Annotated in this window: 45 protein-coding genes and 2 riboswitches (2 of these 47 cut by a window edge); of the genes, 25 read left to right on the top strand and 20 right to left on the bottom strand. The window is 33.6% G+C overall.

Annotated features, from left to right (window positions below; all coding sequences use genetic code 11):
- The 4 genes from QMO72_RS12565 to rpsR form a co-directional block, all read left to right on the top strand.
- A protein-coding gene (locus tag QMO72_RS12565; protein ID WP_103266565.1) for a non-ribosomal peptide synthetase crosses the window boundary here: on the top strand, nt 1-14,887 show its 3' portion. It extends 1,910 nt beyond the left edge of the window; only the last 14,887 of its 16,797 coding nucleotides appear in the window; its start codon lies off the left edge, out of view; it ends in the stop codon at nt 14,885-14,887.
- Between the two features lie 75 nt (nt 14,888-14,962).
- Nucleotides 14,963-15,598 carry a 4'-phosphopantetheinyl transferase family protein gene (locus tag QMO72_RS12560; RefSeq protein ID WP_103266563.1) on the top strand — a complete coding sequence of 212 codons (636 nt, stop codon included), beginning with the start codon at nt 14,963-14,965 and terminating at the stop codon, nt 15,596-15,598.
- Nucleotides 15,599-15,609: 11 nt separating this feature from the next.
- On the top strand, nt 15,610-16,329 hold the full coding sequence (locus QMO72_RS12555) for a thioesterase II family protein (RefSeq protein WP_069824674.1): 720 nt from the start codon (nt 15,610-15,612) through the stop codon (nt 16,327-16,329).
- Between the two features lie 238 nt (nt 16,330-16,567).
- Complete coding sequence (rpsR, locus tag QMO72_RS12550) at nt 16,568-16,810, top strand: 30S ribosomal protein S18 (RefSeq protein ID WP_002484306.1); 243 nt, start codon at nt 16,568-16,570, stop codon at nt 16,808-16,810.
- A gap of 86 nt (nt 16,811-16,896) precedes the next feature.
- On the opposite strand, the gene QMO72_RS12545 is transcribed toward rpsR, so the two are convergent.
- Both QMO72_RS12545 and QMO72_RS12535 read right to left on the bottom strand, forming a co-directional pair.
- Complete coding sequence (locus tag QMO72_RS12545; RefSeq protein WP_103266562.1) at nt 16,897-17,466, bottom strand: ATP-dependent Clp protease proteolytic subunit; 570 nt, start codon at nt 17,464-17,466, stop codon at nt 16,897-16,899.
- Nucleotides 17,467-17,995: 529 nt separating this feature from the next.
- Nucleotides 17,996-18,742, bottom strand: coding sequence for a poly-gamma-glutamate hydrolase family protein (locus QMO72_RS12535; RefSeq protein ID WP_103266560.1), 747 nt, complete (start codon nt 18,740-18,742; stop codon nt 17,996-17,998).
- Nucleotides 18,743-19,180: 438 nt separating this feature from the next.
- Between QMO72_RS12535 and QMO72_RS12530 the strand changes: the two genes are divergently transcribed.
- Nucleotides 19,181-19,585: an SRPBCC domain-containing protein gene (locus QMO72_RS12530; protein ID WP_103266559.1), complete on the top strand. Its 405-nt coding sequence runs from the start codon at nt 19,181-19,183 to the stop codon at nt 19,583-19,585.
- A 205-nt stretch (nt 19,586-19,790) separates the two neighbouring features.
- Nucleotides 19,791-21,113: a hypothiocyanous acid reductase MerA gene (gene merA / locus QMO72_RS12525; protein ID WP_103266558.1), complete on the top strand. Its 1,323-nt coding sequence runs from the start codon at nt 19,791-19,793 to the stop codon at nt 21,111-21,113.
- A 103-nt stretch (nt 21,114-21,216) separates the two neighbouring features.
- Here the strand turns inward: merA and QMO72_RS12520 are convergent, their stop codons facing one another.
- On the bottom strand, nt 21,217-21,393 hold the full coding sequence (locus QMO72_RS12520; protein WP_176721605.1) for a hypothetical protein: 177 nt from the start codon (nt 21,391-21,393) through the stop codon (nt 21,217-21,219).
- 290 nt (nt 21,394-21,683) lie between these two features.
- Here QMO72_RS12520 and QMO72_RS12515 point away from each other — a divergent pair, with 290 nt between their 5' ends.
- Entirely contained in the window at nt 21,684-22,103 is a 420-nt protein-coding gene (locus tag QMO72_RS12515; RefSeq protein WP_103266556.1) for a GNAT family N-acetyltransferase, read from the top strand.
- A 35-nt stretch (nt 22,104-22,138) separates the two neighbouring features.
- Here the strand turns inward: QMO72_RS12515 and QMO72_RS12510 are convergent, their stop codons facing one another.
- Complete coding sequence (locus tag QMO72_RS12510; protein WP_046836910.1) at nt 22,139-22,369, bottom strand: hypothetical protein; 231 nt, start codon at nt 22,367-22,369, stop codon at nt 22,139-22,141.
- 269 nt (nt 22,370-22,638) lie between these two features.
- Nucleotides 22,639-22,736: riboswitch (guanidine-I (ykkC/yxkD leader) on the top strand.
- Nucleotides 22,737-22,786: 50 nt separating this feature from the next.
- Between QMO72_RS12510 and QMO72_RS12505 the strand changes: the two genes are divergently transcribed.
- From QMO72_RS12505 to QMO72_RS12490, 4 genes are all read left to right on the top strand, one after another.
- Nucleotides 22,787-23,113 (top strand): DMT family transporter, encoded by a 327-nt coding sequence (locus QMO72_RS12505; protein ID WP_103266554.1) that lies wholly within the window; start codon nt 22,787-22,789, stop codon nt 23,111-23,113.
- Nucleotides 23,113-23,427 carry a DMT family transporter gene (locus QMO72_RS12500; RefSeq protein ID WP_103266552.1) on the top strand — a complete coding sequence of 105 codons (315 nt, stop codon included), beginning with the start codon at nt 23,113-23,115 and terminating at the stop codon, nt 23,425-23,427. The genes QMO72_RS12505 and QMO72_RS12500 overlap by 1 nt, the downstream gene beginning before the upstream one ends.
- Before the next feature lie 246 nt (nt 23,428-23,673).
- Nucleotides 23,674-24,300 (top strand): LysE family translocator, encoded by a 627-nt coding sequence (locus tag QMO72_RS12495; protein ID WP_103266550.1) that lies wholly within the window; start codon nt 23,674-23,676, stop codon nt 24,298-24,300.
- Between the two features lie 242 nt (nt 24,301-24,542).
- A complete protein-coding gene (locus QMO72_RS12490; protein WP_103267464.1) occupies nt 24,543-25,883 on the top strand; it encodes a PepSY-associated TM helix domain-containing protein in 1,341 nt (446 codons plus the stop codon).
- A 112-nt stretch (nt 25,884-25,995) separates the two neighbouring features.
- Here the strand turns inward: QMO72_RS12490 and QMO72_RS12485 are convergent, their stop codons facing one another.
- A complete protein-coding gene (locus tag QMO72_RS12485; protein ID WP_103267465.1) occupies nt 25,996-26,325 on the bottom strand; it encodes a DUF4889 domain-containing protein in 330 nt (109 codons plus the stop codon).
- Nucleotides 26,326-26,566: 241 nt separating this feature from the next.
- Complete coding sequence (locus QMO72_RS12480) at nt 26,567-26,932, bottom strand: magnetosome magnetite crystal formation protein family (RefSeq protein WP_103267466.1); 366 nt, start codon at nt 26,930-26,932, stop codon at nt 26,567-26,569.
- Nucleotides 26,933-27,088: 156 nt separating this feature from the next.
- On the opposite strand from QMO72_RS12480, the gene QMO72_RS12475 reads away from it, so the two are divergent.
- Nucleotides 27,089-27,667: a histidine phosphatase family protein gene (locus tag QMO72_RS12475; protein ID WP_103267467.1), complete on the top strand. Its 579-nt coding sequence runs from the start codon at nt 27,089-27,091 to the stop codon at nt 27,665-27,667.
- Nucleotides 27,668-27,730: 63 nt separating this feature from the next.
- Here QMO72_RS12475 and QMO72_RS12470 read toward each other — a convergent pair whose 3' ends face one another.
- From QMO72_RS12470 to QMO72_RS12450, 5 genes are all read right to left on the bottom strand, one after another.
- Nucleotides 27,731-27,946, bottom strand: coding sequence for a hypothetical protein (locus QMO72_RS12470; RefSeq protein WP_046836902.1), 216 nt, complete (start codon nt 27,944-27,946; stop codon nt 27,731-27,733).
- 272 nt (nt 27,947-28,218) lie between these two features.
- Nucleotides 28,219-28,842: an NDxxF motif lipoprotein gene (locus QMO72_RS12465; protein ID WP_069824686.1), complete on the bottom strand. Its 624-nt coding sequence runs from the start codon at nt 28,840-28,842 to the stop codon at nt 28,219-28,221.
- Nucleotides 28,843-29,174: 332 nt separating this feature from the next.
- A complete protein-coding gene (ahpF, locus tag QMO72_RS12460; RefSeq protein ID WP_103267468.1) occupies nt 29,175-30,698 on the bottom strand; it encodes an alkyl hydroperoxide reductase subunit F in 1,524 nt (507 codons plus the stop codon).
- Nucleotides 30,699-30,714: 16 nt separating this feature from the next.
- A complete protein-coding gene (ahpC, locus tag QMO72_RS12455) occupies nt 30,715-31,284 on the bottom strand; it encodes an alkyl hydroperoxide reductase subunit C (RefSeq protein ID WP_046836899.1) in 570 nt (189 codons plus the stop codon).
- A gap of 408 nt (nt 31,285-31,692) precedes the next feature.
- A complete protein-coding gene (locus QMO72_RS12450) occupies nt 31,693-33,690 on the bottom strand; it encodes a catalase (protein WP_103267469.1) in 1,998 nt (665 codons plus the stop codon).
- A gap of 329 nt (nt 33,691-34,019) precedes the next feature.
- On the opposite strand from QMO72_RS12450, the gene nfsA reads away from it, so the two are divergent.
- A complete protein-coding gene (nfsA, locus tag QMO72_RS12445; protein ID WP_103267470.1) occupies nt 34,020-34,775 on the top strand; it encodes an oxygen-insensitive NADPH nitroreductase in 756 nt (251 codons plus the stop codon).
- Nucleotides 34,776-34,865: 90 nt separating this feature from the next.
- Entirely contained in the window at nt 34,866-35,438 is a 573-nt protein-coding gene (locus QMO72_RS12440; protein ID WP_103267484.1) for a hypothetical protein, read from the top strand.
- A 346-nt stretch (nt 35,439-35,784) separates the two neighbouring features.
- Here QMO72_RS12440 and QMO72_RS12435 read toward each other — a convergent pair whose 3' ends face one another.
- The 4 genes from QMO72_RS12435 to QMO72_RS12420 all read right to left on the bottom strand — a co-directional run bounded on the left by QMO72_RS12435 (nt 35,785) and on the right by QMO72_RS12420 (nt 39,796).
- Nucleotides 35,785-37,170, bottom strand: coding sequence for an L-cystine transporter (locus QMO72_RS12435; protein WP_103267471.1), 1,386 nt, complete (start codon nt 37,168-37,170; stop codon nt 35,785-35,787).
- A gap of 276 nt (nt 37,171-37,446) precedes the next feature.
- Nucleotides 37,447-38,454 carry a hypothetical protein gene (locus QMO72_RS12430; RefSeq protein ID WP_103267472.1) on the bottom strand — a complete coding sequence of 336 codons (1,008 nt, stop codon included), beginning with the start codon at nt 38,452-38,454 and terminating at the stop codon, nt 37,447-37,449.
- 117 nt (nt 38,455-38,571) lie between these two features.
- Nucleotides 38,572-39,240 (bottom strand): hypothetical protein, encoded by a 669-nt coding sequence (locus QMO72_RS12425; protein WP_103267473.1) that lies wholly within the window; start codon nt 39,238-39,240, stop codon nt 38,572-38,574.
- 142 nt (nt 39,241-39,382) lie between these two features.
- Complete coding sequence (locus tag QMO72_RS12420; protein WP_069824694.1) at nt 39,383-39,796, bottom strand: general stress protein; 414 nt, start codon at nt 39,794-39,796, stop codon at nt 39,383-39,385.
- A gap of 225 nt (nt 39,797-40,021) precedes the next feature.
- Nucleotides 40,022-40,124: riboswitch (purine riboswitch) on the top strand.
- A 252-nt stretch (nt 40,125-40,376) separates the two neighbouring features.
- Between QMO72_RS12420 and xpt the strand changes: the two genes are divergently transcribed.
- The 4 genes from xpt to guaA are packed head-to-tail and all read left to right on the top strand — an operon-like array spanning nt 40,377 to nt 45,289.
- Nucleotides 40,377-40,958 carry a xanthine phosphoribosyltransferase gene (gene xpt, locus QMO72_RS12415; protein WP_103267474.1) on the top strand — a complete coding sequence of 194 codons (582 nt, stop codon included), beginning with the start codon at nt 40,377-40,379 and terminating at the stop codon, nt 40,956-40,958.
- Complete coding sequence (pbuX, locus tag QMO72_RS12410) at nt 40,955-42,223, top strand: xanthine permease PbuX (protein WP_103267475.1); 1,269 nt, start codon at nt 40,955-40,957, stop codon at nt 42,221-42,223. The genes xpt and pbuX overlap by 4 nt, the downstream gene beginning before the upstream one ends.
- A 37-nt stretch (nt 42,224-42,260) precedes the next feature.
- Nucleotides 42,261-43,727: an IMP dehydrogenase gene (gene guaB / locus QMO72_RS12405; protein ID WP_069824697.1), complete on the top strand. Its 1,467-nt coding sequence runs from the start codon at nt 42,261-42,263 to the stop codon at nt 43,725-43,727.
- Nucleotides 43,728-43,747: 20 nt separating this feature from the next.
- On the top strand, nt 43,748-45,289 hold the full coding sequence (gene guaA, locus QMO72_RS12400; protein WP_103267476.1) for a glutamine-hydrolyzing GMP synthase: 1,542 nt from the start codon (nt 43,748-43,750) through the stop codon (nt 45,287-45,289).
- 133 nt (nt 45,290-45,422) lie between these two features.
- Here guaA and QMO72_RS12395 read toward each other — a convergent pair whose 3' ends face one another.
- Nucleotides 45,423-45,611: a hypothetical protein gene (locus QMO72_RS12395; protein ID WP_103267477.1), complete on the bottom strand. Its 189-nt coding sequence runs from the start codon at nt 45,609-45,611 to the stop codon at nt 45,423-45,425.
- Nucleotides 45,612-45,877: 266 nt separating this feature from the next.
- On the opposite strand from QMO72_RS12395, the gene QMO72_RS12390 reads away from it, so the two are divergent.
- The 3 genes from QMO72_RS12390 (at nt 45,878) to cspD (ending at nt 47,691) form a co-directional block, all read left to right on the top strand.
- The gene (locus tag QMO72_RS12390; protein WP_103267478.1) at nt 45,878-46,483 is read left to right on the top strand and encodes a cyclic nucleotide-binding domain-containing protein; all 606 of its coding nucleotides are present in this window, start codon (nt 45,878-45,880) and stop codon (nt 46,481-46,483) included.
- A gap of 61 nt (nt 46,484-46,544) precedes the next feature.
- Nucleotides 46,545-47,171, top strand: a complete 627-nt coding sequence (locus tag QMO72_RS12385) for a DUF6198 family protein (RefSeq protein ID WP_103267479.1) — start codon at nt 46,545-46,547, stop codon at nt 47,169-47,171.
- 319 nt (nt 47,172-47,490) lie between these two features.
- On the top strand, nt 47,491-47,691 hold the full coding sequence (gene cspD / locus QMO72_RS12380; protein ID WP_046836888.1) for a cold-shock protein CspD: 201 nt from the start codon (nt 47,491-47,493) through the stop codon (nt 47,689-47,691).
- A gap of 99 nt (nt 47,692-47,790) precedes the next feature.
- Here cspD and QMO72_RS12375 read toward each other — a convergent pair whose 3' ends face one another.
- On the bottom strand, nt 47,791-48,948 hold the full coding sequence (locus tag QMO72_RS12375) for an MFS transporter (RefSeq protein WP_103267480.1): 1,158 nt from the start codon (nt 48,946-48,948) through the stop codon (nt 47,791-47,793).
- Between the two features lie 128 nt (nt 48,949-49,076).
- On the opposite strand from QMO72_RS12375, the gene QMO72_RS12370 reads away from it, so the two are divergent.
- Entirely contained in the window at nt 49,077-49,967 is an 891-nt protein-coding gene (locus QMO72_RS12370) for a LysR family transcriptional regulator (protein ID WP_103267481.1), read from the top strand.
- Between the two features lie 98 nt (nt 49,968-50,065).
- On the opposite strand, the gene QMO72_RS12365 is transcribed toward QMO72_RS12370, so the two are convergent.
- On the bottom strand, nt 50,066-51,490 hold the full coding sequence (locus QMO72_RS12365) for an MDR family MFS transporter (RefSeq protein WP_103267482.1): 1,425 nt from the start codon (nt 51,488-51,490) through the stop codon (nt 50,066-50,068).
- 255 nt (nt 51,491-51,745) lie between these two features.
- Here QMO72_RS12365 and QMO72_RS12360 point away from each other — a divergent pair, with 255 nt between their 5' ends.
- A complete protein-coding gene (locus tag QMO72_RS12360) occupies nt 51,746-52,261 on the top strand; it encodes a GrpB family protein (protein WP_103267485.1) in 516 nt (171 codons plus the stop codon).
- Nucleotides 52,262-52,354: 93 nt separating this feature from the next.
- Here the strand turns inward: QMO72_RS12360 and QMO72_RS12355 are convergent, their stop codons facing one another.
- On the bottom strand, nt 52,355-53,977 hold the full coding sequence (locus QMO72_RS12355; RefSeq protein WP_103267483.1) for a PucR family transcriptional regulator: 1,623 nt from the start codon (nt 53,975-53,977) through the stop codon (nt 52,355-52,357).
- Between the two features lie 304 nt (nt 53,978-54,281).
- On the opposite strand from QMO72_RS12355, the gene allW reads away from it, so the two are divergent.
- Together allW and allB are read left to right on the top strand one after the other, a co-directional pair.
- Nucleotides 54,282-55,772 carry an allantoin permease gene (allW, locus tag QMO72_RS12350; protein WP_103266425.1) on the top strand — a complete coding sequence of 497 codons (1,491 nt, stop codon included), beginning with the start codon at nt 54,282-54,284 and terminating at the stop codon, nt 55,770-55,772.
- The gene (gene allB / locus QMO72_RS12345) at nt 55,762-57,123 is read left to right on the top strand and encodes an allantoinase AllB (RefSeq protein WP_103266424.1); all 1,362 of its coding nucleotides are present in this window, start codon (nt 55,762-55,764) and stop codon (nt 57,121-57,123) included. Before allW ends, allB begins: the two co-directional genes overlap by 11 nt.
- 163 nt (nt 57,124-57,286) lie before the next feature.
- Here allB and QMO72_RS12340 read toward each other — a convergent pair whose 3' ends face one another.
- Nucleotides 57,287-57,671: the 3' portion of a histidine phosphatase family protein gene (locus tag QMO72_RS12340; protein WP_103266423.1), read on the bottom strand. The gene runs 206 nt beyond the window's last position; only the last 385 of its 591 coding nucleotides appear in the window; its start codon lies off the right edge, out of view; the stop codon is at nt 57,287-57,289.

The following is a 57,671-nucleotide window of genomic DNA, read 5'->3' as shown; positions in this document are numbered from 1 at the left end:
GTTTGATGTATCTGTATGGGAAGTATTTGGTTTCGGAATGATTGGTGCCCAAGCGGTGTTATTACCATCAGGTGAAGAAGGAAATCCAGAAAAAATTACTTCAGTCATACAAAACTATGCGCCAACGATGGTTCATTTTGTACCTTCTATGTTCAATGTGTTTATCAATTTCATTAAATCCACAAATCAAACACAGATGATTTCAAGTCTAAGATATGTCTTAGCAAGTGGCGAGGCATTAAAACCAACTATCGTAAACCAATTTAATGAGCTTATCGGTAGTAAAAATGATACACAATTAATTAATTTATATGGTCCAACAGAAGCGACAATCGATGTGACGAGCTTTGATTTCGATAGCAATGTTAAATATGATGTTGTGCCAATCGGAAAGCCGATTGCAAATACGCAAGCCTATATCTTGAACGAAGATAATAATTTAATGGGAATCGGTGTCCCGGGCGAATTGTGTATCGGTGGTATCAATGTCACAAGAGGTTATCTCAATCGTCCAGAGCTAACACAAGAAAAATTCGTTGATAATCCATTTGGTGAAGGCAAAATATACCGCACAGGTGATTTGGCTCAATGGAATGAAGACGGGAATATCTCTTATTTAGGACGTATAGATGAGCAAGTGAAAATACGTGGTTACCGTATCGAATTAGGCGAAATCGAGAGCGTGCTCCGTAAAAATGATGCTATTTTAAACGTAGCAGTTGTTGCGAAACCTATTATCGATGACGAGTTATCTATTTGTACTTACATTGTTTCAAATCAAGACATAGATTTTGAATCATTAAAAGCTGATTTGAGTCAACAATTGCCAGAATATATGGTCCCAAGTTATATGATGCAAGTAGATGAATTACCTGTATCTTCAAGTGGTAAATTGAATAAAAAGGCCTTACCAGAAATCAAAGTAGGTAACTTAGAATATGTTGCACCTAGAAACGATATGGAAACAATGATTGTTGAAATATTTAGTACTGTATTGAATATAGAGCGTGTGAGTATTTTTGATAATTTCTTTGAAATTGGTGGTCATTCACTGAAAGCTATTAGTGTGATAAATGAAATTGAAAGTAAGACTTCAAAACGTTTACCGCTTAAGAAGATTTTTGATAATCCAACAGCAGCACTACTTACAAAAGTAATCGATAATGAAGTGAGCGATGCTATCGAACGTCGCATTCCTTTAGCAGAAAAGAAACCATATTATTTAACGTCTTCACCTCAAAAACGTTTGTATGTTTTAAATGAAATGGTGGAGGGTCAAACGGCTTATAACATGGCGAGCATGTTAGAAATTCGCGGTGATGTAGACGTAGACCGTGTTAGAAGTACTTTCCAAGCATTAGTGAACCGTCATGAAGCATTGAGAACACACTTTGATACTGTAGATGGAGAACCAGTTCAAATTATTGATGAAGAAGGTAGCATTCATATCGACTATGAAGAAGTCCAAACAGATGATTATGATTCACTATTAAGTGATTTTGTTGAACCATTTGATTTAGCACATGCGCCTTTATTAAGAGTCAAAGTAGTGAAGTGTGCTGAAAAACAATATATCTTATTATTTGATATGCATCATATTATCTCTGATGGTTTTTCTATCAATCTAATTATTAAAGAATTTACAGCATTGTATAAAGGTCGTGCATTAGAGGAATTAAAAGTACAATATAAAGATTATAGTGAGTGGATGCGTTCTCGTGATTTAAATGAACAACGCGAATTCTGGGTATCTCAATTTGAAGAAGAAGCACCAGTATTAGACTTACCTTATGATTATGCTAGACCAAACCAACAAAGCTTTACAGGTAGAACAGTTAGCATGGAAATGCCCGAAAAAACAAGAAATGCAATTAACCAATTATCACAAGCGACAGGTAGTACAGATTACATGATATTACTATCTTCATTTATGGTATTATTGCACAAATATAGTCGACAAGAAGATATTGTGGTAGGTAGCCCGATTTCTGGAAGAACACATAAAGATACTGAAAATATGTTGGGTATGTTTGTAAATACACTAGCAATGCGTTCTAATCCAGAGCGTAACAAATCGTTTAACCAATTGCTTGCGGAAGTTAAAGATACATCTTTGAAAGCATTTGATAATCAAGAATACCCATTAGAGGCACTTGTGGATGAAATCGTAGAGAAACGTGACTTAACACGTAACCCATTATTTGATGTGTTATTCACATTACAAAATAATGAAAATGAAAGTTTCCAAATTGATGATTGGTCAACAGAACAAAAAGAAGCATCATTTACAAATGCTAAATTTGATTTAAGTATGACGATTCACGATAACGATGGATACAAAATTGCTTTAGAGTATGCGCAAGAACTATTTGATCAAGATACAATCGAGCGTATGCTAACGCACTTTATGGAACTTCTTTCAAATATAGCAGAACAACCAGAGTTGAAAATTAGTGATATTGAAATGGTGACGCAAGATGAAAAAGATGTCATATTTAACGACTTTAATAATACGACAGTGCCATTTAATAACACACAAACATTTGTAGAACGTTTTGAAAATCAAGTAGCTAAAACACCAGATAAAACAGCAATCACATATGAAGGTGAAAGTCTAAGTTATCAAGCATTAAACGATCGTGCGAACCAATTAGCACATCAATTACGCAATGAAGGTGTGAAAGCAGATTCCCTTGTTGCATTGATGACAAATCGCCGTTTAGAAATGATGATTGGGATATACGGTATTCTTAAAGCCGGCGGGGCGTATGTTCCAGTGGATCCAAATTATCCAAAAGATCGTATCAACTATATCTTAGAAGATAGCCAAGCAACGGTATTACTCACTGATAGAACACCAGATAGTGATATCGCTTATGATAATACAGTGATTGATTTAACTAAGAACCCAACGTTGAAAACATTACCAACAAATAATTTAGAACACATTACAGATGTCTCTAACTTAATGTATGTCATCTATACATCTGGTACAACAGGACGACCTAAGGGAGTGCTTGTTGCTGGTGAAAGTGTAATGAATAGATTGAACTGGGTGTACGATAAATATAATATCGGCAGCGATGATATTATTTGTTTCAAAACCCCATTTACATTTGATGTATCAGTGTGGGAAATTTTCGGATTTGCAATGGTTGGCGCACAAGCTGTGTTATTACCATCAGGTGAAGAAGGTAATCCAGAACAAATCACTTCTCTAATCCAAACATCTGAAGCAACAATGGTTCACTTTGTGCCATCTATGTTTAATGTATTTATCAATTATATTAAGGCAACAAAACAAGCGCACTTAGTTTCTAGCTTAAGATATGTGTTAGCCAGTGGTGAAGCACTAAAACCAGAATTAGTAAATCAATTTAATGAATATATTGGCGGTAAAAATAATACACAACTGATTAATTTATACGGTCCTACAGAAACAACAATTGATGTAACGAGTTTTGAAACGGATAGTGATGTCCACTATAGAGCGATTCCAATTGGTAAACCAATTGCGAATACACAAGCCTATATCTTAGACGAAGATAACCATGTAATGGGTATTGGTGTTTCTGGAGAGCTTGTGATTGGTGGGATAAACGTTTCAAATGGTTACTTAAACCGTCCAGAATTAACACAAGAAAAATTCATCGACAATCCATTTGGTGAAGGTAGGTTGTATCGCACTGGAGATTTAGCTCGATGGAATGCTGACGGTAATATTTCTTATTCTGGTCGTATTGATGAACAAGTTAAAATTCGTGGCTATCGTATCGAATTAGGTGAAATTGAAAGTGTATTACGTCAAAACAATGCCATTTTAGATGTAGCAGTCATTACGAAACCTGTGGTTGATGACGAATTAGCGATTTGCGTTTATATTGTGTCAGATCAAGAGATTGACTTTGAAACAGTGAAAACAGAATTAAATCAAAAATTACCAGACTATATGGTCCCATCTTATATGACTCAAATAGATGAACTGCCTGTGTCTTCTAGTGGTAAGTTAAATAGAAGAGCATTACCAGAAATTAAAGTTGAAAGTAAAGTTTATGTAGCACCTGAAACAGAAACAGAGTCAATGTTGGCTTCTATTTTTGAGTCGGTTTTAAATATCGAACAGGTAAGTACAAATGACAATTTCTTTGAAATTGGTGGTCACTCACTAAAAGCAATTGGTATCATCAATAAAATTGAGAGTGAAGTTGGTAAACGTCTACCATTAAAATTAGTATTTGAAAGTCCTACAGTTGCTCAACTGGCAAAAGTAGTCGACGAATATACTGAAAATGGTGCGGGTCAAAGCATTCCTCAAGCTGAAGTACAGCCATATTATTTAGCTTCATCGCCTCAAAAACGTCTATATGTTTTAAATGAAATGGTAGATGGTCAAACTGCATATAATATGCCAAGTATGTTAGAAATTAAAGGTAATGTTGATGTAGCCCGTGTGCAAAGTGCATTCCAAAAACTAGTGGATCGTCACGAAGCGTTAAGAACACACTTTGAAACAATCAAAGGTGAACCAGTTCAAGTTATTAATGAAACTGCAAATATCATTGTAGATTATCAAGAAAATGAGACAGAAGATGAAGCAACGTTACTAAATGAATTTGTGCAGCCATTTGATTTAAGTAAAGCACCATTATTAAAAGTTAAAATAGTTAAGATAGCTGAACAACGCTATGTATTGCTATACGATATGCATCATATAATTTCAGATGGATTCTCGATTAATTTAATCACAAAAGAATTCTCTGCTCTATATCATGAACAAGCTTTAGAACCTATAAAAGTACAATATAAAGATTACAGTGAGTGGATGCGTTCTCGTGATTTAAATGATCAACGTGAGTTTTGGTTATCTCAATTTGAAAATGAGGCACCAGTATTAGACTTGCCGTATGATTACGCCAGAACAAATCAACAAAGCTTTACTGGTAAAACAGTAAGTATAGAGATGCCTGAAGACGTTCAAAGTGCAATTCACCAATTGTCACAAACAACAGGTAGCACAGACTATATGATTTTATTATCATCATTTATGGTCTTATTGCATAAATATAGTAGACAAGAAGATGTCGTTGTGGGTAGTCCAATTTCAGGACGTACACATAAAGATACTGAGGATATGTTAGGTATGTTTGTAAATACACTAGCAATGCGCGCATATCCAGAAAGAAACAAATCATTTAATCAATTGTTGTCTGAAGTAAAAGATGTAGCATTAAAAGCTTATGACAATCAAGAGTATCCATTAGAAGAGCTATTAGATGAAGTAGTGGAAAAACGTGATTTAACACGTAACCCATTATTTGATGTATTATTCACATTACAAAATAATGAAAAACAAAATCTACAGATTGAAGATTGGTCTATAGAACAAAAAGAAGCCTCAGATACAAATGCAAAATTTGATTTGAGTATGACAGTTCATGAAAATGATGGTTACAAAGCTTCATTAGAATATGCACAAGAATTATTCAGTGAAGATACTGTAGAACGTATGTTAGCCCACTTTGTAGAGATAATTTCTAATGTTGTTCGTCGTCCTGACCAAAATATTAGTGATATTGAAATCATTACTGATACAGAAAGAGAAACAATTCTGACGCAATTTAATAATACTGAATTAGCGCTTAATAATTCAGTGACATTTGTAGAACGCTTTGAAAAACAAGTTGAAAAAACACCGCATCAAATTGCAATATCATATGAAGGTGAGAGTTTAACATATCTAGCGTTGAATGAACGTGCAAATCAGTTAGCTTATCAATTGCGTAATGAAGGTGTTAAACCTAATAGTCTTGTAGGCTTAATGTCACGTCGTCACTTAGATATGATGGTAGCTATATACGGTATTCTCAAAGCTGGCGGCGCATATGTACCACTTGATCCAGAACATCCGAATGAGCGTACAAACTTCATATTAAGTGACAGCCAACCACGCGTACTATTGTCTGATGATAATGTTGATTATGGCATTAAATATGAAGGTGAAATTATTAAAATAACTAATAATTCATTCCTTGATCATTTACCGACTGAAAACTTGCCGCATGTGACGGATGTTTCAAACTTAATGTATGTGATTTATACATCAGGCACAACGGGTAAACCAAAAGGTGTCATGGTCCCTTATAGAAGTGTTATGAACCGTTTGAACTGGATGATTGATGAGTTTAATCTTGGACATCAAGACAAAATCTTATTTAAAACACCGTTCACATTTGATGTGTCTATTTGGGAAGTATTCGGTTGGGCAGTAATGGGTGGTCAAGCAGTCTTACTACCTTCTGGAGAAGAGAGCAATCCTGCGAAGATTACATCATTAATAGAAACAGAAAACATTTCTATGGTTCATTTTGTACCTTCAATGCTAAGTGTATTTATCGACTTTATTAAAACAACAGCTAATGACAAAGCGATTGCATCATTGAATCATGTCATTACAAGTGGTGAAGCATTAAAAGCTGAGCAAGTGAATCAATTCAACCAATTCATTGGTGCTGAAAATAATACATCATTATATAACTTATATGGACCAACAGAAACAACGGTTGAAGTAACATACTATCCATGCTTTGCAAATGAAACATATCATGAAATTCCAATAGGTAAACCTATTGCGAATACGCAAGCATATGTGATGAATGAAGATAATAATTTATTGGGCATCGGTGTGCCAGGAGAACTTTGTATTGGCGGTATAGCTGTAACAAATGGTTACTTAAATCGACCAGAATTAACTGCTGAAAAATTTGTGGATAATCCATTTGGTGAAGGCAAAATGTATCGAACTGGTGATTTAGTTAAATGGAGTAACGATGGCCAAATAGACTATATTGGACGTATTGATGAACAAGTTAAAATCAGAGGTTATCGTATTGAGCTTGGAGAAATTGAAAGTTTAATCGCGCAAATCGATTACATTTCAGAAGTAGCAGTTGTTACGCAATCAGGCGAAACTAATGCGGATTTAATGATTGCTGCATACGTTGTATCAGAAGAATTAGTTGATTTTGACACAATTAAAGCAACACTTGGTAAGAAATTGCCGGAATATATGATTCCAACATTAATGATGCAAATTGAGAGCTTACCAGTAACAGCAAACGGCAAACTAGATAAAAAAGGCTTGCCAGAAATCAAACTGGAAAATAAAACATATGTTGAGCCAAGAGATGAAACAGAAGCAACGATTGCAGAAGTTTATAGCAATGTATTAAATCTTGATCGCGTAAGTGCTTTAGACAATTTCTTTGAAATAGGCGGACATTCATTGAGAGCGATTAGTGTTATCAATGAAATTGAAAGCAAGTTATCAGTGCGTATACCATTGAAGACAATTTTTGAAAACCCAACAGTGTCTCAATTAGCTAAAGCAATTGGTAATCATGCGAATGATGTAAGCAGCCAAGAAATACCATTAGCCGAAACTAAAGATTATTATTTAGCATCATCGCCACAAAAACGCTTATATGTATTAAATGAAATGATGGATGGTCAAACAGCTTATAATATGCCAAGCATGTTAGAGGTTCGTGGAGAAGTAGATGTAGAACGCGTGCAACACGCTTTCCAAAGTTTAGTAGATCGTCATGAATCGCTAAGAACACATTTTGATACGGTGGATAGTGAGCCAGTACAAATCATAGACGCGCATGCAAGGATCACTGTTGATTATGAAGAAGCGTCAACAGATGATTATGAGACACTTTTAAATAACTTTATTAGACCATTTAATTTGGCTCATGCACCTTTATTAAGAGTTAAAGTCGTAAAATGTGCTGAACAGCGTTATGTATTGTTATTCGATATGCATCATATTATATCTGACGGTTTCTCTATCAATCTGATTATTAAAGAATTTACTTCTTTATATCATGGTCAAGCATTAGAAGCATTGCAAGTTCAATATAAAGATTATAGTGAATGGATGCATACGCGTGATTTAGAAGGTCAACGTGCGTTCTGGTTATCTCAATTTGAAGATGAAGCACCAGTGTTAGACTTACCATATGATTATTCACGTTCTGTTCAGCAGAGCTATACAGGTAAGACGGTTAGTGTAGAAGTACCGGAAGCGCTACGTCATGATATTCATAAATTATCTCAAGCAACGGGCAGTACAGATTACATGATTCTACTATCTTCATTTAACGTGTTGTTACACAAATATAGTCGTCAAGAAGATATTGTTGTAGGTAGTCCGATTTCTGGAAGAACACACAAAGATACAGAAAATATGATGGGTATGTTTGTAAACACGTTAGCAATGCGTTCGTATCCTGAAAGAAGTAAAACATTTAGTCAGTTACTTTCTGAAGTGAAAGATACATCGTTGAAAGCATATGATAATCAAGAATACCCACTAGAAGCGCTTGTGGATGAAATTGTTGAAACACGTGACTTAACACGTAACCCATTATTCGATGTGTTATTCACATTACAAAATAACGAAAAAGAAAGCTTACAAATTGAAGATTGGTCAGTTGAACAGAAAGAACCTGAAACAACCAATGCCAAATTCGATTTAAGTATGACAATCTTTGATGATGATGGTTATAAAATTTCATTAGAGTTTGCAGAAGAACTGTTTAATCGAGATACAGTGGAGCGCATGTTAGCACATTACATTGAAATTCTAACAAATAGCGTTCAACATCCTGAACAAAAAATCAGTGAACTTGAAATGATTACTAAACAGGAAAAAGAAATAATATTTAATGACTTTAATGACACAACAGTTGCATTTAATAATACAAAAACGTTTGTGGAAATATTTGAAACACAAGTGGCTAAGACACCGAATCAAACTGCTATTACGTATGAAGGTGAAAGCTTAACTTATGAAGCATTGAACGCTAAAGCCAATCAACTTGCGAATTATTTACGTATTGAAGGTGTAAAACCCAATACATTAGTTGGCTTGATGACAAATCGTCGATTAGAAATGATGATTGGCATCTACGGTATTCTTAAAGCGGGTGGCGCTTACGTTCCTATAGATCCAAATTATCCAAGTGATCGTATTAATTACATTTTAGGAGATAGTAAACCGAGCGTGTTATTAACGGATCAAACTTTAGATGCAACGATTGACTTTAATCAAGCAGTGTTGGATTTAACAGATGATTCTATCGTAGCGACACAGTCTACAGATAACTTGTCTCAAGTTACAGATGTTACAGATTTGATGTATGTCATTTATACATCTGGTACGACAGGTAAACCAAAAGGTGTCATGGTTCCGTATAAAGGTGTCATGAACCGTCTACATTGGATGATTGATAAATATTACATCAGTAATGAGGATACGATTCTATTTAAAACACCATTTACGTTTGATGTTTCTGTTTGGGAAATTTTTGGACTATCAATGGTCGGTGGACAAGCAATATTGTTACCTTCTGGTGAAGAAAGTAATCCAGAAAAAATAACATCGCTTATTGAACAGCACAAGATTTCAATGGTTCACTTTGTACCATCTATGTTAGGTGTGTTTATCGACTTTATTAAATCGACAAATAAAGTAAATGATATCGCAACTGTCAACTATGTACTTGCAAGTGGTGAAGCATTAAAAGCAGAACAAGTAAATCAATTTAATGATTTGATTGGTGAACCCAATAATTCACTATTAATTGATTTATATGGACCTACGGAAGCTTCAATTGAGGTTATCTATTATCCATGTACCGCGGACCAAACGTATGACACGATTCCAATTGGGCGTCCAATCGCGAATATTCAAGCTTATATTATGAATGAAGATAATAATCTTATGGGGATCGGTGTTCCTGGAGAATTATGTATCGGAGGCGTAGGTGTCACGAAAGGTTACTTAAATCGACCTGATTTAACGGATGAAAAATTCATTGATAATCCGTTTGGCGAAGGTAAATTGTATCGTACAGGCGATTTAGCGAAATGGAGTACAGAAGGTAACGTGGAATATCTTGGTCGTATCGATGAACAAGTGAAGATACGTGGTTATCGTATTGAGCTTGGTGAAATTGAAAGCTTATTACGTCAAATTGACCACATTTCAGATGTGGCAGTGGTTGCTAAACCAATGGCAGGCGAAGAATTAGCGATATGTGCATACTTGGTATCTGACGAATCAATTGACAACGATGATATTAAATCGACACTAGGTCAAAAACTACCTGATTATATGGTCCCAGCGTATATGACTCAAATTGAGCAATTACCAGTGACTTCAAATGGTAAGCTAGACAAGAAAAAACTGCCTGATATTAAAGTTGAAAGTAAAGCGTATGTTGAACCTTCAAATGAAACGGAAGCGGTACTTGCGTCAATCTATGAAAATGTATTAAATATTGACCAAGTAAGTGTTAATGATAACTTCTTCGAAATTGGTGGACATTCATTAAAAGCAATTGGCGTTATTAATAAAATTGAAGGTGCCATGGGTGTGCGTTTACCATTAAAAGTAATGTTTGAGAGTCCTACAGTGGTACAACTTGCAAAAGTTGTCGACGAGCAGGCGAATGATTTCAGTGGTCAAAATATTCCTAAAGCACAACCGAAGTCTTATTATCTAACATCTTCTCCTCAAAAACGTCTCTATGTATTAAATGAGATGGCTAAAGGTCAAACAGCATATAACATGCCAAGTATGTTAGAAATACAAGGTGAAGTGGATCTTGACCGTGTGCAGAGTGTATTCCAATCATTGATTGCGCGTCACGAAACATTGAGAACACATTTTGAAAACGTGGATGGCGATCCTGTACAAATTGTTAATGAAACAGCGCCTATTACTGTAGCATTTGAAGAAGTTGCAACAGATGATTATGAAGCGTTAATTAATGACTTTGTACAACCATTCGATTTAAGTCAAGCGCCATTGTTAAGAGTTAAGATAGTGAAACTGGCTGAGAAACATTATGCATTACTCTTTGATATGCATCACATTATCTCTGATGGTTTCTCTATTAATCTGATAATTAAAGAATTCACTTCTTTATATCATAATCAAACGCTTGAAACATTGAAAGTTCAATATAAAGACTATAGTGAATGGATGCATTCACGTGATTTAAACGATCAACGTGAGTTCTGGTTATCTCAATTTAAAGAAGAAGCACCTGTGTTAGATTTACCTTATGATTATATAAGACCGAAATCACAAAGTTTTACAGCTAAAACGGTGACTGCTGAAATGTCAGAAGAAACTAGAAATGCATTACATCAATTGACACAAACAACAGGTAGTACAGATTATATGATTCTATTATCTTCATTTATGGTCTTACTGCATAAATATAGTAGACAAGAAGATGTCGTTGTCGGTAGTTCAATTGCAGGTCGTACGCACCAAGATACTGAAAATATCTTAGGTATGTTCGTGAATACATTGCCAATGCGTGCCTATCCTGAAACAAACAAGTCATTTAAACAATTATTAAGTGAAGTCAAAGATGTTTCATTGAAAGCTTATGATCATCAAGAATATCCATTAGAGGAATTAGTGGATGAAATTGTTGAAAAACGTGATTTAACACGTAATCCATTATTTGATGTACTCTTTACATTACAAAATAATGAAAGAGAAAGCATTCAAATTGAAGATTGGACGGTTGAACCTAAAGAAGCGGCAAGTGCTAACGCTAAGTTTGACTTGAACATGATGATTGAAGATGATGGTGCTTATAAAGTAACGTTAGAGTACGGCGCAGAATTATTTGATGATCAAACAATCGAACGTATGTTAACGCACTATATGGAAATATTGAATGATATTGCCCAACAACCTGAAAAAAATATTGGCGATATTGACATTACAACAGCTGATGAAAGAACTCAGGTACTTGAAACGTTTAATGACACATATAAAGATATGAATAATAGACGTACATTTATCGATCATTTTGAAGCGCAAGTCACACGTACACCAAATCGTAAAGCAATAACTTATGATGGTGAAAGTATGACATACGCCGAATTGAATGCTAAAGCCAATCAATTAGGTCATTATTTAAGAGGTAAAGGTGTGAAACCAAATACCTTGGTCGGTATGTTAACAAACCGTACTTTAGATATGATGGTTGGTATTTATGGCATCTTGAAAGCTGGTGGGGCATATGTTCCAGTTGATCCTAATAATCCTACTGACCGCATTAACTTTATGTTAGAGGATAGCCAGCCAAGCCTCTTACTGACAGACAGCCCGCTAGATACGGCCATTCAGTTTGACAATGAAGTGATAGATTTAACAGCTGAATCTATCTTCACTGAGTCCTCAGAAGAGAACTTGGAACAAGTTACAAACGCTGATGATTTGATGTACATCATTTATACATCAGGTACCACTGGTAAACCTAAAGGTGTAATCGTGTCTTACGAAGGTGTCATGAACCGAATTAACTGGATGATTGATGAATTTAATATCAATAGTAAAGATATCGTGTTATTTAAAACGTTATATACTTTTGATGTATCAGTTTGGGAAATTTTTGGTTTTGCAATGGTTGGTGCACAAGCTGTGCTATTACCATCAGGTGAAGAAGGTAATCCAGATGCGATTGCTACACTGATTGAGAAAGAACAAGTTACGATGGTTCACTTTGTACCTTCAATGCTTGGTGTATTCATAGATTACGTTAAATCAGCGGATAGAGTGAATGATATTGCTACAATTAACTATATTCCAGCAAGTGGTGAAGCGTTGAAACCAGAACAAGTCAATCGCTTTAATGATTTAATAGGTGGACCCAATGATACAGTGTTAATCGACTTATATGGACCGACAGAAGCTTCTATTGAGGTTGTGTGTAATCCACTACCTGCAAGTAAAGTTTACGATATCATTCCTATCGGTCGCCCAATTTCAAATGTTCAAATCTATATTTTAAATGAAAAGCATAAGTTACTCGGTATTGGTGTACCAGGAGAATTATGTATTGGCGGTATTGCTGTCACACACGGCTATCTCAATCGCCCAGAATTATCAGAACAACAGTTTATCGACAATCCATTTGGAGAAGGTAAATTATACCGTTCAGGAGATTTAGCGAAATGGAGATCGGACGGTGAGATTGAATATATCGGTCGTATTGATGAACAAGTTAAAATACGTGGTTATCGTATCGAACTTGGTGAAATTGCCAGTCATTTACGTCAGATTGACTATATTTCAGATGTGGGTGTCATTGTTAGACCAATGGTAGGCGACGATTTATCAATATGTGCTTACTTAGTTTCAGACAGTGATATTTCATTTAGTGATGTGAAAGCTGAACTGACTCAAAAAGTTCCAGATTATATGGTTCCAGCGTATATGATGCAAATTGAACAGTTACCACTTACTGCAAACGGAAAACTTAACAAACGTGCATTACCACAAATAGAAATTGAAAGTAAAGCATATGTTGGCCCAAGAAATGCAGTCGAGGCTACAATTATAGAAGCGATTGAAAATGTATTAAATACTGAAAACGTAGGTGTTTATGATAACTTCTTCGAAATTGGTGGCGATTCCATTAAGGCAATTAAGCTGACATCAGAACTTTCAAAAACATATAATATCTCTATTAAAGATATCTTTGAACTCCAAACGATTGAACGCATAAGTGAAGCACTTGATGATAGCGCAGATACCAACCTATTGACTAAGTTGGCGTCACTTAAAGAAATGAATTTAGATCAAACGCATCAATTTAGTAGTGAATTTATGAGAGAAATCAATGATTACAAAGATAATAGTGCACGTGAATATGAAGTGATAGCTTCAGATGCCGAGAAACATGGCAAAAATGTTCTGCTTACGGGTGCTACAGGATTCTTTGGTGTTTACTTACTCAATAATTTATTAGAGGATACAGACTTTAATATTTATGTAATGGTGAGAAGTAACAAAGAGATAACGGGTGAAACTAAGTTGAATAATAATTGGATTTATTACTTTGAATCTCAAATGAGTGATGAATATGCGAATAGAATTCACATCGTCGAAGGTAATATTGAATCTGATCATTTAGGTATAGCTGACGACACGTATCAAGCATTAGCGCACGATATTGATATTATCGTAAATGCTGCCGCTAACGTTAATCACTTTGCCACAAAAGGTGCCTCATACGGTGCTAACGTTGTAGGTATTGAACAGCTATTACAATTTGCTCAAGATGATAATCCAAAAGAAATACACCATATGTCTACAATTTCTATTGCTTCAGGTAAAGTAGAAGACAAAGCGCAACTTACGTTTACAGAGCATGACATTGATATCGGCCAAAAACCTAACAATGTTTATTTAGATAGTAAGATTGCTGCAGAGAAACTATTAATTGCTAGTAGAGACAAAGGTGTAGATACAAATATCTATAGATTAGGTAATTTACAATGTGATTCTCGAACTGGTTTATTCCAGAAAAATGAAGAAAATAACGCCTTTTACAGTGTTATAAAATCATTTAAATCACTACAAAAATTCCCGGATCTTCCACATGATAGTTTAGAATTTACACCAGTTGATCAAGCAGCTGAAGCATGTAGTAAGTTGATTAAAAATAATCAATTGAGTAATGAAATACATCATATATACAATACACATCACTTAACACTTAAACAGTTAATGGGTGTATATAATCAACATGATTATAATATTGAAAAAATACAATGGAATGAATTAATGGACTATTTGATGGAATGTATCGAAAATGGTGTGAAGAGTGATGAAATCAATGATTTCTTATTACACACAGGTATACTAGACAATAATATGTTCAATAAATCTCATTTTGAAGTAATGGATTTCAAAACCAACTTTATTCTTAAAAAATTAGATTTTGAATGGAAAGTAACAGATAATGAATTATTATCTAAAATGATTACTCATCCAAAAAATAATTTCTAGACAACATTGAGGCAGCAAAATAATTATTTGCTGCTTCATTTGTCTTTATTCAATCAATGATGTGGAAGTGTAACTGTGGAAATTACTGTATACTTATTAGATACAAATGCTTCCTTTTATAAAAGCAACCCACGGAATGCTAAATACTCTGAACTGTTTAAGTATTTTTGTATAAACCAGCATACAGGTTGTCATTTTGATGATATACAAATAGGAAAAGGGGAATATGGTAAGCCCATATTACAAAACCCAAGTGATTTATTTTTTAATATTTCCCATACTGAGGGCTATTCTGTGTGTGTAGTCAGCGAAGATAATATTGGCATTGATATAGAAAAAATTGAGATGATTGATTTTGATATCGCTAAAAAGTACTTTGCTTCAGCAGAATATCAGTATATTATGAAGGGAAAGCATAATAACAATCAGTTAAATCGTTTTTTTGAAGTTTGGACTATGAAAGAATGTTATTTAAAATTGCTAGGTACAGGGATATATAAAGAATTAGATTCATTTTCTATTACACCAGAACGAAATCATTATAGTATCGTTGAAAGTACAGCAAAGATGAATCGAAGTTTTTCATGTTTCCATGACATAGTTTTTGGGAAATATGCACTATCGGTCATTATGGAAGCAAGTAATAATGATAATTTAATTGTAAAACTAACAGATATTACTAATACATTTAATACACAATGTATACTTTAAGGGGCGAGTATATGTCAAAAATAACGTTATTTTGTATTCCTTTTGCAGGGGGTAATAAAACATTATATTATCCAATGAAAAGTAAATTACCAAGTTACATCGAATTTAAACCGTTAGAGCTACCGGGGCGTGGTGAAAGGTTGATCGAAACACCTTTAGATAGTGTGGAAGATATGGTTGAGGACTTAACACAACAAATTATTAAAGAAAAACCTGAAAAATTCATTTTACTTGGTTATAGTTTAGGGACGATTTTGGCTTATGAAATTTACTATAAACTTGAAATGATGGGTCACCAATTACCAGAACATTTAATTCTGTGTGCAAATGAGCCTATAGGTGTGTCAGATAAAAATAATGACATTGAAAATATGACGGACGAAGAATTTAAACAGTTTATTAAAAATAAAGGTGGTACATCAGAAGAAGTGCTCAACCATAAAGAATTATGGGACCTTGTTAAGCCATCTTTAAAAAATGACTTTTTAGCTGTAGATCGCTATGAAAATGAGCCGAAAGCGCACGAGGTTGGCGTGGATTTATCTGTATTTGTGGGTAAACAAGACGTGATTTGCGATGAGAATATATATAAATGGTCTGATTTAACAAAAGGTAATGTAGATTATCAGTTTTTTGAAGGTGGTCATTTCTTTATTAGTAATCACTATGAAGGCTTTAGTAAGGCCGTTAATGTCGTTTTAAATCAAAATAATGGTAAAGCAAAAATATAGATTATTTTAAAGTAAATGTGTTTTGTATGTCGGAACATATTGACAAATGCTGAATAATTTTATACTATTAATGGTGCACATATACACACACACAAGATTTAATACAATATTTCACACATATTATAAATCTTTTAAAAATAGAAATGTATAAATGATTAATCATGTCCAAAATGATTAATGAAAATTCTCAAATGATCGTATTATGAAAAAATAATAACTTAAAGGGAGGCAGTTAACCATGGCAGGTGGACCTAGAAGAGGCGGACGTCGTCGTAAAAAAGTTTGTTATTTCACAGCAAACGGTATTACACATATCGACTATAAAGACACAGAATTATTAAAACGTTTTATCTCAGAACGCGGTAAAATTTTACCACGTCGTGTAACAGGTACTTCAGCTAAATACCAACGTATGTTGACTTTAGCTATTAAACGTTCTCGTCATATGGCATTATTACCATATGTTAAAGAAGAACAATAATATATATTGTATCTGAATCATCCCGTAAGCTTATGCTTACGGGATTTTTTTGTAATTAAAAAGTTCACAGAATGTAAAGATGTTAACTATTTAATTTCATTTCTGTGTGTGATGATTTGATTTACTATACCATAATCAAGTGCTTCTTGCGTATTAAGCCAGTAGTCTCTAGCAGTATCTTCTGCAACCTTTTCTAATGGTTGACCAGTTTCATCTGAAATGAGTTTATTTAGTTTTTCGCGTGTTCTAATGATTTCTTTAGCTGTAATTTCCATCTCAGTAGACTGGCCTTGTACACCACCACTTGGTTGATGAATCATAAAACGTGTATTTGGTAGACTGTATCTATTTTCCTTTTGACCTGATAGATAAATCAATACGCCAGCGCTAACTACCCAACCAGAACCAATAATATTAACTTTAGGCTTTATAAAGTTAATCATATCATGTATGTAATAACCAGAATCTACATGACCTCCTTGACTTGATATAAACAAATTAATAGGTTCATTACTCATGGATTCTAGTAATAGTAATTTATTACAAACATCTTTAGCTACTTCATCATTGATTTCCCCTGAAATAATTACTGTTCTTGTCTTCAACATTTTTTCGGTTAATTCGGTATGGTTTTCATTTTTAATATCTTCTGTCATATTATTTCCCCCTTTTGGTTTATAATAATAAGAATAAATTAAATGTCAAAGATAGTCAAAACATAGTGTGTAGAAATACTATAGAAGAAATTAGTCATGCAAAAATCATCTCTTTGTCCCAATTTATTCATCATCTCTTTAGTCATTTAATTCGTAACCAAGATGTATATCTCTAGGACGGTTTTGTAGTCACTATGACCGACTCGACTCTATATTGTTTAGCCTTTAAGTTAATTCCTAATTGAGCAATTACAGGTGCGTGTGTATGACATCATGTGCGTGACATGCTAGTTAATTAAATGAATGTTAGTTACTTCAATTATATTGCTTGTATTATTTAAGGCGATAGGGCTATTAGCAGTATTAGTAAATAGATAACCCTATCTATAAATTTATTATTCCATTGATTTTCGTACTTTTTTCTAATATTAGTGTTTTAATTAAATGATTTATTTCTGCATGACTGCTAGAAATATTAGAGAAATAAAAAAAGCGGTATTATTCGCTTTTTAAATACATAAAGGTGCTTTTATTTTTTTATGGTCTGTGCTTTAATACCTTTAGTTACTGCTTCAGCAAAGCTATAGATGGAATGATTATAATGATGTGTTTGTTCTCTTGATGAACGATCGAGTCGGCCATCTTCGAAAAATTGTTTTCGATATTTAGTAGAAATTTCGATTTGCACACCAGAACCTGTATCATTCTGGTTAATGATATTTTGTGTTGAGTCACCATCTATATGGTGTGGGCTCTTTTCGACATTGAAACCAGATTTTTCAAGTGCTTTACGAATAGATTTAGCCATAGCTTTATCTTTACCACCAATATAAACAACTTTTTCTTGTTCTTGAACACCATGTATAGATATAGATTCTTCTGACTTATTGTTCATTTCTTTTAACTTAGGATCGTCAAAATGTGTAGAAGTAATGTGTAATTTAGAATTATTTGATTTTAGTAGGCCTTCGAAACTATATAGATTATAGTCACCTTTTTTAGAGATGATTTTAGCTAATTCGGAAGTGCCTGGCTCAATACCACCACCGTGAATCGCAGTAATAAGTATATCTTTATTGCTAGTTGTCTTTGTGTTAATTTGCCAGTCACGATGTTCTTGAGTATCTGATTTAAGGGCTGTAAAATCCCTATAATAGTCTTGATTGGCAGGGACGTCAGTTTTCCATACATATATAAAATATAACGCTAATAACAAGATGCCTACGAGCATTAACATAATAATGTAATATAAATAAGAATGAAAAGAATGTTTCATTATAATCTCCTGATTTATTGATTTTAATGGGTATTTATTAAACGAAATTTTGTAAAATGAGTTGTATCATTTTTTAAGCACGTAACTACTATTATAGTATAAAATGTAACAATCCACTTAGATTACCATCAATCCATGTTGTTGTCTATATAATTAAAATATCAGGTATTTTGGATAAATATATAAAAGCAGAGACAAGTCGATAGAATGGCTCTGTATTAATTTTGCAGTAAGTAATAGTTGAAGTTTACACTTAAAATTTGTATGTCATCTTTAGGTGTTATTTTTGCTACGCACATGGGTAGTTATTTACTATGAAATCTAAGTCTATGACTCAAAGTTAAATGACTTTATCATCATATTTATTAAGGTGTAGAAAAAATTTATAAAAGACATGTAAACTGTAATTCATAATATGAATTAAATGGAGGGTGTCATGTGGATATTATTACGACAATGCAAGTTGATGTTCCGGTAGAAAAAGTCTTTGAAGTTTTCGTTAATCCAAATGAAATAGGGGGATTTTGGTTTTCTTCTAGTTCTTCTAGATGGGAAGTAGGGAAAACAATTACCTTAGAGTATAAAGAATATGATGCTGTATTAGATATACAAGTGAAGGTGGTAGATTTAAATAGCCAAATTGAATTCACTTGGGGAGAGCGATCTGTCTCAATCCAATTTGAAGCTTCAGAAAAGGGAACCATTGTTACCACTATAGAGAGCACATTTGACGAAAAAGATATTGATTCGATGATTATGCAAAAAGAAGGTTGGGTATATATGTTAAGTTGTTTAAAAGCATACTTAGAACATAATGTGAAAATAAGAGCAGCGCTATTATAATCTATAAATAGCATTAATCCATAAGTTCTGAAGTCATTGAATTTATAGAGCTAGTATAATCATATATTTAAATAAAAACGAAGAATGTTAGATTTTAAAGAAATAGGGCATATATTTAACGTAGTGTATAAATAAAGAGTTTTATACTAAGTATGCTAAAATAACTAATATTTTATCAAAAATTGACGTGTAAAGGAGAATTAGTATGGAAAAATTTGATTTAATTATTTTGGGTTTTGGTAAAGGCGGTAAAACATTAGCTAAATATGCATCATCACAAGGTCAAAAAGTCGCAGTGATTGAAAAATCTAAAGCGATGTATGGTGGAACTTGTATCAATATCGGATGTATTCCATCGAAAACGTTAGTTCATGAAGGTCTCGTACATGGTTCTTTTGAAGAAGCATTTACTAGAAAAAAAGAAGTTGTAACTGCGCTAAACAATAAAAATTACAAGAATCTTGCAGATGATAAAAATATAGAAGTATTAGATTATACGGCCCGATTTAAATCTAATAATGAAATTGACTTATTCAACGAACATGGAGAAAGTATAGAAACAATTACGGCAGAAAATATTGTTATTAATACGGGTGCTGAATCAGTGATTCCAAAAATTGAAGGTGTAGAAACTTCAAAATATTTATATGATTCTACGGGTATCATGAACCTAGCTAAACAACCGAAACATTTAGTTATAGTTGGTGGCGGTTATATTGCACTTGAATTTGCAGCGATGTTTGCAAACTTTGGTACGAAAGTAACTGTGCTTGAACGTGGCGAAGACATTATGCCCAAAGAAGATAAAGAGATTGTTGAGCAGGTGAAATCAGATTTAAAAAATAAAGGTATTGATGTCGTGCTTGACGTAAATACAGAACGCTTTGAAGACGGTGAAAATAGCACCATCGTTCATACTACCAAAGGTGACTATGAAGCAGAAGCAGTGCTCTTGGCTACAGGACGTAAGCCAAACGTCGATTTGGGACTCGAAAACACAGATATTGTTCTTGGACAACATGGAGAAATTAGTGTGAATGAATATCTGCTGACAGATGTACCACATGTATATGCAATAGGCGATGTTAAAGGTGGTATGCAGTTTACTTATGTTTCTTTAGATGATTTCAGAATCGTTAAAGATCAGTTATTTGGTGACAGCCAGCGCTCTACTGAAAATCGAGGCGTTATGCCTTATACCGTATTTATAGATCCTCCTCTATCACGTGTAGGATTGACAGCGGTTGAAGCGAAAGCGCAAGGGTATAATGTATTGGAGAATGCGATTCCTGTTAACACAATTCCAAGACATAAAATTAATAATGATACTCGAGGATTGTTCAAAGCCGTAGTAGACAAAGATACAGAAGAGATTTTAGGTGTATCACTCTATGGTCAACAATCTGAAGAAATAATTAATTTAATAAAATTAGCAATAGATCAAAAGATATCATATAAAGTTTTAAAAGATAATATTTATACGCATCCGACGATGATTGAGTCATTCAATGATTTATTTAATGTATGATTGTACGTGAACTGACTATAATCATTTCATGAAAAGAGACTGAGACATAATTGTTTTAAGAAAAAAACGATTATATTTCAGTCTTTTTATATGTTGATCTTTATTACAATAAAGATTTAATAATCAGTCCTACAAGTTGGAAAGTACCTACAATTAAACATACTACACCAATGCTTATATAACTTTGCTTTTTACTTACGCCTTCCTTTTTGGAAGTTAATTTATTTAATACAAGCAACACGACGCCAATGAGAATGAGTAACACTGCGACAAACCACATTTTGCGTCCCTCCTTAGCCATCATTGCATGGTAAAAACCTTGTGTTATATCAATACCCGTTACGTAGTCTACACTAACGCCGTAATATGAGCGGGATGTTTCTAAAATGATTAATATAGGGATTTGATAAACGGCTATTATAATAATGAAATTAAATGTAAAATATTTTTTCGAAATTAAACATGTTAAACTTGGTAGACAGCCAAATGATTATGATGAAAGCCAATAGTATTATTCAATATTATTGAAGTTATATTGAAAGAGTAGACTTTTTAAGGGGGCATTTTTATATGGATATAGTATATGAATATCAATTTAATATCAATGACGTTGATGAAATGATGCATGTATATCATTCGAACGGTTGGGAAGGACATACACAAGAAGAGATTATAACGATATTTAATATGAGCACACATGTCATTATAGCGAAACAAGAAGGTAACGTAGTAGGTTTTGCAAGAGCCTTATCAGATGATGTTTTTAATGCAGCGATATATGATGTGGTCGTAGATGTGAAGTATCAATCACAAGGGATAGGTAAAAATATGATGGAATTAATGATTAAACGACTAGGAGAACTGTCGTGTATACATTTAATTTCAACGCATAGTAATGAAACATTTTATGAATCGTTAGGGTTTCGCAAATTGAAAACGGGCATGGCTATGTATTCAAATAAGAAATTAAAAACTGAGTATACTGTTTAAAATTGAACAGTTATACTCAGTTTTTTAGTGTGTTATTAAATTTGTAAAGAATGGTGACTCACGTCCTCATACGTATAATTTTTCAATAATGAGCAACCTAGAGGATGATGGCCATTATCTACGTAGTCATTTATTTCTTCTAGTACATCTAAAATTTCATATTCTGGTGTTGTAACATCGAAAGTATATTTGAATAGTTGCTTTTTATCGGAAAGGACAGTAGCAATTAATTCGTCATTATGCATTTTATAATTTAATAGTTGCATAGGAATCCCTCACTTTTAATTTTTTAGTTAGTTGAGAATGGATTTCACACTCTCATCAATTACATTATAATTATTACAATGTAATTCTAATTATACAATAAAATCATCGGAATGTGGAGGAATATGTTTAATCTTTTTAAAATAATTATAATTTAGGATAGCTTTTTAAAGAAGAAAATATAAAACGAATAGATACAAACGATAATTATTATAATATAAAGCTTTAGATTGATATTGACGATGTACTTTGATATGATACAAGGAATTAAATAAATGCTTTCTAGGGTTCCGCAACGTTAATGATTGGTCTGGTCCGAGAGAAAGCCACATCTTATATGTGACACGGAAGGATAAAAGCCTGGGAGATAGTAGTAATAACTATCTCTCAGGCTTTTTGTTATGAAGGAGGACATTATAATGAATTGGTTGAAAATTATCATTGCATCCATTTTTGAAGTAGCTTGGGTGGTTGGTCTAAACCATGCGAATACAAATTTAGAATGGATTTTAACAGTAATCGCTATATTTATGAGTTTTTACTTGTTAATTAAGGCTTCAAAAATATTGCCGGTTGGTACAGCATATGCAATCTTTGTTGGTTTAGGGACAACTGGTGTAACTTTATTAGACTTTGTTGTATTTGGTAAAGCGGTAAATTACGGGCAAATCATATTGATTTTGACACTTTTAGGCGGCGTGATTTGCTTGAAATTAGTTACATCAAAAGAAGGGGGAGAAGCATAATGGCTTGGATTATCCTTATATTTGCAGGACTTTTTGAAATGATTGGGATTACATTTTTGAATGCATTTGTAAATACGCAAAGAAAGTTAGCGCTATTAGGGCTTATAGGAAGTTTTACTTTAAGTTTTATAGCATTGTCCATTGCAATGGATCAATTGCCGATGAGTACAGCTTATGCAGTGTGGACAGGTATAGGCGCTGTTGGTGGTGCAGTATTAGGAATGATTTTATATAAAGAATCAAAGGATATTAAAAGAATTGTATGTATCGCAGTAATATTAGGTAGTACAATCGGCTTAAAACTACTTAGTTAAGCTGATTTATGAATGTAAAATGAATTGAAAAAAGACGACACATTTGTGTCGCCTAAGAGTAATATGTTCATGAATATAAAAGACTAGTAGTTGATTTTCAACTACATCTATAATATAACAATTTTCACAGTCACGTTCAACGAAAGTGTTGTACTAAGTGGTTTTCATTAAGACACAGATTGTCGAAGGCGTATTGTGATAATATGACTGAATTGATATTATTAAATCAAACTGGAGGTGTATATGATGGAAGGTCTTGCAGCATTTATAACAATTACTTTAATGATTATCATTGTTCCTGGTCCAGATTTTTTTGTAGTTATGAAAAATTCTATTGTAGCAGGAAAAGGTAATGGGGCTATGGCGGCGTTAGGTATTACAACAGCGCATGTTTTTTATTCATTACTTGCAGTATTTGGAATTATATTTATTTTAGCAAATATGTACTATGTGTTTGTCACAATTAAAATTTTAGGCGCTTGTTATCTTATTTATTTAGGCATAAAGAGTATCGTTGCTGCGCGCCAAAGCATGAATTTTTCTGCAACGCAATTGCAGTCGAGACAAATGAGTTATTTGAACTCTTATCGTCAAGGCTTCTTTAGTACAGTATTAAATCCTAAAGCATTATTATATTACATAAGTATCTTGCCACAATTTATAACAACGGGTGATGGGGTCTCATCTCAAGTTGCAATACTGTCGGCAATTGTGACAACTGTTATTTTACTATGGTTTATTTTTTGTGTATTCATATTTCAATATATTAAATTATTATTTACTAATCGCAAAGTAAAAGCAGCTTTCGATTATACCATAGGTGCAGTTTTGATTGGGTTATCAATAAATTTATTGTTCAGCAAAAATAGCTAGTAGGGTTTAGCGTATTACTTTGTAATCGCAATAGAAAAAGGTGCCTCACGTTGGGAGGCGCCTTTTTCTATTGTTAATAAACTTTTTTCTATGACTAAAAATTTATTAATACCATGTTAAGTGTCAATAATTTTTAAAAAGAACGATGATTTATTTCAATTTTTGCACTAATAGTCATAATTTATCTACATATTAAATTTTTTATTTATTTATAATAATGAAAGAGAAAGGGGAGAAACAATTTGAAAAATATATTTAACCCAATGCAAAGGCTTCATTTTTATGCAGCATTATTTATAACACCGTTATTAATTACATTAACGATATCGGGGATTGGTTTTCTGTTCTTTCAAGAGGTGGAAAATAATGTGTATAAAACAGAGTTCTTTGGTAACAGTTCTAATCAACAACACCAAACAATGAATCAAGCTGTGGAACAAGTAGAGGAGAAGTTTGAAGGATTTTATATTAGTAAAGTGAGTATATTGGCAGAACCGTATAATAATAGAATTACTTTGGATGATATGGCTGGAAATCAAAGGTATGTATTTCTAGATGAGCATAATCAAATCGTAGCCGATCAAAATGCTAAACATACATATGCGAATGTAATGAGAAATATTCATAGTTCACTATTTACTGAAAATACGATTATTAATTATTTAGTAGAGCTTACTGCATGTTGGACAATTTTCATGATTATATCTGGAACTTATATGCTTATTAAGAAAAAGCTAATTTCAAATAAAAGTAAAAAATTAAAATTTCAGAAATGGCATGGTACATTGGGCCTCATTGTAGCAATACCATTGTTCATTTTAGTGCTTACTGGTTTACCGTGGTCAGGTTTTATGGGGGCTAAAATCGCTGGTATTATGGATAACTCTGGTACATTAGGACAATCAGAGCTGGCTGTAAACCCACCTAAGTCAGATGTGAATGAAATACCATGGGCTACACGTAGTAACCAACAACCGGCATCTAAAGAAACGTCTGCGCACCATGGTAGCGGTGAGATACCAAATACAAAAATCCAACACCAAATTACGATTGATAAAGTAATAGCACAAGCCCAAAAAGAGCATATAACCAAACCTTATTCGATAGTTTATCCATCAAAAGCAGAAGCAGCATTTACAGTATCTAAAGGTAGTAACACAGGCGTAACAGGATTGGATGTATCACCCTATGATGAAAAGACGCTATATTTAGATCAATATAGTGGGGAAAATTTAGGGGAAGTGACGTATCAAGAATATGGTGTGATAGGCAAATGGTTTACATGGGGTATTCCATTACATGAAGGACATTTATTTGGCGTTGCAAATAAAGTTATTAACCTACTTATTTGTGTAGCGTTGTTGGTTGCAATTGGACTAGGATTAACATCGTGGATTAAACGTATGGGTAATCGCAAGGTTAAAGTACCTGTAAGAGTTCAAAAACCAATGTCTATTTCATTAATTATTGTACTTGTCATACTAGGTCTGTTAATGCCATTATTTGGATTATCTATCCTCGTCGTATTTATAATAGAAGCGCTACTATATTTTAGGGATAAAAAGACACATGATAAAAATTAAGTTTGAGCGTGCCTAAGTAGTTATATAGTTGTGTTTGTAGCATGTAATAAAAAAAGAACTGGAACCACACTCAACGTGTGGACTTTCCAGTTCTTTTTTAGATTGAAATGCCTTACATATCCATGTCATGGATTTTCATCATTAACCCATGAGGAATATCATCGTGGCTAACGACTTCTTTTTTGTAAAATGTTTCTCCGTCATCTTTAGATATCAATTTAACAAAATCACCTTTTTGTGGTTTGAAGTCTTCATCATGTTTTAATTTGATATTATTAGTGACGAGGCCATCTTTTTCACTCACTACTTTTTCAGCAGTCGTAGCGTTCGCCATGTAACCATAGTATGTGCTTTTTTGACTAGAGAGTAGCATCATTACAGTTACGGCAACACCAATGATAATTAAGGCACTAATTAAAGATATTGTTAATTTATGCTTCATCGTTATCTCTCCTTTTCATAAGCATAAGTGATAACATAGCATTCGTATACCCAGATATATAAAGTTCCCGATATTGTCATAATTACATTAACAAAGGGCTCTCCATCGATTACTAAAGACGTTGGGCCAAAGTAACTAATTGGCGTTAACTACTAAAAAACATAACTTAATGCCACAACTAAAATATAACTATGTCGTTAATGTGCGGAATTTAATAAGCATACACTGTTATATCTAATCATTAAGGACAGAAGTATGCTTTTTCAGATATAAGCACTTTAATGCCACGGTAAACATTTTTGATAGTATACCAAATTGTGATGATTATTAAAATAATGGCTATTGTTAATGTCACAATCGCAAAGGTTGTGTTCTGTTGGTCGAACAGCATTGAACCTGAGGCAACACCAATAACTAATAAGATTGGTCCTACATACGTTATAATATGATAGAGTAATGATTTAGCTGCATGTGTGGCAGCAGGCTTATCTGCTAAAATCCATATAATAATTGGAACGATAATTGGTGCGAAGAATATGCTGAAATAACTGATTGCAGCTAATACACGTCCACCTTGTGTATCATTATGAACATTTTGTTCATTCATAGTTATCACCTCATATATAATAGTAACAAGACTATAATTTAAGATAAAGGTCGATAGCTTCATATGACATTATTGTTATGTATGGTTTAGCATGTTAGGAAAGATATAAGATATGTGTTAAGTCACTTATATTTTAAAGAAGAGAGGCATAAATATATGAAAATTTATTTGGTTAGGCATGGGGAATCACAATCGAACTATGATAAGAAAAACGGGAACGATTATTTTTGTGGGCAATTAGATGTATCTTTAACTGAGAAAGGTACACGTTCTGCACAATTATTACAACATTACTTTGAAAAACAGAAAATTGATTGTATTTATCTATCTGATTTAACACGTACAAGACAGACATATAATGCAATATTTGATAAGGATATACCTGCACATGCGACGTCATTATTAAGAGAACGTTCTTTAGGTGCATTTGAAGGTGTAAAAGTAAAAGAGATAGAGCATAATCCGAATTATGAACATTATTTTAATGACGATCATTATCGTTCATTTCGCCATAGTTTTACACAAAAGGCGCCAGAAGGTGAAAGCTATAGAGATGTTCTAAATCGAGTAGCGCAATTTTTTGAAAAAGAGATAGATACATCGTTAGAATCTATTGCTATTGTCGCACATCAAGTTGTTATCCGTTGTATCCTTGTATATTTAGGGTATGAAACAGAGGAGACCGCAGTGGATAAAAAGGTTGAAAATTGCGTACCTATCGAAGTTGAAAAGTGATTTTTAAAACTTGATACATTTTATTAATAAAAAAACCTGAACTACAAAATATGTAAGTTCAGGTTAGTATCTTTTAGCTGCTGTTAAGCTTTCATGAAATCCTTGAAATAAGGTATTGATATTGTCTAAAAAGCTACCAACAATAACGGCTAGTATGACGTAGGTAACACTTAGCGCAATCGTTTTAAAAGAAACGACGCCATCCTTTTCTTGCTTCTCAAAGAGATTATAAGCTATGAAGACAGCAGCCATTGCACCTAACAGAATTGTGAGTACCATAGGGAGCCTCCTTAAAATGATTAACGAGTGGCTGTGCTTCTATTAATTTGTTATTTAACTTGTATTTATCATAACAAATCTAACTTTGAAAAAAACAGAGATATCATATTAAAAAACCTTACAATTATGTAAGGTTTTTTACGAGAATAAGTCAATATAGGTGACTTATTTAAGGATGAATAGCGTCAGTGCTGTGTTAATAGCATAAATTAACATGTCATCATTTTGTAATATGTCAGTTAAATGATAATGTTTTAACGGACGACTGAGACTTATTTATCTACAGCATCTGATTTAATACCTTTATCTTTTAAGAATTGTTTGATTTTATCTTGTTGTTTTCCGTTAACATCTCCAGCGTATTTTGTAGAAACATCAACGACATTTAATTCATTCTGAGGTTGATAGTCTAATTGTTCCACATCTTCATCTGCATTTTTAATTGTGGTATTTAAAGAAGTGAAGTAGGTAATAATACGATCAACATTTTCCTTATAGCCTTTCGGTAACTTGTTGTTGTTTACAAACTTTTTAAAACGTACGTCATTCTTAATCGCATTGTGTGATAGTTCTGATAGATATTTTGCTTGTTTATCTGTTATTTTAGTATCTGAAGCGGACTGTTTATCTAGTTTGTATTGCATGAGGTATTTATTGTCGATGATATCTGAATTGACATCTAAATATTTCTTGATTGCTTTGTTCATTTCGGCTTCGCTAATAGTTTCGCCTTGTTTATCTGATTTAAAGATATCTTTTTCAGTTACTTTTTTTACATTTTTTGGTGCATGTTTTTCATTGTGATCTTGATTGTCGTCGTCTGGATCGCTATTTGAACACGCTGATAGGATAACGGTTAGTACCAATACCAACGTTAAAAGTATACTTTTCTTCATAAATTACTATTGCTCCTTTAGTCATAGTTATGCGAATATAACACTGCTATGTTAAATGTTTAAACGCGTTCTTAAAAATTATAACTTAAGCGTATCATGTAGCGCTATCGATTTGAATGCTCTATTAAATAATAAACGCACAATCTTTTGAACAAAACATATTCTTTAATAGAATAAAGAAATTAATTGATTGAGATGCTAAAGTAGCATCATCTATATTCATGGGCAAGTATACACAAAAAAGCTACCATCAAGTCTTATGACTTGGTGGTAGCTTAAGAAGCATTGTATTTACAGTTTTTATAAATTATTACAGTAACGATAGGGAATGATTAATGTCTAATGATATAATCAAAAGCATTTAGGGCTGCATTTGCTCCAGCACCCATAGATATAATGATTTGTTTATTACGATCATCAGTCACATCACCTGCTGCGAAAATACCAGGGATGCTTGTTGCATTTTTGCGATCAATCATAATCTCATTAGCTTGATTTAATTCTACATAGTTACTTAACCATTCTGTATTCGGTAATAAACCAATTTGAACAAAAATACCCTCAAGTTCTAAAGTATGCTCTTCACCGGTTGCTTTATCCTGATAATTAATGCCAGTAACTGCATCGTCTCCAAGTACTTCAGTTGTTTGAGCATTTTTAATTACTGTTACGTTAGGTAACGAATTCAAACGCTCTTGTAATACGTTATCTGCTTTAAGGTTGGCATTACGTTCAAGTAACGTAACGTGTTTTACAATACCGGCAAGATCGATTGCAGCTTCTACACCAGAATTTCCACCACCGACAACAGCGACGTTTTTATTTTCAAATAAAGGTCCATCACAATGTGGACAGAATGCTACACCCTTATTAATTAAAGCTTCTTCACCAGGAACTTCCAGCTTACGCCAGCGTGCACCTGTAGAAATAATAACGGTTTTACTTTGTAATTGAGCACCATTGTCTAAAGTGACAACAATACCATTATCAGTTTTTTCGATATCACTCGCACGAATACCTGTCATTACGTCGACATTGTATTGATTGATATGGTCTTCAAGCGCAGATGAGAATTTAGGACCATCTGTTTCTTTGACCGTGATAAAGTTTTCGATAGCAGCAGTATCGTTAACTTGGCCGCCAATACGATCAGCTACAATACCTGTACGTAATCCTTTACGTGCAGTATAAATTGCTGCACTACCACTTGCTGGACCCCCACCGACAATGAGTACGTCATACGGATCTTTGTCGTTAAATTCTGATGGGTCTGCTTGACTACCTAACTGAGTTAAAATATCTTGAATGGTCATACGCCCATTACCAAACTCTTCTCCATCAAGGAAAATAGCTGGGACAGCCATGATATCTTCAGATTCTTCTCTGAAAATAGAACCATCAATCATAGAATGCGTAATATTAGGATTTAATAAACTCATCAAGTTTAAAGCTTGAACCACATCAGGACATTTTTGACAAGTCAAACTAATATAAGTTTCAAAATGTAGTGGGCGGTCTAACGCTTTAATTTGATCAATTACGGATTGTTCTTCTTTAGGCGCACGTCCACTTACTTGTAATAAAGCAAGGACAAGTGAGTTGAATTCGTGACCCATTGGTAAACCAGCGAACGTAATACCTGTTTCTGTGTCGGGTGTATTCACTGAGAAGCTAGGCGTACGTTTTAGCTTAGTTTCTTCTATAGTAATGTGAGGTGACATGGCAGATACTTCATCTAATAATTCTTTTAATTCTTTAGATTTGTCATCTGAGCCAATACTAGCGTTTAAGACAACGTCACCTTCCATTAATTGTAATAATTGTTTTAGTTGTGATTTTAGCTGATCATCAAGCATTTAAATCAATGCCTCCTTAGATTTTACCTACTAAGTCAAGACCAGGTTGTAATGTTTCTGAACCTTCTTCCCATTTTGCTGGGCAAACTTCGCCTGGGTGTTGACGTACATATTGTGCTGCTTTAATTTTGTGTACTAATGTGCTAGCGTCACGGCCAATACCGTCAGCGTTAACTTCAGCTGCTTGTACAATACCATCTGGGTCTACAATGAAAGTACCACGTTGCGCAAGACCAGCTTCTTCATCTAATACATCAAAATTACGAGTAATAGCTTGTGAAGGATCACCAATCATAGTGTATTGAATTTTGTTGATAGCTTCTGAATGGTCGTGCCAAGCTTTGTGTACGAAGTGTGTATCAGTTGAAACTGAATATACATTTACACCTAATTCTTGTAATTTATCATATTGACCTTGTAAATCTTCTAATTCAGTAGGGCATACGAATGAAAAGTCTGCTGGATAAAAACAAACAACACTCCATGAGCCTTTTAGATTTTCATCTGAGATTTCAAAAAACTCATCTTTCTTTGGATCATAAGCATTAGCTGTGAATGGTACAATTTCTTTATTAATTAAAGACATAAAAACATCCTCCTGATTTTTAAGTTAATTTAAATTAGATTATCATAATTACTTAATTATAATAATTCTAATCTTTCGTTTTCTATTATCACATTTCCAGAATGATTCGTCAACAATGTAAACTCACATAATAAAAAGGACAAAATAACGCATATATTTAGACTATACGGCATAATAAGTTGTTTCATCTATATATAATTAAGAAAGCATTTACATGAAACATGTAGGCTTACTACATATTTAATATCCGTTTAATTCTCAACTAAACATATGAAATTGAGAAGATTGGACACGATTATTATTGAAATAGAGCGTAAATCGGTCATTGTGTAGCGGATTTATTAATTTGAAAGCAGTAAAAAGCTGACCAAGTATTATACTTAGTCAGCTGAGCTCTGTAAATTCAACTTATCTGTCCCAATATCTTGCTCTATCAAAAGCTTGAGAAATTGTTTGAGGATGATCTGAAACAAAGACACCTGCAGCCTCTAATGATAATTTAGCATTAGACTTAGATAACGCTTGAGCGGCACTTTGATTTAAAATTAATGGTTTATTGTGCTTATATGTGAGCTCTGTAAATTCTTCTACAGATGGATGAATATCGCTACCATCGGATAATACTATAATACTGTCGAATAACGTTGGATGAGCTGTATCAAACGTTTCAGTTATACCAAATGATTCACTGATATTTTCAGGATATTGTCCTACAAAGGCATAGTTCAATTTATTTTCTGTGAATGTTTGTGCATACAATTTTAAAGTTTCTATATCAATGTTCCCATTAATTAAGACAGCAACTGAATGACCTGGTAAAGGGATGTCATATTTTTCCATAGTCAATTGACTGTCTTTAGCGTTAGAGTCAACTTCCTCGTTTAACTCTGGGACTTCTACGCCGACATTTTTGGCGACACGTTCAGCTAGTTCTCTATCGACTTTATTGAGTTGGTTCACTGCGTTTTGTTTGACCATAATAGAATTGCACATACCAATTTCGAATGAAAAACCATCAACAGTATGGTCGTATTCATCTTTGCTTAAGCTATTCAAATAAAGCTTGGGTTGGCTATAATAATCTTTAAAACTCTCACTACGTTTACGAATTTTATGCCCTTCAACTTTTTCTTGATAATGTTCATAGCCACCATCTTCTTTAGCTGTAGTATGAGGATCATTATTGTTTAGCGCATTTTTATGATAAGCAACTTGGCCTTTATTGATAGTCGTTTGATGCATTGCATCTCTTTGATTGTTGTGTACGTCGTTTACAGGTCGATTAATAGGTATTTGATTAAAGTTTGGACCACCTAACCTTGAAATTTGTGTGTCAGTGTATGAGAATAGTCGACCTTGTAATAGTGGATCGTTTGAAAAATCAATGCCAGGAACAATATGTCCAGGATGGAAAGCGGCTTGTTCTGTTTCATCAAAGACATTAGTGACGTTTTTATTAAGAGTCATTTTCCCTATTTTTTGAACGGGTACCTGATCTTCTGGCCAAATCTTTGTCGGATCTAAAATGTCAAAATCAAAATCAAATTCTTGTTCAGGGCGAATCACTTGGATACCGAATTCCCACTCAGGGTAATCCCCTTTTTCAATAGATTCATATAAGTCTTTACGATGGAAATCGACATCTTTACCATGTAATATTTGCGCTTCATCCCAAACGAGTGATTCTAAACCATGCAGTGGCTTCCAATGGAATTTAACAAAATGAGACTGTCCTTGACTGTTAACAAGGCGAAAAGTGTGTACGCCGAATCCTTCGATCTGTCTAAAGTTTTTAGGAATACCACGATCACTCATTGCCCACATTGTCGTGTGTGTTGTTTCTGGATTTTGTGCGAAGAAGTCCCAAAAGGTATCATGGGCAGAACCGCCTTGGGGCATTTCGTTATGTGGTTCAGGTTTAACTGCATGGATTAAATCTGGGAACTTAATAGCATCTTGAATGAAAAATACTGGAATGTCATTACCGACTAAATCAAAAATACCTTCATCAGTATAAAATTTCGTTGCAAAACCGCGTACATCTCTAACGGTATCTGGTGAACCCTTTGAGCCTTGTACAGTTGAAAAGCGAACGAACACAGGTGTTGTTTTATTAGGTTGAGTAAGAAAATCTGCAGAAGTATATTCGGATAAATCTTTGTAAACTTGGAATTCACCGTGTGCGCCAAATCCTCTTGCGTGGACAATACGTTCAGGAATACGTTCATGGTCGAAGTGCATAATTTTTTCTCTGAAATGAAAGTCCTCTAATAAGCTAGGTCCACGTTCTCCAACTGTTAGTGTGTTTTCGTCTTCGTTAACTTTAACGCCGTTATTTGTTGTCATTGCTTTATCGTCATTACTTTTCGTAACTTCATTTAATTGATCTTGCTTTTTATTACTCAAAAAAATCCCCCCACACCTAAAATTTTAGTTATCACAATTTTTGTTTTCCACAAAAAACTAAAAGGAAACATTTACACTTAATTTAGATGGAACTATATCGCTATATTTAGATAATTGTTGTTTTCAATAAATAATATTGTTATCTATACACGCACATTGCAAGGAAGCGATTTCAAAAATTCGATTAATATTTTGTGCTGTATTATTAAAATTTAATTTACTGTTTTCCTTTTAATGGTGGGGAAAAATGGGTAAACATAATATAAGCAATCAATGTGTGTGTCTGTTAAGATATGGATATAATTTCTACGTAAAGAGGAGAGGATTTCATGTCTGAACATGTTTATAACTTATTGAAAAAACATCATTCGGTGAGAAGTTTTAAAAAAGAGCCAATTTCAGAAGAGCATATTAAACAACTTGTAGAAGCGGGGCAAAGCGCATCTACATCTAGCTACTTACAAACTTATTCGATCATTGGTGTACAGGATCCTGAAATTAAAGAAGATTTAAAAGAAGTTTCGGGCCAACCATATGTTGTGGAAAATGGTTATTTATTTGTTTTTGTAATGGATTATTACAGACATTCTATCATTAATGAAGAATCAAAAAGTAATATGGAAACATCATTTGAATCTGCAGAAGGTTTACTTGTAGGAACAATTGATGCAACTTTAGTAGCACAAAATATTGCAGCTACGGCTGAAGACATGGGCTACGGCATCGTTTATTTAGGTTCTTTAAGAAATGATATAGAAAGAGTTAGAAAAGTATTAAATTTACCTGAGCATACTTTCCCACTTTTTGGTATGGCATTGGGTGTACCAGAAGATGATGAAGGTGGTAGTCCTAAACCACGTCTACCGTTTGAACATGTTTTCCATCAAGATAGATATAACACCGACAAAGCGCAACAACGGGAAACGTTAAAATTATATGACCAAACAGTAAGTGAATACTATAAGGCACGCACGAATGGTGAACGTTCTGAAACATGGTCTAATCAAATTGCTAACTTTATGAGTTCTAAACAAAGATTAGATATGTTAGAACAATTAAACAAGGCTGGCTTTATTAGAAAATAGGCGGTTAAGGTGTGAACGTTTCATTATTATTATTTAAAATATAATGTTATTTAGTTAATTTACAAAAGAAAGGGGGGGGTTCTGTTGAGTATGTTTAATAGATTATTTAGTAAAAAGGCACATGCGACAGATTATCGGAATTCAAGTGATCGATACATCTATTCTTCTACCAGCAAACTAACCCCTGATGAAGTACAGGATTATTGGGTGAAGATGGCTCAAAAGCTTGTGGTTGGTACGATGAATTCCGTGGACCACACAGCCGAACGCATTTTTATTTTGTTATCTTTTGAAGCAAAAGCGTCTAGTATGGACATTTTTTTCCAAATGGATGGCCAGCTTAGAATGTGGAATGATTTAGATAATGAAGATCATAAAAGAGAAATTTCACATAACTTAATTTCTCAAGCACCTAATATAGTAAAACAAGTAAATTGTTTATACGATAGTGTTGATATGACAAGGATAGCTTATTCTCAAATTCAATTTGAGTTTGAAAGTAAAGCATGGTATTTACATGATATAACACAGGATAGTGTTGAAGCACAATTAGATAAAGATCCCGCCTTTTTAAAGTGGTTTGATGATGTGTCTAAAGCCATTGATGGGCTCCCGTTAGACAGCAAGCAAAAAATAACGTGGGGGCCGTTCAAGCCTGTATAATAAGTTGAATTTTAAGTGAATAATTTACGTTGGTTTCTGAAGTGTTTGTTAATTTAACGATTAATAAACACTTCAGAAGTTTTTTTATGTATAGATTAACTGGACATTAGACAAGCGGGTGAGTGCTAACTGTGTTAAGTAAATCAATGTTTTAAGTGTCCATGTATAAAAGTGTTATAGGGTCAAATGAGTTGAAGGTATTTTGAAATATAAAAAGGTTGGAACCCACTGCAGTGACCTGACGTAATGTTACGTTAAGTGTGCGCGATGGGTTCCAACCTTTTATTTATAATCAGCGAAGTAATTAGAAGACAATAGTTTAAGCAGTTGATATTTTATAAATCAATTAACTATTGGCAGTAATTTCACCGTATTCATTTGAATTGTAAGTCTCTTTGTCTAAATTATTTGTGAGTTTTGCTGTACCTGTACCTGCTAGCATAGAATCATTTACATTTAACGCCGTACGTCCCATATCGATTAATGGTTCCACAGAGATAAGTACACCTGCAAGTGCAACTGGTAAATTCAATGTTGAAAGTACTAAGATAGATGCAAATGTTGCACCGCCACCTACGCCAGCAACGCCGAATGAACTAATTACAACGACGCCGATGACTGTTAATATAAATTGCAGATTAACCTCAACACCAGCTGCTGGAGCGACCATAACAGCTAGCATTGCTGGATAAATACCAGCACAGCCATTTTGACCAATAGATAAACCAAATGAAGCGGCGAAGTTTGCGATGCCATCTGGGACACCTAAACGATTTTTTTGTGTTTGTACATTAAGTGGTAAAGACCCCGCACTTGAACGAGAAGTAAATGCGAAAAGTAAGACTTCCCCAGTTTTCTTAACGAATGTAACTGGATTTAATCCAATACCCGCAACAATTATGAGATGAATAATATACATAACGATTAATGCTGCATAAGATGCAATTACAAATTTACCTAGCGTCCATATTGCGGCGAAGTCGCTTGTCGCAATAGTTGATGTCATAATAGCTAAAATACCATAAGGTGTTAAGCGTAAGACAAACGTTACAATTGCCATCACTAAGGCATATAGTGCATCGATACCACGTTTTAATAAATTACCACTTTCTGGTTGTTTACGCATAACACGTAAAAAGGCGAAACCAATAAATGCAGCAAAGATAACGACTGCAATGGTAGAAGTCGTACGTTGACCTGTGAAATCTAAGAATGGATTACTTGGCAACAATTCTAAGATTTGTTGAGGCAATGTATTGGCTGACATATCTTTAGCTTGGCTTGCGATTTCACTACCACGTGAACTTTCAGCATTTCCTAAATCAATGGTTGAAGCATCTAAGCCAAATACAAGTGCTGAAATAATACCTACAATTGCAGCAATGGCAACTGTGCCAATTAAAAATGTGAAAATATAAATACCAATTTTAGCAAATTTATCTCCAATTTTAATTTTAGTGAATGCTGATACGATAGAAATAAAGATTAATGGCATGACTATCATTTGTAGCAATGCGATGTAGCCATCTCCAACGATACTAAACCAGTCTGTTGTCTGTTTAGTTATGCTAGAGTCCACACCGTAAATAAGATGGATGACAATACCGTAAACGATACCGACACCTAATGCAGTAAAGACGCGTTTTGGAAATGAAACATGTCTTTTGTTCATTGCATATAATACGATGAGGAAGGCCACGAAAATAATAATGTTAAGAATAGTTAATAACATAAATAAGGACCCACACTTTCTTTTTAATATTTTTGTAATCCGATACGCCTACTAAGGATAGTAGCAAATTCAATAATATTCAAGCTTATTACTCAATAAATTTATAAAATTAAAATGACTTTATTTTCTGACAATAATTGTGTGCATTTAAATGCTTTGCATTGACGAAATAGAGTAGGGAAGGGGTTCTTATTTAAGCGGATATTTGGTGAAGTTAATTGGGAAAATAAAAAACCATCCCAATAAGATGGAATGGTTTGTATAGGATGATTTATATTATAAATTAAATAATTTAGCGAAGAAGCCTTTACGTTCTTCTTTTGGTTGTTCGTTTGTAGCAGGTGTTGTATAGGTTTGATTATCTGATGCAGTTGTCGCAACGTCTTCATTTGATGTTTGGTCATCTTTAGCTACGCTATCACTTTGAATTGTTGCAGTATCAGTTGTTGTATGATCATCTATTGTTACATCTTTTGATTCATTGTTGCTAGCTGAATCATTAGATGTATGCGTAGCATCTGTTTTCGCTTCAGTAACAGGTGATACAGATGGTTGTTCACTTACTGCTGTAATTTCAGTATCTTCTGTTTGTACTTGGGCTGAAGTATTGTCTTTATCTTCAGAAGTGTTATCAGTGATTTCGTTAGTGTGTGCATGTGTTTGTTCTGTTGTAGTATCAGTCAGTATGTCTTTAGTGCTAGCTGTTGTAGTACTTTGGTTCGCACTGATGTGATTTGTTTCAACATTTGCTTGTGCAATATTTGTTTGTTCTTGCTGTGAATCTTGGATTGCACTTTGTGTTGTTTTGATTTCATCTGTTGATGTTTGAATGGCTTTTAATGATTCTGTATTTGAATCTAACTTAGTTGTGATTTGCTCTTGCATTTCACGTAATTCAGTTTGTTGTTGATGCACTTGGTTAATCATTTGACCAAGCATTTGGCGTTCATCACGCATCTTCTGAATTTCAGAACGTAAATCATCTACGAGTTGAGAAACATTTTGATCAGTTGGTAAATTACTATTGTCTTCTTTTACAAGTACTTGTAAAAAATCTTTTTCTTTTTCTAACTCATCGAAAGCTAAGTCATAACTATTCGTTTGTTTAACTTTTTCCGCAATATCTTGGAAAAGTTCGATATCCTCTTCTTGGAAATCAGTAGCTTCACGGCCACGGTATTCAGTTTTACTAAGTTGGTAACCGCGTTCTTCTAAATGTTGAACGATTTTACGGACTTGTTTTTCACTTAGCTCAACGCGTTGTGCAAATTCTTTGGTTAACATAGAAATAAGTCCTTTCATAATTGGTTTATGTATACGGACGTTTGTCTTCGGTTAGTGAAACGTCAGTCTTACCTCTACGTTAGTTTAACCTCTTTTAATAGTGATTTCAAGTGCTTCTCACAATCGTTTACGCAAATCCATTTCTTCAAGTAATGGATAAATAATACTTCTAGATATTCTATTGGCAAACACATATTTCAAAATATAATTTGATTTAATACTTGGACCAAAGATATCTTTAGTCAATTCGATATTCGATTTTATAAACAGATCTTTTGGTATACCATTTGAGTTTCCATGGATGCCTGGTGATAAATAATCAATATCAAATTGTCTTTCGAAACCATGTTCGAAGAGAAATTGACGTCTATTATCCAAGATATGTACATCAACTTCAGAAATTTCATCTGGTTCTTTTTCTACTTCTAACATAATAAAATTCACATCATGTGAATGCAATTGGTTGGATAAAGCGTTGATCTCAGCTTGGATACGTTCTAGCGTTAAAGTGATTAATTCATCATGGTTTGGCTGGTCATTGGCGATTAAATAGATTAAAAAGGCAGAGTTTGTGGTAGCTTCGTAGTGTGCAGTCGCTAGACTTACAGGCGCACCGTCTTCTATACCTACTAAAAATACATAATCATCCTTTGTATGTACATTCTTTAAAGATTGTTTGAATATATGTTCTTCTTCTGATAAACCGATATCAAATTTTCCATCGTATAGTTTGATAGCTAAATCAAACAATGGATCGTCAATTGATGTGATGGTTTTAAACTCCATAGATGATCCTCCCCAAAAATTATTGTGTTCATTATAACATAGTCATTTTTGTATCATTAATGTAATCTTTGAATAGTTATGTATGTAATCTAAAAGTGGACATTAACTCAGGTCGTTAATGTCCACAAAGTGATTAATCTACTTAAGATTTAGGTCCTCTTGATTCTTCAGCATAGTGATTAAATTTTTCATTCGGATCATAAGCAGCATTAGCTTCTTCTACTTCTTCATGTGAAGAAGTATCTTTAGTCGCTATTACAATATATTTATGATTTAAAATTTCTTGTTTATATCTTTCTTTATCACTTTCGGAAAGATCGAAATAAGATAAGACAACATCTTCTCCATCTTCTCCAACTAAAAGTCGGGCCATTTTATCACTAAACGTGCCACTCGTTGAAGTTAAACTCACTTCAGAATCATTCAATTCTTCAATATGAAGTTTAGACTTACTAACTACTGATAGTTCTGATTCTTTATAGCCCTCAGAAAGCTTAGTTCTAATCGTTTTTAATAGTGCGTCTTCGCTGTTTTCTACAATAGTGAAATCTGACATTTAAAGCCCCTCCATCCGTTGTTCTGTGAATAATTAATATTTACCCTCATATATATGATATAAAACGAATATAACTTTATTATATAACGAAGTTTTAGCTAAGACAAATATGAATTTGACAGTATTTAAAGCGATTACATTTTAAAGGGTGTATTAAATAAACATTGCTATAAAGCGATTACATATAAAGTTCATATTGAAAAGAAGGCCGAAGTTTGCTATCATCAGTTAATAATTTATCTAACTCATATAATCTAAAGGATACGGCTTTAGAAGTTTCTACCATGTCGCCATTAACGATGTGACTATGAGTAACCTATACAATACACAAGTAATTCATATTCAGCAGTTCTCTAAGTTGTTTGGACTTTAAGCGCTTATATAGAACATATATATCAACGTTGATGTTAGTCTAACTTTTATACATATGATTGGGAAATGAATGTAGAAGTTTTAATTACAACAGCACAAGTTATAAGTTGGAGAATCACTGATTTTGGTATTGCAAGTTCACTCATAGATCCTGAAACTAAGTTAGTTTAGGGTTTTTTTTGTACACAAAATGAGGAGGTTTTTTCGAGTGGATTTGTTGAAACAGAAAGTCGAAGCAGATGGTGTAGTGATTGATGAAAAGATTTTGAAAGTGGACGGATTTTTAAATCATCAAATTGATGCAAAGTTAATGCATAGCGTAGGGCAAACGTTTTATGAACAATTTAAAGACGCAGGTATTACTAAAATATTAACGATAGAAGCTTCAGGTATTGCTCCGGCGATTATGGCAGCTATGCATTTTGATGTACCATGTTTATTTGCTAAAAAAGCAAAACCAAGCACTTTAACAAAAGATGTCTACCAAGCAGATATCCATTCATTCACAAAAAACACAACAAGTACTGTCATCGTCGCTAAGGAGTTTCTTGGAGCGCATGACCGTGTGTTAATCATCGATGATTTTTTAGCAAATGGTGATGCTTCACTTGGATTAAATGAGATAGTACAACAGGCGCAGGCAACAACTGTGGGCGTGGGTATAGTAGTAGAGAAGAGTTTCCAACCAGGTAGAGAACGATTAGAGTACGCAGGCCTTAAGGTTTCATCATTATGTAAAGTGGCTTCTTTAAGTGGTAATAAGGTAACATTCTTAGGAGAAGAAGTATGAAAACCTTCATTTTAAGTTTACAACATCTGTTAGCAATGTATGCAGGTGCTATACTTGTACCGATAATAGTAGGAACAAGTTTAGATTTTACGCCAGAACAAATTGCTTTCTTAGTTACTGTTGATATATTTATGTGCGGTTTAGCAACATTTTTACAAGTTTGGAAAGGCACGGGTACTGGCCTTCCTATTGTATTAGGATGTACTTTTACAGCTGTTGCACCGATGATCTTAATTGGACAAACGAAAGGCATTAGTGCTTTGTATGGCTCTTTATTCTTATCGGGTATTTTAGTCGTAATCATTGCGCCATTCTTTTCACATCTCGTGAAGTTCTTCCCGCCAGTAGTTACAGGAAGTGTTGTAACAATTATTGGGATTAACTTAATGCCTGTTGCAATGAATTACTTAGCGGGTGGCGAAGGCGCAAACGATTATGGCGACGCTAAGAATATTATACTTGGAGCAACGACATTAATCGTTATTCTCATAGTACAACGGCTAACGACGGGATTCTTAAAATCCATTGCTATCTTAATCGGGTTGATTGTTGGCACAGTTCTAGCATCATTTTTAGGTATCGTAGATGTAAATCAAATCGGATCTGCACATTGGTTTGCGCTGCCACAACCGTTTAGATTCGCCACGTTTAGTTTTGATTTCGGTGCAACGCTTGTATTCTTTATTGTTGCACTAGTCAGTTTAATTGAATCCACAGGTGTATATCACGCTTTAAGTGAAATCACTGGGAAAAAACTTGAACGTAAAGATTTTCGCAAAGGTTATACTGCGGAAGGAATTGCCATCATATTAGGATCGATATTTAATGCGTTTCCTTATACGGCATATTCGCAAAATGTTGGTTTAGTGTCATTGTCAGGTGCTAAAAAGAATAATGTTATTTATGGCATGGTTATATTATTGCTTATTTGTGGCTGTATTCCTAAATTAGGTGCCTTAGCAAATATGATCCCACTTCCAGTTTTAGGTGGCGCTATGATAGCAATGTTTGGCATGGTTATGGCATATGGTGTTAGTATATTAGGTAATATTAATTTTAAGAATCAAAATAATTTGTTGATTATTGCTGTATCAGTTGGACTAGGAACGGGTATAAGTGCAGTACCTCAAGCATTTAAAGCCTTAGGTGAGCAGTTTGCATGGTTAACGCAAAATGGTATTGTCCTTGGAGCAATTTCGGCAATTATTTTAAATTTCTTTTTTAATGGAATTAAGTATCAACAAAAAACGGAAGTTATGAAATAATGTAACTATCAAACAAATAATAGGAGGCTGTACGAGTATGTGGGAAAATAAGTTTGAAAAAGAATCTTTAACTTTTGACGATGTGTTATTGTTACCAGCAGAATCAGATGTTTTACCGAAAGAAGTAGATTTAAGTGTTCAATTATCAGAAGGTGTTAAATTGAACATACCAATTCTTTCAGCAGGTATGGACACAGTGACTGAATCAAAAATGGCTATAGCAATGGCGAGACAAGGTGGTCTTGGTGTTATTCACAAAAATATGAACATCGAAGATCAAGCAGATGAAGTTCAAAAAGTAAAACGCTCTGAAAATGGTGTTATTTCGAATCCATTCTACTTAACGCCTGAAGAAAGTGTTTATGAAGCGGAAGCATTAATGGGCAAATATCGTATCTCAGGTGTGCCGATTGTTAATAATACATCAGATAGACAGTTTGTAGGTATTATTACTAACCGTGATTTACGTTTTATTGAAGACTTTTCTATTAAAATTTCTGATGTTATGACAAAAGATAATTTAGTGACTGCTCCAGTTGGTACAACTTTGGATGAAGCTGAACATTTATTACAACAGCATAAAATCGAGAAACTTCCATTAGTAAAAGAAGGTCGCTTAGAAGGTTTAATTACAATTAAAGATATCGAAAAAGTACTTGAATTCCCAAATTCTGCTAAAGATGTTCATGGTAGATTATTAGTTGGAGCAGCAATTGGTATTGCGAAAGATACTGATATCCGTGCTGAAAAATTAGTAGAAGCTGGCGTAGATGCATTAGTTATCGATACAGCACACGGGCATTCTAAAGGCGTATTACAACAAGTTAAACACATTAAAGAGAAATTCCCACAAGTTACTTTAATTGCTGGTAACGTCGCTACAGCTGAAGGTACAAAAGCATTATACGAAGCGGGCGCCGATGTTGTTAAAGTTGGTATAGGTCCTGGTTCAATTTGTACTACACGTGTAGTAGCAGGTGTTGGTGTTCCACAAATCACAGCTGTTTATGATTGTGCAACTGAAGCACGTAAACATGGTAAAGCGATTATTGCTGATGGCGGTATTAAATTCTCAGGAGACATCATTAAAGCATTAGCTGCTGGTGGACATGCAGTTATGTTAGGTAGCTTACTTGCTGGTACAGAAGAAAGCCCAGGCGAAACTGAAGTATTCCAAGGTAGACAATATAAAGTTTATCGTGGCATGGGTTCTTTAGGCGCTATGGAAAGTGGTTCTAACGATCGTTATTTCCAAGAAGATAAAACACCTAAAAAATTCGTTCCAGAAGGTATTGAAGGACGTATTGCTTTTAAAGGACAACTGCAAGATACAGTTTATCAACTTATGGGCGGCGTGAGATCTGGTATGGGTTATACTGGTTCACGTAATTTGGAAGCTTTAAGAGAAGAAGCTCAATTTACACGCATGGGACCTGCTGGTTTAGCAGAAAGTCACCCACATGACATTCAAATCACAAAAGAATCACCAAATTATTCATTCTAAGTTAAAGGAGATTTAAAGTTATGGAAATGGCGAAAGAGCAAGAGCTCGTACTTGTTTTAGACTTTGGTAGCCAATACAACCAGCTAATTACACGTCGTATTCGTGAAATGGGTGTATATAGCGAATTACACGACCACGAAATAAGTATTGATGAGATTAAACAATTAAATCCTAAAGGTATTATTCTTTCTGGTGGACCAAACTCAGTATATGAAGAGGATTCATTTACGATTGATCCAGAAATTTATAATCTAGGTATTCCTATTTTAGGAATTTGTTATGGTATGCAACTAACAACTAAATTACTAGGTGGTAAAGTTGAACGTGCCAACGAACGTGAATATGGTAAAGCAGTTATAAATGCTAAAACAGACGAGTTATTCTTCGGGTTACCTGAAGAACAAAATGTTTGGATGAGTCATTCAGATAAAGTAATTGAAATACCAGAAGGTTTCGAAGTGATTGCTGATAGTCCAAGTACAAATTATGCAGCAATTGAAGATAAAGCACGTCGCATTTATGGTGTACAATTCCATCCAGAAGTACGCCACACTGAATTCGGTAATGATTTATTACGTAACTTTGTTCGCCGTGTCTGTGATTGTACAGGCGAATGGTCAATGGAGAATTTCATTGAAATTGAAATTGAGAAAATTCGTAACCTAGTTGGAGATCGCAGAGTATTATGTGCCATGAGTGGTGGCGTAGACTCATCTGTTGTAGCAGTATTGCTACACAAAGCAATTGGTGATCAATTAACATGTATCTTCGTAGACCACGGTTTATTACGTAAAGGCGAAGGCGATATGGTTATGGATCAGTTCGGTGAAGGCTTTAACATGAATATCATTCGTGTCAATGCACAAGAACGATTCATGAGTAAATTAAAAGGTATTTCAGACCCTGAACAAAAACGTAAAATTATCGGTAACGAATTTGTGTATGTATTTGATGATGAAGCATCTAAATTAGAAGGCGTAGATTTCCTAGCACAAGGCACGCTGTATACAGATGTTATTGAATCAGGTACGAAGACGGCTCAAACGATTAAATCACATCACAATGTGGGTGGATTACCAGAAGATATGGACTTCCAACTGATTGAACCGATTAATACATTGTTTAAAGATGAAGTACGTGAATTAGGTATCGAATTAGGTATTCCAGAACATTTAGTATGGAGACAACCGTTCCCAGGACCAGGTCTAGGTATTCGTGTCTTAGGTGAAATTACAGAAGATAAACTAGAGATCGTACGTGAATCTGACGCAATTTTAAGACAAGTTATCCGTGAGGAAGGTCTTGAACGCGAGATTTGGCAGTATTTCACAGTATTACCAGGCATCCAATCTGTAGGTGTTATGGGAGACTACCGTACGTATGACCACACAGTAGGTATTCGTGCAGTAACTTCTATTGATGGTATGACAAGTGACTTTGCACGTATTGACTGGGAAGTCTTACAAAAGGTTTCAAGTCGTATTGTAAATGAAGTGGACCACGTTAACCGCGTTGTCTATGACATCACTTCTAAGCCACCAAGCACAATCGAGTGGGAATAATAATATCAAATGAAAACCCCTTAGGCGTAGGCTTAAGGGGTTTTTGGTGTCATGGTAGAAATGCAAAAAGGCTTTATATTTGAGTGCGATAAAAAGTAGATTGCGTAATGATTTACCTCTTTTTTATGACAAATTATTTATATATTAACACATAGATGCATCCAATAATTACACCTATTATAAATAGTATCCATATTAAATGAGGATTGAATCTCCAATCTCTTGTAGATGTTTTAGTGACTTTCTTTGAATACCATAAATCTAATGTTTTAAATAAAGCGAAGATTATCCCAAATAACAATGGATAAATAATAAAATTCATGTTAACACCACTTTCTTTTTGATTAATAATTATTGTGTATTTTCCACTTTTTTCATCATATCTTTATCCGTTGTAATAAGAGATTGATAATATGAATGTTTGTAAATTAATGCAGTGTGTAACTTTCTAAAATAGGATGGTGTTTTGGTATTTTAGCGTTTAAGAAATTTTAGAGCTTAATTAAAAAATTTAGTAAAATAAACAATATGACACTATCAGTATTCAAAATCGGAAGTTTAAACACTTCCATTGATTAGGGGAAAATTATGAAACGTACATTATTAAATATTTTACGAGGTGTAAAAACAGAAAAAATAAAGTTTTCAAATAATGATATTATCATTGAACCATATCAAAACAAAAATAGTCTATATTATATTATTGAAGGGAAGGCTAAAATTTATCAAGAGCATGAGAATGGTAACATTTCATTGATTCAATATTTGTGTGCAGGTGACTTTATCGGTGAATTATATTTATTAGGTATTGAAGAAGAAAGTAAACTCATTAAGTCGCATGGAGATAGTGTATTATATCAAATTAAGGAAAATGAATTTTACGATAAGTTATATAACGATATTTATTTTATGCAATTGCTATCTCAATTTTTAGGTAGAAAGCTACTTCATAGAACGCACCATTATACTGAGATACAACAGTATAATTTCACACATTGTTTTGTTAAGTACATACAAGATATGAATATTGAAGGTTATATATTAGAAGACTTTGTTCAACTATCGCAGTATTTAGGCGTTAGTTATAGACATTTAATGCATGTATTAAATGAATTGAAACGTAGTGGAGCATTAGAAAAAGTGAATGGAAAATATCGTATAAAAGATAAAGAAAAACTCAACGATTTTTTATAACTATGAGAAATCTCATACGATAAATGAAACACAACAGTTTATCCTAAGCATGAGGTGATAAATGTTGAAGAAAAAAATGATGTTAACTCTAATTTTCTTTGTATTTTTTAGTTTCGGTATTGCACTGCAGGTAAAGTCAAACATCGGACAAAGCGCAATGAATGCCTTTGGATTATCTTTATCGAGTATGCTTCATATTAAAATTGGCACCACGATTAATTTATTAAATACGTTGTTTTTCCTAACGTATGTGTGCTGCTTAAAATTTAAAATTTCTCTGAAAGAGATATTACAATTTGGATATATTATTATAAATGGTGTAATGATCAATTTTTTCGTATATTTAATTTTACCTGATGTGTTCTTTTTGAATTATACAAATAAACTGTTTATTTTCATTATAGGGGTAGTTATTTCAGGGGTATCACTTGGAATACTTTTATTTATTGGATTGATTAAGTTCCCATTAGAAGCCGTATGTATTGAAATAAGTAACCAATTTCAAATGGCTTTTGGGAAGGTAAGATATTTATTTGATGCAATATTTGTTTTAGGAGTATTAACAATTTACATATTAGATCATAGTATTTTTACTATTAGGGAAGGTACAGTTATAAGTGTACTTTTACTTTCTTATATTATTAGTTTTACAATGAAGCTATTAGAAAATGTAACTGAAATACAATGATGTTTAAAAAGAATACTAAAAAGCGTAATGTGTGCAATGCTCATCAACAATCAATATTCGTTTAAGAAACAAAGTCTCAAGCATAAGGCCTTATATATTAAATAATATGTAGTTTAATACAATATATTTAAGCTACAGATTAAATATTTAAATTAAATTACAAAAAGGGGTATACAAAAACAAATATTACAGTTATAATAGGTATTAAGTAATTTAGTTCGTGAAATTGATTTGTAGTTTTATTCTTTTGAATTTACTCCTTTTGATTTTTTTAGACAGATTACAAATATTCGTGCAAAAGCACATGGAGGAATTTAATATGAATAACGGTACAGTTAAATGGTTTAACGCAGAAAAAGGTTTTGGTTTCATCGAAGTTGAAGGTGGAAACGACGTATTCGTTCACTTCTCAGCTATCACTCAAGACGGTTACAAATCATTAGAAGAAGGACAAGCTGTTGAATTCGAAATCGTTGACGGCGACCGCGGTCCTCAAGCAGCAAACGTTGTTAAATTATAATAACGGTTAAAAGACGAGTCTAACTCGTCTTTTTTTTTATGTCTTTTTAAATAATATAAACAGCCCCTATATACTAAATATAGGGGCTGTTTATATTATTTAGTTAAAAGCTGTCGTTAACTTTTTATTTCTAATTACAATTAATAAAATATTGACGAGACTTGCTAATATACCAATCATTAAAACGTAATTTGAACCTAATGTAGCAATGAATAAACCACCTATAAAGGTGCCGATTGTTGTTCCTGTGTTAACAGCGGATAAAAAGATTCCATTAGATAAATCAGGTGCATCAGGCGCTGATGAAGTAATCATAAACTGAGTTGTGTTTGCGGTAAGTCCTGCTAAAATCCCCCATATTATTGTAATAACCATCATAGGAATAAAGAAAGATCCTAAACTAAACATAAATCCATATACTATAATTAAAGCAAAAGGTAATAATAACATTGCTTTTTTAGGAATCGCCGTTAATAATTTTCCAGCAATAATATTACCTAATATATTTGAAAAGCCATATAAGAAAAGTGTGATTGAAACGAGATTTCCATGAATGTCTGTAACGATATTTAAGTAATCAGTCAAATAACTATAAACGCCAAAAATTGCCGCATTAAAAAATATAGCTGCAATGATTGAAATCCAAGTCAATGGGCGTTTTAATACTTTTAATTGTGAACCATATGAGTGAGATGATTCGCTTGGCATGGTAGGTACAAAGCATAAAGTCAAAATAAGCACAATGATATTTATTACCGCAAAGAACGATAAGGCGATTTGTAAGTTAAATTGAGTAGCTAAAAAATTAACGATAGGAACGCCTACAACCATGCCGGCTGATACACCAATAAATACACGTGATACAGCTTTAGGTGCATCTTTTTTATCTACTGAATCAGCTGCAACTGAAAAAGCTAAAGCAGTATATACTGGATGGAAAATAGCTGGAATAATTCGTGCAAGTAATAAGACAGCAAAGTTTGATGTAAATACAGATATCAAATTACTTATTACGAAAATGGTTAAAACAAGTAACATTACTTTTTTTCTTTCTATTTTAGAGAGTAGTAATGGAGTAATTGGTCCGGATAAAGCAATGCCAATTGCGAAAACTGAGACTAACCAGCCAGCAGTAGCAGTAGTCACATTAAATTGTTCGGCAATTTGAGGGATTAACCCTATAAATCCCATCTCAGTATTTAAAATACCAAAAACACCAATAGTTAATATGAGTACGATTAATTTATTGTTTTTCAAAGTCGATATACCCCCTATAAATGATGCAAAGTTTGATATATAAAGTGTAAAGGGTATAATGAGATATAACAAATACCTTATTATAATCTCTAGATATACAAAAAATGAATAACAAAGGTGAGGATTAAATGGAATTGAGAACCTTATATTATTTTGTCACTGTAGCGAAAGAAGAAAGTATCACACGTGCAGCAAATGCCTTACATATTACGCAACCAACGTTATCTCGCCAAATTAAAGATTTGGAGAGTGAAATGGGCGTTAAACTATTTAAAAGAAGCAATCACAATATTCATATTACGGAAGAAGGCATTTTATTAAAGAAAAGAGCAGAAGAATTGCTTGAAATGTCGCAAAAAATACAAGATGAATTTAAATTTTTAGATAAACAAGTGGAAGGTAATGTCTATATTGGTTGCGGGGAAACAAAAGGTATTAGCATTATTGCAGATATCTTTAGGCGCATTCAAGCACAACACCCTAATATATACTTTCATGTCTATAGTGGTAATGCGGAAGATATTGCAAGTCGATTGGATAAAGGATTATTAGATTTTGGAATTTTAATTCAACCAGCAAATTTAAATAAATATAAAGCTTTAAATTTACCTTCTTACGACGAGTGGGGGGTAGTTGCAAAACGAGATGATCTTTTGTCTCAAAAAGCATTTATTGAAAAAAAGGATCTCCTCCACAAGCCACTGATATGTTCGAGACAAGTACTAGATAACTCACTCTCAAATAATGAGTTTGCGAGTTGGTTTGGTGATGCTTTTGACCAATTGAATATTGTAGCAACGTTTAATCTAGCCTATAATGCCGGATTGATGGTCAAAGAAGATGTTGGTTATGCAATTACTTTAGACAGTATTATTGAAGCATCTGTTGAAAATAACTTATGCTTTATACCATTAAAACCACAATTAATTGCAAAACATAATATTGTTTGGAGAAAAGATCATACTTTTTCAAAAGCAGCACAATTGTTTTTAGATCGAGCGAAAGAAGTTTGTAAATAAACAGATTAGAATGCTGATTTTTAGTACTAAACAAGCGTTGCATGGTGTTAGAATTCAAAAGTAAAAGCCCCGCATCACTAAAGATGTGGGGCTTTTTGTTATACTTCACGACTGTTTGTAATTTCTTTTTTTGTACGAATCATCAATGTTAGGATAAATCCGATAATTAACAGTACTGTTGTAAATCCAAAGGCAGCATCTACGCCAAGTACAGTAGCGTGTTGCATAGATTGACTGTTACCAGATTCAACGTAATGTGAACGAACTATAGAAAGTATTGTAATCATGATTGCAGTACCAATTGCACCAGCAATAATTCTTAAAGAGTTCATGATTGCAGTACCATGAGAGATATCTTTGTTATCTAAAGCATTAATACCAATTGTGTTTAGAGGCATAATGATTAATGCTACGGCAAACATTCTGACAGCGTAAATAATAACAATATACCAATAAGGCGTCTCTGTTGTTAAGAAACAATGTAAGATGGTCATAACAATTAATAAGATAAATCCTGGTATTGCTAATACCTTCAACCCATATTTATCGAAAATTTTACCAGTATATACAGACATAAACGCATTGACTACTGCACCTGGTAAAATGACGAATCCAGATAAGATTGCGGATAGTCCTAGACCAGATTGAATATACATAGGAATTAATAATGCAGGACCTACGATTCCGATGAATAATACCATTGAAGCAAATGCAGATAATGAAAATGTTCTGTTTGCAAATACACGCATATTTAATAAAGGATTGTCGATTTTAATTTGTCTTGTAACAAAAACAGCGACAATAATTAGTCCAAGAATTAATGAAATGATAACAATTGGTGACGTGAAACCAAGGTTACCCGCACTACTAAAGGCGTAAAGCATAAGTCCAAAACCAAAAGTAGAATAAATTACTGATGATTTATCTAATTTTGTATGTTTTGTTTCATTGTTACTTTCTACAAAAATAGCACCAATAATAAATGCGATAAGTGCTATAGCAGCAACGACTAAAAATGGCGCTCTCCAACTATAGGAATCAATTAAGAAACCAGTTAGTGTAGGGCCAATTGCTGGCGCAGACTGTGCCACAATACCTGTAAGTCCCATTGCAAATCCGCGTTTTTCAGTTGGAAATAATGTGAATACAGTGAATTGCATTAACGGTAATAATATACCTGCACCAATTGCTTGGATAACTCGTGCAAACATGAGTAAACCAAAAGTAGGTGATAATGCTGCGATAATTGACCCAAGTAAAAATGCACTCATAGAGAAAATATAAAGTGGTTTGGTATGGAATCTATCCATAAGAAATGCAGTTAGTGGAATCATTATTCCATTAACTAACATAAATCCCGTAATAAGCCATTGGGCGGTTGTTTCAGTTATTTGCAGCCCTGTGATAATTGCAGGTAGCGCTGTATTAAGTAGTGTTTGGTTCAGCATAGCAACAAATGCACTACTTAGCATAACTAAAATAATAGTATTTCTTTTTTTGCTCGATAAAACATTCTGCGACATTACAATTACATCTCCTTTTACTTCATCCCAACAGTAAATTTTAATAAATTTAAGTTAGCAAAGCAAACCATTAGGTTTAAAAAACTAAATAAATTTGAAACTATTTTTAATTAAAATTATTATTTTTATAAGGTTGGTCGGAACCTATTTAGGTAGTTATTTAAATGAAATAAATTATTAAGTATAAGATATAAGAAAATGTTTTATTTTATTCTTTAAGCTACAATATAGGAGTAATAGGAAAGGATGTTGTTAATGGAAATTGAAATCCACAATCCTCATCATGAATGGCAGCAATTGTTTGAGATTGAAAAAAGTAAACTTGAAAAGATCTTTGAAAAAGAAATGTTGAGCATACATCATATAGGTAGTACTGCTGTGCCTGGTTTGAAAGCAAAACCAATAATAGACATATTATTAGTGGTTGAAAATATAGAAAAAGTAAGTGAATTTAATCAAAGGATAGAAGGCTTAGGCTATGAAGTCTTAGGGGAAAATGGCATTGAAGGTAGAAGGTTTTTTATAAAGGGCGTAACACCACGCACACATCATATTCATGTATTTCAAAAGGACAATAGTTTGGATATTAATCGTCATTTAGCAGTGAGAAACTATTTGATTAACCATCATGATGTGGCAAATGAATACGGTAAATTAAAAGTAAAATTAGCGCAGCAATTTCCAAATGATAGAACGGGATATAGTAATGGCAAAGACCATTTTCTAAAGCAATTAGAGCAAAAAGCGCTAGCATGGTATTTGAAGCGTTAGAGAAAATGGATAATAGAGTTAATATATGCAATAGAGCTTAATATACGTAAACACACCATACTAAAGAATAAGTCTAGTATGGTGTGTATCGTTTTATGAATCGAAATCAATGATATCTGAGACATATAAAGCAATCCGGATATTGAGTGAATGTAATGGATCTTCTATATTTGTACCTATCATATTGCTGCATTTATTAATTCTATATTTAACTGTATTACGGTGGATGTAAATTTTTTCAGCTGTTTTTGTTATATCACATTGATTATCCATATAAACTTGTAACGTTTGTTTGAGTTCCAAATCTTTTTTAGTTTTAGGATAACTTAGGGGACCTAAAGTATGTTTGATAAAAGGTTGTAGTTTTTCATTTGGGATAAGCTGCAATAATTCCTTGATATCTTTTGAATGATATTGTGAGATGAATGATTTTTCATTACTAAATAAGGCATTTTCATAAGCCTCATTTGCTTCAAAGAACGAAGAAGGTAACTGAGAAAATTCTGTGACTTCATTGCCAATGCCAAAAGAAACGCTCCCTTCAAAAGTATTGCCGTAATTATCTTGAATACGTTTCAGGTAATCAAAATAATGCTGGTGACGATTTTGTAATAAAATAGCGAATCGATTATTACTTGGTAGTTTATAAATACTGATATAAGGATCAATGTCAGTCAACATATGCTTTAACCAATGAAATGTAAGTTGTTGACGCTCATTAAGATAATAACTATTTTCTAAAGTGCTTTGAGTATCGATATTGCAAATAACAATTTGATAATAATCTGATTTAAAAATATTGTATTGCTTGAGTAATTCAGTATGCTTATTGATTGATAATGCCTGATCCGTCTGATTATTAACGAGCGATTCAAAAAAGCGATTAATGTCATTTTGTTCCGCTTCTTCAATCTTAGTATTTTTGTAGAGTGCAAAACTTAGAACGCTGACCACTTGTTCAATAGTTAATAAACTAAACGGGTAGGACAGCTTATTAACTTGCGAGACCATAAGATAATATGGGAAATAAGTATACCCTAGAACTTTAAAAATCACGTGATCTTTATCTTCGAAGACTTGTTTGTTTTTATCATAAACAAGTGCTTCTTGATAATGATTATGAAAGTATCTGATATGGTCAGTGGCTAACGCTTTATTTTGTTTATATTGATGACTCATTGCTTCTGGTGATTTGAATGGATCGAAAAGCATAATAGGTACACCGAGTAATTTACTCATACGCTCAATCATAGAATTAATACTAAAACCTTTAATCAATAACTGATTTAACTCTTGTTGAATGTGCAAAGCATAATTTAATTTTCCAGTTTCTGAATCTGAAATATAAGAAGATATTTGATGTGTAATTTCGCCTAAGTTCCAACTTTCAGGAATCTCAATTAATGGAAATGCTAAGGCATCAGCAAAATCAATCACATCCTGATCAATTTCATGTAAAAATCTAGACGTTTTAATTCCAAGACCAGCTGTATGAATATCACTTAAGTCTTTGATTAATTTTTTTAAGTTTTCTTGATTGTCTTGAAAAAGTACGCCAGTTGTTAGAATAAATGAATTTTCAGAAGTAAAATGCTTGATATCATTATTCTCCGTTATATCTAAATTTGTGACCTCCGATGATAAATCCCCGTGCTTGTTAATCAGTTCTAGTCCTTTAAATTGAGGAACGGATAAAATTTCGTTAAGTGTTGTCATAATTCAGTCCTCCGAGTCTATAGCATTATTATTATCAGAAAAATTAAAATAATCAAATTTTTCAGTGTAAAATTATGAGTTAAATGGTATTTTTATAAACATGAATGTTTATTTATAATTGTGTGAAATGACCTAAGCTATATATTATACATAATAAATTATACACATATTTTGTTCGAAATATATAATTTCAACATATAGATATGTCATTCTAAACAAAGAAAAACGCTTTCATAAGTAATAAACTAATAGTTAAGCATGATACATAAAGTTATAAGCTTATTAAAGCAAAGGAGACATATAGATGGGAAGACAGGGGAACGAAACGGTATATGACCATGACCTTTTTGAAAAGCGTGGTTATAATCAAGACATTATGCCGAAATCACCGATGCAGAGAAATAATTCTGCGTTTAACTTTTTCACATTATGGATGGGTGCTGTACATAATATACCTAACTACACAGCTGTTGGAGGATTCTTATTAATTGGATTATCTCCTCTTCAAGTTATTTTTGCATTGATATTAAGTTCATTTGTTATTGCGCTTTTATTAGTTGCCAATGGTTATGCAGGATCCAAATATGGTATACCGTTTGCGATGCAACTCCGTGCAACATATGGAGATGTTGGTGCAAAACTGCCTGGCGTATTACGTGGTGTTGTCGCTGGTATCGCATGGTTTGGTTTACAAACATTTGCCGGATCTCAAGCACTACTTATTTTATTAAATAAAATTTTTCCAGGATTTAGCGATGTTGGTCATGGCATATCTATTTTAGGTATTTCCATTCCAGGACTGATAGCATTTTTAATCTTTTGGGCTATTAGTTTTGCGATTGGTTTTGGTGGTGGTGAAATTTTAAATAAATTTACTGCTATTTTAAATCCATTAATTTATATCGTATTCGGCGGTATGGCTATTTGGGGTGTAACGGTAGCAGGTGGATTGAGTAATATTATGAACTATGAAATTGCAACAAAAACAGACGGTATCATCTATCCAGCCGTGCTATCATTTATCTTAATATTTAATTCATTATTAGGCGTATGGGCTGGTCCAGGAGCTAGTGTTGCTGATTTTACACAAAATGCTAAATCTACGAAATCACAAATTGTAGGGCAAATTTCAGGAATTGTTGTTGCTCATATGCTCTTTGCTGTTGCAAGCGTATTTATTATTATTGGTGGCTCTATCTATTTAGGTCATCAAGAATGGAATATATTAACCATTATTAATGAATGGGGGAATTTCTGGGCTATATTGATTTCTACAGGTGTACTATTAATGACGACGATTTCTACTAACGCAACGAGTAACATTATTCCAGCTGCATATCAGTTGAGTGCCTTATTACCTAAATGGATAAATTATCGCCGTGGTGTAGTTATTGCATCAGTTTTGAGTGTAGTTATTATGCCTTGGAAAATGATGGAAAATGAAGGTAGTATATTTTTATTCTTAAATGCCATTGGTGCAATTTTAGGGCCAGTAGCAGGTGTAATGATTGTTCATTTCTATTTCGTATCTAGATGTCATATAGACATTGATAAACTGTATTTTGATTTGCATGACAAAGACATCAAAATACAACGTATTAATATCTCAGCTTATATTGCCACAATCATAGGAGTTGTTATTTCTTTACTTGGTTTCTTACCAGCATTTGCTGTAATAGCAGATTTCTCATGGTTTATTGGGTTTATGATATCTAGCGCAGTTTACATTGTTTTGCACTACACACTGAAAGTATTCTCAAAGGAAAAAGAAGGAGTGAAGTATAATGAAATATGATTTGATTATTAAAAATGGTTTGGTGATTTTAGAAAATGGTGAACACAATGTAGAAGTAGCTGTAAAAGATGGGAAAATTGCTGCAATTGGTCAAGCACTTGGCGAAGCAGAACAAATTATTGATGCGCAAAACCAAATTGTTTCGCCAGGTATGGTTGATGCACACGTACATATCACTGAACCTGGAGGCGGTTACCGTGATGGTTGGGAAGGGTATGTAACAGGTACAAACGCAGCTGCAAAAGGGGGCGTTACTTCATTTATTGAAATGCCTTTAAATCAAGTACCCGCAACAACAGATCAAGCATCTATTCAAGCGAAATTTGATGCTGGAGAAGGTGAACTATCAGTTGATGTAGCGAGCTATGGCGGTCTGGTACCTTATAATTTAAATGGGGGTATCCAAGAACTAGACGAAGCAGGTGTAGTAGCATACAAAGCTTTCTTAGCAACTTGTGGAGATCGTTCAATCGAGGGTGATTTTGAAAATGTAGATGACTATTCACTGTATGAGGGTATGAAACAAATTGCGAAAACTGGTAAAATTTTATCCATTCATTCTGAAAATGCGACAATTACAGATCGTTTAGGTGAAATTGCCAAAGCAAATGGTGAAACAACGATGCGTGCTTATGTAGATAGCCGTCCTGTATTTACTGAAGTAGAACCTATTCGCAAAATTATCTTATTTGCTAAAGAAACAGAGTGCCGCGTACACATTGTACACGTTGCTTGCGAAGAAGGCGTTGATGAGGTGGTTAAGGCACAACAAGAAGGTGTCGATATTACTTGTGAAACTTGTACACACTATTTATATTTCTACAAAGAAGAATTAGATGATATTGGTGCAGTAGTAAAATGTTCTCCTCCAATTCGTGAACAATCACGTTTAGCGGGCATGTGGGAACGCGTGATGAAGGGCGATATTAGCTTTGTCACATCAGACCATTCACCATGTACGCCTGATTTAAAAGATACAGATAACGCTTTTGAAGCATGGGGTGGTATCGCAGGTTTACAAAATAATGTCGATATCTTATTTGATGAAGGTGTTCAAAAACGTCAAATGTCATTGCAAAGATTTGCCGAAATCATTGCTACAGCCCCAGCACAACGTTTTGGTATGGAATCTAAAGGGAGTATTGCTATTGGTAAAGATGCTGATTTTGTATTTATTAAACCTAATGCATCTTACACGTTGGCTGCTGAAGATTTAGCTTATCGAAATAAAATGAGCCCTTATATCGGGCGTGAAATTGGCGCCCAAGTAACGCGTACCATACTAAGAGGCCAAGAAATTTATAATCAACAAACTGGCATTTCAGATGTGAAAATGGGTCGTTTTATTTAGTGAATAATGAATTTGAAGGATTCGAATCTTACATGAAGTGAAACAACCTATAAATCAATTCATTATAAATTATATGCCGTTTTAAAGCTTTTCTGAATTCTAGACAAATACCCCTCTCAAAGTATTAGGCGAATGTGAGTGTCTACTTTGAGGGGGGTATTGTTTATAATAAGTGCGTGGAACGCATAGGTAAATGAGAAGTTTGATTATAACTTATGACATCACCATCTTCTTGTGTTAGGTGAATTGTATTTAACCCACCGTTTGCAAGCTTCGTCAGGCCTGTGCCTATTGTTCCATTAGAATAATGATAGAGTATAGCACTTATAAAAGCACCATGAGAAACAATTAAAATACGTTGATTATGATATTCCTGAGTTACTGTTTGGATCCCTTTAAGAAAACGGTCAGTAACCATATCAGCGGCTTCTTTATTAGGATACTGACGATCTGGATATAATCTCTCTCTTTCATGTTGAGATAATCCTTCAGCTTTACCAAAAGCTATTTCAATAAATGCTTGGCGTTCAATTAGTGGAATATCCAAT

This window comes from Staphylococcus casei, assembly GCF_030294405.1.
Taxonomy (GTDB): Bacteria; Bacillota; Bacilli; order Staphylococcales; family Staphylococcaceae; genus Staphylococcus; species Staphylococcus succinus.
The sequence above is the reverse complement of the archived record's forward strand: the minus strand, read 5'-3'. Positions and strand labels throughout refer to the sequence as shown.

Bases quoted from the DNA above. Each gene is read 5' to 3' on its own strand.
- QMO72_RS12500 (WP_103266552.1), top strand. From the start codon at position 23,113: ATGGCTTGGATTATCCTTATATTTGCAGGACTTTTTGAAATGATTGGG.
- QMO72_RS12370 (WP_103267481.1), top strand. From the start codon at position 49,077: ATGGAATTGAGAACCTTATATTATTTTGTCACTGTAGCGAAAGAAGAA.
- QMO72_RS12520 (WP_176721605.1), bottom strand. From the start codon at position 21,393: ATGTGGTTTGTCGCAGTGTTACTCATTCTCATTGGCGTCGTGTTGCTT.
- QMO72_RS12385 (WP_103267479.1), top strand. From the start codon at position 46,545: ATGTTGAAGAAAAAAATGATGTTAACTCTAATTTTCTTTGTATTTTTT.
- QMO72_RS12355 (WP_103267483.1), bottom strand. From the start codon at position 53,977: ATGACAACACTTAACGAAATTTTATCCGTTCCTCAATTTAAAGGACTA.
- QMO72_RS12435 (WP_103267471.1), bottom strand. From the start codon at position 37,170: ATGTTATTAACTATTCTTAACATTATTATTTTCGTGGCCTTCCTCATC.
- QMO72_RS12495 (WP_103266550.1), top strand. From the start codon at position 23,674: ATGGAAGGTCTTGCAGCATTTATAACAATTACTTTAATGATTATCATT.
- QMO72_RS12465 (WP_069824686.1), bottom strand. From the start codon at position 28,842: ATGAAGAAAAGTATACTTTTAACGTTGGTATTGGTACTAACCGTTATC.
- QMO72_RS12420 (WP_069824694.1), bottom strand. From the start codon at position 39,796: ATGTCAGATTTCACTATTGTAGAAAACAGCGAAGACGCACTATTAAAA.
- QMO72_RS12365 (WP_103267482.1), bottom strand. From the start codon at position 51,490: ATGTCGCAGAATGTTTTATCGAGCAAAAAAAGAAATACTATTATTTTA.
- QMO72_RS12395 (WP_103267477.1), bottom strand. From the start codon at position 45,611: ATGAATTTTATTATTTATCCATTGTTATTTGGGATAATCTTCGCTTTA.
- QMO72_RS12510 (WP_046836910.1), bottom strand. From the start codon at position 22,369: ATGCAACTATTAAATTATAAAATGCATAATGACGAATTAATTGCTACT.
- ahpF (WP_103267468.1), bottom strand. From the start codon at position 30,698: ATGCTTGATGATCAGCTAAAATCACAACTAAAACAATTATTACAATTA.
- cspD (WP_046836888.1), top strand. From the start codon at position 47,491: ATGAATAACGGTACAGTTAAATGGTTTAACGCAGAAAAAGGTTTTGGT.
- QMO72_RS12440 (WP_103267484.1), top strand. From the start codon at position 34,866: ATGTTTAATAGATTATTTAGTAAAAAGGCACATGCGACAGATTATCGG.
- allW (WP_103266425.1), top strand. From the start codon at position 54,282: ATGGGAAGACAGGGGAACGAAACGGTATATGACCATGACCTTTTTGAA.
- ahpC (WP_046836899.1), bottom strand. From the start codon at position 31,284: ATGTCTTTAATTAATAAAGAAATTGTACCATTCACAGCTAATGCTTAT.
- QMO72_RS12555 (WP_069824674.1), top strand. From the start codon at position 15,610: ATGTCAAAAATAACGTTATTTTGTATTCCTTTTGCAGGGGGTAATAAA.
- rpsR (WP_002484306.1), top strand. From the start codon at position 16,568: ATGGCAGGTGGACCTAGAAGAGGCGGACGTCGTCGTAAAAAAGTTTGT.
- guaA (WP_103267476.1), top strand. From the start codon at position 43,748: ATGGAAATGGCGAAAGAGCAAGAGCTCGTACTTGTTTTAGACTTTGGT.
- QMO72_RS12545 (WP_103266562.1), bottom strand. From the start codon at position 17,466: ATGACAGAAGATATTAAAAATGAAAACCATACCGAATTAACCGAAAAA.
- QMO72_RS12535 (WP_103266560.1), bottom strand. From the start codon at position 18,742: ATGAAACATTCTTTTCATTCTTATTTATATTACATTATTATGTTAATG.
- QMO72_RS12425 (WP_103267473.1), bottom strand. From the start codon at position 39,240: ATGGAGTTTAAAACCATCACATCAATTGACGATCCATTGTTTGATTTA.
- QMO72_RS12515 (WP_103266556.1), top strand. From the start codon at position 21,684: ATGGATATAGTATATGAATATCAATTTAATATCAATGACGTTGATGAA.
- guaB (WP_069824697.1), top strand. From the start codon at position 42,261: ATGTGGGAAAATAAGTTTGAAAAAGAATCTTTAACTTTTGACGATGTG.
- allB (WP_103266424.1), top strand. From the start codon at position 55,762: ATGAAATATGATTTGATTATTAAAAATGGTTTGGTGATTTTAGAAAAT.
- pbuX (WP_103267475.1), top strand. From the start codon at position 40,955: ATGAAAACCTTCATTTTAAGTTTACAACATCTGTTAGCAATGTATGCA.
- QMO72_RS12485 (WP_103267465.1), bottom strand. From the start codon at position 26,325: ATGAAGCATAAATTAACAATATCTTTAATTAGTGCCTTAATTATCATT.
- QMO72_RS12475 (WP_103267467.1), top strand. From the start codon at position 27,089: ATGAAAATTTATTTGGTTAGGCATGGGGAATCACAATCGAACTATGAT.
- QMO72_RS12480 (WP_103267466.1), bottom strand. From the start codon at position 26,932: ATGAATGAACAAAATGTTCATAATGATACACAAGGTGGACGTGTATTA.
- QMO72_RS12505 (WP_103266554.1), top strand. From the start codon at position 22,787: ATGAATTGGTTGAAAATTATCATTGCATCCATTTTTGAAGTAGCTTGG.
- QMO72_RS12390 (WP_103267478.1), top strand. From the start codon at position 45,878: ATGAAACGTACATTATTAAATATTTTACGAGGTGTAAAAACAGAAAAA.
- QMO72_RS12470 (WP_046836902.1), bottom strand. From the start codon at position 27,946: ATGGTACTCACAATTCTGTTAGGTGCAATGGCTGCTGTCTTCATAGCT.
- QMO72_RS12360 (WP_103267485.1), top strand. From the start codon at position 51,746: ATGGAAATTGAAATCCACAATCCTCATCATGAATGGCAGCAATTGTTT.
- merA (WP_103266558.1), top strand. From the start codon at position 19,791: ATGGAAAAATTTGATTTAATTATTTTGGGTTTTGGTAAAGGCGGTAAA.
- nfsA (WP_103267470.1), top strand. From the start codon at position 34,020: ATGTCTGAACATGTTTATAACTTATTGAAAAAACATCATTCGGTGAGA.
- QMO72_RS12430 (WP_103267472.1), bottom strand. From the start codon at position 38,454: ATGTTAACCAAAGAATTTGCACAACGCGTTGAGCTAAGTGAAAAACAA.